This window comes from Streptomyces rimosus subsp. rimosus (genome assembly GCF_000720725.1).
In the GTDB taxonomy this organism is placed as follows: Bacteria; Actinomycetota; Actinomycetes; order Streptomycetales; family Streptomycetaceae; genus Streptomyces; species Streptomyces rimosus_A.
The window spans coordinates 1-56,418 of the sequence record NZ_JOCQ01000005.1; the positions used below are offsets into that span (position 1 = coordinate 1).

Consider the following 56,418-nt stretch of genomic DNA (forward strand, 5'->3'; position numbering starts at 1 on the left):
GGCCCACCCCCACCCCACCTCCACGCCACCCCGTCCCTACGCGTACGCCGACGGCCGCAGCCGTCCCGTCAGCGCGAGGAACGCGACGAACGCGCCGGTGGCTATCCAGCCGGGCCAGCCGGTCATCCCCATGTGCAGCGGGTCCACCGGAGCGTTCGGCGCGGCGAACTCCTTGACCATGCCCACGCTCGCCGTGCTGACGAAGGTGTGGCCGACGACCGCCGGCACCACCGACCCGGACCGCAGACGCAGCCAGGTGAAGACCGGCAGGATGAGGACACAGCTGACGACTATCGCGAACACGGAGACGTACCAGTGGTGGCCGGGGTACTGCCCGCCCATCAGGAGCGTGGGCAGGTGCCACAGCGCGAAGGCGGCGCCGGTGCCCGCGTACGCCCACACCAGGCGCGCGCCCTTGCCGCGCCCGGCGAGACGCGGGAAGAGGTAGCCCTGCCAGCCCAGTTCCTCGCCGAGGAACAGCGGCAGCGACACCAGCATCTTGAGCAGGAGGCCGATCGCCCAGGCGCCGAGCCCGCTCCAGGGGACATGGAACGGGTAGTGCCCCGTGGTGGCGCCGATGACGAGCGCGGCGACGGTCAAGAGGGCGGGGACCACGAGGGCCACCCCGCACGAGCGCGCGACATGGGCCCAGGACCGTGACGGCCGCAGGGCGAGGACGTCCCGTATCCGGCCGGCCGGCTCCACGTACCTGACCACGAGGAGCGCGGCGAGGGCCGGCGCGAACATCGCGGCCGAGACGCAGACCTGCTCCAGCGTTCCCATGCCCGAGCGGGCGCTCTCCCGCTGGAAGCCGGTGGCCAGGAGGGGCGTCATGGCCACCCACATGCCCAGGTAGGCCACGCCGAGGAACACCAGCAGTCCGCGGCGGCGCAGTGACAGGGGCAGCGGCGTCAGGGTTCGCAGGGAATGGGTCATGACTACGACGCTAGAGACCCACGGTGGCCCGGGGAATGCGGTATTCCACCGTTTCGACCTGAAGACTTCTGCACCCCGATTCGGCACTCGACAGCCGTAACCTCCCGGCCGGGCGGCAGGAGGAGGGCCCGCGTGCCGGCGCCCCGCGGCAGCAACAGGGGCCTGCCCGTGGCCGGATGCCACGGGCAGGCCCCTGTCGTCCGCTACTTCGCGAAGCCGTAGTCCAGCAGCTTCTTCGCGTCGGCGGTGCGGTTGGCCACCGAGGTGGAGGCCAGGACCGTACCGATGACCGTCTTGCCGTTCCGGGTGGCGGCGAAGACCAGGCAGTACTTGGCCTCCGGGCCCGAACCGGTCTTGACGCCGATGGTGCCGGTGTAGCTGCCCAGCAGGTTGTTGGTGTTGGTCCACGACATGTAGCGGTAGCCGCCGTTCTTCGTGGTGACCTTCTGCTTGGTCGACTTGGTCCCCACGACGGTGCGGAACGTGGCGTTCTTCAGCGCGTTGGAGGCCAGCGTCGTCAGGTCGCGCGGCGTCGAGTAGTTCGCGCCGTTGCCGATGCCGTCGAACGAGTCGAAGTGCGTGTTCTTCAGGCCGAGGTTCTTGGCCGCGGTGTTCATCTGGCCGATGAACGACTGCACCCGCGCCGCCCGCGTGGACCCGCTGCCGAACTTGTCGGCGAGCGCGTACGCCGCGTCGCAGCCGGACGGGAGCATCAGCCCGTACAGCAGCTGGCGGACGGTGACCTTGTCCCCGACGATCAGACCGGCCGACGAGGCCGTCTTGGAGACGATGTAGTCGCTGTACGCCTTGTCGACCGTGACCTGGGTGTCCAGGTTGAGGTTGCGCTGCGACAGCACCACCTGCGCGGTCATGATCTTGGTCGTGGACCCCATGGAACGACGGGAGTCCGCCGCCTTGGTGAACGCGGCCTTGCCGGTGGCGTTGTTCATCACGAACCCGCCCGCCGCGGCGATTGTGGGCGCCTGGGGCGTCCCGGCCTTCGCCGCGGCCTGCTGGGCGGCCTTGCTCGCCGCGGCTCTCAGCGTGGCGGCCCCGGGGGTCTCGGCCTGTGCCGGAGCGGCGAACGCTCCGGCCAGCAGGACGGCTCCCGCGGCGGTGACGGCCGTCGCGGACAGGCGACGCACGCCCTTAATGCCAGTTTTCAATGCAAAATCTCCAAATATACCTGTAGTGCGCCCACATGAGGAAGTGGCTCGCTCGTGAGACGCGGGAGGCACGCCGAAGGATGCGCGCCGCGCGGGAAATTCTCGCCGGTGGTGCGCTGATGTTCCGCCGGTGAAAGAAGGGGCCCCGCCTCCGGCTTCACCGCTGCGTCCCTGGTCACAGGCTTGGTACGGGCAACATCCGCCGCCTCGCGCGGCCCGTGCGGCTCATCTGCCACTCCCGCCGCATCGCTGATCCGTACGATTTCCGCGGACGGCTGCTCGATTTCTGTTATCCGCCCGGTCGTCGCAGCATCTCCTGAGTGTGGGACGCAACAGGCCCGAGTCGAAAGAGAGTGGACACAGCGTGAGCAGCGAACTCGACCCTGCGGTGATTGCCGCCGCGCAGGCGGGGGACGGGCAGGCCAGGGACCGGCTCGTCACCGAGTCCATGCCCTTGGTGTACAACATCGTGGGGCGCGCGCTGCACGGCCACGCGGACGTGGACGACGTGGCGCAGGAGACGATGCTCCGGGCCCTCGCCAGCCTCGGGGAACTGCGTGATCCGGGCAGTTTCCGGTCCTGGCTGGTCGCCATCACGATGAACCAGATACGCGCGCACTGGCGCCAGGAGCAGGCCGCACCCGTGGACGGCGGCCTGGACGCCGCGTACGACGTCGCCGACCCCCGCGCCGACTTCGTCGGGCTGACCATCGTCCGCCTCGGCCTGTCCGGGCAGCGCCGGGAAGTCGCCGAGGCCACCCGCTGGCTGGACGAGGCCGACCGGGCGCTGCTGTCCCTGTGGTGGCTGGAGGCGGCCGGCGAACTGACCCGCGCCGAGGTCGCCACCGCCATGGAACTGACGCCCCAGCACACCGCCGTACGCGTCCAGCGCATGAAGTCCCAGCTCGAAGCATCCCGCGTGGTGGTGCGCGCACTGTCCGCGAACCCGCGGTGCGTGCTGCTGGAGACGGTCGTCGAGCAGTGGGACGGCGTGCCCTCCGCGCTGTGGCGCAAGCGCATCGCGCGGCACGCGCGCGAGTGCACGGTCTGTTCCGCCCTCTCCTCCGGGCTGGTGCCCGCGGACCGGCTGCTCGTCGGCCTGGCGCTGGTGCCGTTGGCCGCCGCGCTCGCGCCGGACACCCTGGAGTCTCCGGTACTCGCGGGCGCCACCACCCAGCCCGCCATGTCCACGGCGGCAGGCGGCAGTACGGCGACCCCCTCGGCGGGCGGCGCCACCGCGACCGGCGGACGCGCCCAGCTCCGTGACGCGCTGCGCGAGAGCCGCCGCGTCCGCCGCCGGCGCGCCGTCACCGCGGCAGCCGTGGCCGCCGCCGCCCTCGCCACCGTGGGTGGCGCCCTCCCGCTGATCACCTCCGGCCCGGACGAGGACCCCGGCATCTCCCGCGCCGCCACGGAGCCCGAGTCGGCGCCGCTGGCCGCACAGCCGCCGCGCAGCCCCGCCGCGAGCCCGTCGCCCTCCAAGAAGAGCCACAGCCCGACGCCCACCCCGTCCGCTTCGGCCTCCCACTCCAAGGAGCCGCACTCGCCCCGCAAGAAGCGGGAGCCCTCGGAAGCGGCCACCCCGGCCCCGCGCCCGTCCTCCGCCGCGCCCGCCCCGGCCGCCGGTTCCGCGAGCGGCCAGTCGCCGTTCGCGCAACAGGTCACCGCCCTGGTCAATACCGAACGCGCCAAACAGGGCTGCGCGCCCGTACGGGGCAACAGCCAACTCGACACCGCGGCCGGGCGCCATTCGCAGGACATGGACGCGCGCAATTACTTCGACCACACCAACCCGGACGGCAAGGACCCGGGCGACCGGATCAAGGCCGCCGGATACCAGTGGAGTACGTACGGCGAGAACATCGCCCGGGGACAGCGGTCCGCCGCCGAGGTGATGAACAGCTGGATGAACAGCCCCGGCCACCGGGCGAACATCCTCAACTGCGATTTCAAGGAAATCGGCATCGGCACCCACGAGGGTTCCGGTGGGCCGACCTGGACGCAGGTGTTCGGCGCGCGCGGTTGACGGGGGAAGGCCGGCCAATGCGCGGGACCGACCTGTCGCCCCGCGCAACGGCCCGCCGCTCGGGCCTACTTCCGTAACCGTTCTCCGCGGCCGCTGTCTTCCCGCGCACGCTCACACAATTCTCAAGGGGAATTCCTACCGGACAATCCTTCCGGGATTGTCCGGAGCCGAGGCCCGTCCCCGGGCTGAGCAGGCCGGACAAGTGCTGGACAAGTCCTGGACAACAGCCCCCTTCCCGGGCCCGGCCCACCGCCTCAGCATCAGCAGCACGACGGCGACTTCGAGCCAGGCGCGCACGGTGCGGAAAACGCACTCGCGCCGGCCGGAGTCACCGGGCACCCACGGCCGACCGGCGACGACCGGCCGTGGCGGCGCGGCGGCGGGCCATCGGCTTGGGGACGGGCCGCCGGTTTCCGGCCCGCCGCGCCGGACGGTGCCGAAGCGGGGGACCGGACACGACATGGCTGCGCCGTGCCGCGCGATTGCTTTCCTCCGCTGCTCCGTTGTCCGCAGACGCAAGGCGAAACACCGTCCGCCGCCGTCGGCCCTCCCCGAAAAGCTAGCCGGAGGCGGGCCGTGAGCCGTCCGGTATTCCGGAACAAGGGCAGCCGACGGCGAACGCGAGCCTAGGAGGACGCATTGGAACCCGGGCAGTCGCAGGTCGACCCGCACACGGTCGTCGAGGTGGAAATCAGTGCCCTGTCGGTGAGCGATTCGCCGAGAATCGCGGGGGAGAGCGCGGAACACATCGAATTGCTGACCGTGGCCGACGGACCGCTGCCGCCCATCCTCGTCCACCGGGACACGCTGCGGGTCATCGACGGTATGCACCGGCTGCGCGCGGCCCGGCGGCGCGGCCAGGAGACCATCGAGGCGCGGTTCTTCGACGGCGACGACGCGGACGCCTTCGTCCTCGCCGTCGAGTCCAACAGTGCCCACGGTCTGCCACTGACCAAGGCGGACCGCAAGCACGCGGCCGAGCGCATCGTCGCCTCGCACCCCACCTGGTCCAACCGGATGATCGCCGGCATCGTCGGCCTGGCCCCGGCGACGGTGGCCAAGGTCCGCCGGAAGATGCCGGGCGGTGCGACGCCGGAGCGCGGACGCGTCGGCCAGGACGGCCGGTTCCGGCCGCTCGACGGCGCCGAGGGCCGCAAGCTGGCCGGTGACCTCATTGCCGAGAACCCCGACCTCTCGCTCCGTCAGATCGCCCGGGCGACGGGCATCTCCCCGGAAACCGCGCGCGACGTACGCAACCGCATCCGCCGTGGCGAGGAACCCCTGCTGACGGGACGGCGCAGCGGCCCGCGCGGCCAACGCGGCGGACACCGGGGTCCCGGAAGGCCCGCCGGGCGGCGCCGGGGGGCTGCCGGTGCGGTGGCACCCGTACGGCCGCCCGTGGCGGACCGGAGCAGCACCGTGCAGCGACTCAAGGGCGACCCGGCGCTGCGGTACAGCGCCACCGGCCGCACCCTGCTGCGACTGCTCGGCATCCACATGGTCAGCCCGCAGGAGTGGGAGAGGATCACGGCGGACATTCCAGCGGACTGCCGGAGCACCGTCGCCGAGCTGGCCCGCGCCTGCTCGGACAACTGGACCGAACTGGCCCAGCGCGCGGCGGAACGCCAGGCCGGCGAATCCGTGGGGGCCTGATCGCCGCTCGGGCAGGGGAGGCGGCCTGCGGGCCAGGAGGACCGGCCCGCGGCCCCCACCGTGTACGCCGTCCGCCTCCGCCCCGCAGGCCGCCCCTCGCGAACCGGCCCCGCCGTCCCCCGATGCCAGACTGCTCCCGTGAGTGACCACAGCACAGCGGATACGGAACGGGGCGCGGCAGCCGGGCGGGGGCCGGCGCGCCGGGGACGGCCGGCCCGCCTCTCCCGGGACCGGATCATCGAAGCAGCCCTCGGCATCGTCACCAGGGAAGGCAGCGCGGCGCTGACCATGCGCCGGGTCGCCGAGGCGCTGGGCAGTTCCCCGATGAGCATCTACCGGCACGTACGGGACAAGGACGAGCTCCTGGTACTGCTGCTGGACCGCATCGTGACCGACCTGCCCCGGCCCGCCCTGCCCGACGAGCCCCGGGCCCGCCTCCTGGCGCTGCTGACCTGGCAGCGCGACGAGCTGGCGGCCCGGCCCTGGGTCGTGGACGTACTGGGCCGCGGCGACCTGATGACGCCCTCGGTCCTGTGGCTGCTGGAGGAGATCTACGTCGCCTGGCAGGCCTGCGGCCTGTCGCTGGAGGAGGCGGCCACGGCCAACCGGATCGTCTGGAATTTCCTCCTCGGCGACCTCGCCCAGCACGCCGCGCGCCCCGAGGGCCGCTCCCCGTACCAGGTCAGTGTGCCTGCCGGGGCCGACGCCGACCGGTACCCCACGGTGGCCGCGCTGCGCCCGTACTGGCTGTCCCCGGACCGCCGCAACCACCTCGCGGACGATCTCGGCACGCTGGTGGCCGCGCTGACGGCGACGCTGCCGCACCGTTGTGCGGCGCGCCCGGCCGCTGGTGGTTGACCCGTTGCGTACGCGTACACAAAATGGCGGTATGAACGTCATCGAATCGCTCTACCGCCGCTGGCTCTTCGACCTGTGGCACGGCGATTTCGCCGTGGCCGAGGAGATCCTGACCCCCGACTTCGTGGGCCACTGGCCCACCATGGACGTGCACGGGCCGAAGGGGGCGGCCGACCAGATCCGCCGGTCGCACGAGTACTTCACCGACATCCGCAACACCCTCGACGTCGGCCCGGTCATCGGCGACGGCCTGGTGGCCGCGCACTGGACCTTCCACGGTGCGTACCGTGGCGGCATCCCCGGTGCCACCGCCGAACCCGGCACCCGCGTCTCCTTCGCGGGCCAGGACATCTTCCGTGCCGCCGACGGCCGTTTCGTCGAATACTGGGTCGTCTCGGACGGACTCGGCATGATGCAGGCGCTGGGGGCGATCTGACGCAGGCGCATCACTCGGAGGACACCGGGGGGTAACCGTGGCCGGGGACGATCCGCACATCCACGTCAAAGAGAAGGTAGCCCATGGCGATGCCGCCGCCCGCACGATGCTGGCGGCCACGTTCGGTCTGGCCGGCGATCTGCCGAGCCGGGTCACCACCGGATGCGGGCTGCGGGTGGCGTATGTGATGACCTCGCCGCGCCCGGACCGTGTCACGTGCCTCGCCTGCCGTGAGCACGCGCACCGCGAGCACCTGCGCCTCGCGGAGGAGGTCGAGCGCCTGAGCCGGATGCCCGGATCGGTCGTCAGCCCCGCCGAGGGAGAGCTGGCGGCAGACTGGCATCGTGACCTCGCGCGGAGGTTCTCCGACGTGGCGGAATGACCCGTACCGGACGGCGGGCCCAGCGCGCTCCGGGCAGGCCTTCCGAGCCGGATTCCGCCACCTCGTGACCGCCGTATGACGGAGTTTTCCTCGGTATGTGACCGGATAATGACAGGCCCCCGCACGGCTCGTGCACCGTGCTTGTCTCGAAACCATGCACAGCAAGCACATCGCGGACAGTCCGTCCTCCTCGCAGCAGCAGTTCCCCGCCCCCGCCGCTCCCCGGCGCCGCCCCGGTCGGCGCGGGCACCCCGCTCTGGCCGCCGGAGCCCTCCTGGTCGTGGGCGTGTCCCTCGCAGCCCTCACCGGCTGCGGCAACTCGGCGTCCGGCAACGGCGACAACGCCGGCTCCGCCGCCTCCGCCCCGCCCGCGGGAAAGAACGGCGGAAAGCCGCTCTCGAAGCTGCTCTGGATGGGCGACTCGATCGCCGAGGCCGAAGCGCCCGCCCTCGAAGCCGCGGTCAAGGCGGGCGGCGCGGAATTCAAGTCCATTGCCTCGGCGGGCGGCGGTACGGTCGTCAAGGGCGAAGGCCCCACCGCCCAGTTCGCCGACGACACCTACAAGCAACTGGCCAAGGCGGTCGAAACCTTCCACCCGGACGTCATCGCCTACCAGGTCACCACGTACGACTGGGGCACCGCCGCCCAGCAGGCCGGCTCGTACGAGCGCCTCGCCAAGGCCGCGAAGGACGCCGGCGCCGAACTCGTCATCGTCTCCGCACCGCCCTTCAAGATCGACGACTTCTACAAGAGCCACGAGGCCGCCATCAAGTCCGCGCCGAAGGCGGCCCAGGACGCCGCGGCCAAGAACGCGGGCCAGGTCCGCTTCTTCGATGCCGCCGGCCTGTGGGGCACCGACAGCGCCGCGGCCAAGGCCCAGCGCAGCCAGGACGGCATCCACACCTGCCAGCAGGGCGCGGCGGCGTTCGCCAACTGGTTCGGGGGCCAGCTGAGCCGGCACTACTCCTTCACCCCCGCGGCCCCGGAGAAGTGGGCCAAGGGCACCTGGACCGGTTCCAAGGTCTACGGCCAGCTCAAGTGCGGCTGACGCCCGTACGCCGTCGCCCGGGTGCCGCGTCCGTACCCACGGAGGCGCGCCGGAAGCGACGGCGGTGAGCGGGCCACATCGCCCGCCAACGCGTCGAGGGTGCTGCTCCCGCGCCGGAGCAGTGCCCTCGGCCGCCGTCTCCCACTCTCCCCGCTGCCCTGTTGCCCCAAGGACCTGTACATGCCGACGATCACAACCACGGCTACGCCGCCCTCCCACCGCCGCCGCCCGCGCGCGACGGCCCGGCACATCGCACCGCTGGACGGCCTGCGCGGCCTGGCCGTCCTCGGCGTCCTGTTCTTCCACGCCGGACACTTCGGTGGCGGCTTCCTCGGCGTCGACCTGTTCTTCGTGCTGTCCGGCTTCCTGATCACCGGCCTGCTGCTCAAGGAAGCCGCGGACCGCCACGGCAGCATCGACCTCGCCGCCTTCTGGGAACGCCGGGCGCGTCGTCTGCTGCCCGCACTGACGGTGATGATCGCCGGAACGCTGTTCCTCGCAGCGGCCGCGGGGCCGCCGTACCTGCTCGGCTTCGCCCTGGAGGACGGCCCGTGGGCCGCGCTTCAGGCGACGAACTGGCACTTCATCAGCGAGCAGGTCGGTTACTGGAACGACGCCGACACCCGCGTCTTCAGCCACCTGTGGAGCATCGGCGTCGAGTGGCAGTTCTACGTGGTGTGGCCGGTGGTGGTCGCCGTCCTGGCACGGGGGCGGGCCGCACGCCGTCTCGTGCCCGTGATCGCCGCCGTCGGTGCCGCCCTCTCCCTTACGGTCATGATCGCGCTCGCGCATGGTCCGGACACCACGCGCGTGTACGAGGGCACCGACACCCGCGCCTTCTCGCTGCTGCTGGGCGCGCTGATGGCCACCGCCCCGGCTCGCCGCCTGCTGGCCAGGGTGCCCGGTCGTCTGGCCGGCGGCCTCTGCGCCGTCCTGGTGTGCACCCTCGGCGCGTACTGGTTCCTCACCGATGGCCCCGGTTCACCCTTCCTCTTCCAGGGCGGCCTCTTCCTCCACGCCCTGGCCGCCGCCCTCCTCATCGCCCTTCTCGCGCACGCCCCGGCCGGTCCGGTCGGCCGTCTCCTGGGCAGCCGGCCCCTGCGATGGCTGGGCGGCATCTCCTACAGCCTCTATCTCTGGCACTGGCCGGTCTATCTGCTGCTCTCCGAAGAAACCCTGGGATTCGGCGGCTGGGGACGTACGGCGCTCCTGGTCCCCATTTCCCTCGCGGCCGGATTCCTGTCCAAGATCCTGGTGGAGGACCCCATACGTTTCAAGGCCCGCTGGGCTCGGAGCCGTACGGGAACGGTCTGCCTCGCTGCCGTACTGGCAGCCGTGGCCGCTGCCTGCCTCTTCATTCCCGCACCGAACCAGGGCGCGGACTCCGTGGACCTCACCCGGCTCACCGCCGCTTCCGGCGTCGTTCCAGGGGTTTGACGCCCTGCGTACCGATCGGTACTGTCGCATGCGTACCGATCGGTACGCGTGTGTGCGGTGCCGTCTCCGATTCCCGTCACGGCGGCAACGCGGCGACCACTTCGAGGAGTTCTGATGGCGGACGGACCACCGCGGCACTCGCCGGCCGGGCAGCGCGTGTGGGAGACCGCGTGCGATCTCTTCTACCGGGAAGGCATTCGCTCGGCGGGTGTGGCCGAGATCGCGGAGCGATCGGGCGTCGGGAAACCGAGCATCTACCGCAACTTCGAGTCCAAGGACGGCCTCGCGCTGGCCTATGTGAAAGCGAAGGCGGCCCCTCCACGCGTCTGGCTGGAAACCGCGCGCGCCGCCTGCCCGGACGACCCGCTGGGGCAGCTCCGTCACGTCATCGCCGAAATAGCCGAGCAGATCAGCGCGCCCGGATACCGGGGCTGCGCGCTGGTGAACGCGTCCGTCGAGTTCCCCGACCGTGACCATCCGGTGCGTGTGGCCGTCGGCGAGCTCAAGGCCGAATACCTGGAACTGCTGGCCGAGCTGGTCTCCCACCTTTCCGTACGCGACCACCGCACCCTGGCCTACATGCTGCAAATGCTGGTCGAGGGCGCCAGCGTCACCACCCAGATCTACGAGGCGGAGAAATCCGCGACCGCGCTGAAGGAAGCGGCGGACCGCCTCATCGACTCCTGCCTGGAGCGATAGCCCTGCCTATCCTTTCCTGCCCTTTCTCCGTTCTCCGCGAATCGAGACAGCCATGCCTGCCACCACTGCCGCTGACCTCCCCGACTACGCCGAGCAACTGATACGCGGCCGGCGCGCGACCCGTGCGTTCAAGCCGGACCCCGTGCCGGAAGACACCCTCCGGGCCGTCTTCTCCCTGGCCGGCGCGGCTCCCTCCAACTCCAACACCCAGCCCTGGCACGTGGAAGTGGTCAGCGGAGCGGCCAGGGACCGCCTGGGCAAGGACCTGGTCGCCGCGCACGCCGACCAGCGCATGTCGCTGGACTTCCCGTACCGCGACGACCTCTACACCGGTACGTACGCACAGCGGCGCCGAGAGGCGGGAGCCGCAATGTACGGCGCGCTCGGCATCGGCCGTGACGACCACGAGCGGCGCGAGGCATTCAACGCCGAAAGCCTGAACTTCTACGGCGCGCCGCACGTGGCGCTGCTGTTCCTTCCGCCGAACGCGGAAGAACGCATGGCCGCCGACGTCGGTATGTACGGGCAGACGCTCCTGCTGGCCCTGACCGCGTACGGTATCGCCAGTTGCCCCCAAGGGCTCCTGAGCTTCTACGCCGACACCATCCGGGAATCACTCGGCATCGTCGGCGACAGAAAGATACTGTTCGGTGTCTCCTTCGGTTTCACGGACACCACCGCGCCCGTCAACAACATCACCGTCCACCGTGCCGGACTGGCCGAGACGACCCGTTTCCACAGCTAGCCGAGCGTATCCAGCACGTACTTGGCCGCCTCGGCGATGAGCGCCTGATCGTATGCGGCATCCTTGGTTGATTTGCTCGACATGATGGAAATGAGCAGCGGCGACGCGGACTTGGCGGGCCACACGACGGCGATGTCGTTGAGCGTCCCGTAGTCACCGGTGCCGGTCTTGTTGGCAACGGTCCAGCCTCGTGGAACAGCGGCCCGGATGCGCTGGGCGCTGGTGGCGTTGCGTTCCAGGAGGTCGCGGAGGAAGGCGCGCCGGTCGGCCGCCAGGACGTTCCCCAGCACGACCTTCTGGTAATCCGTACCGAACGCCCGGGGAGATGACGTATCGCGCGGATCCCCCGGGGTGGCTTCCGTGATCGCCGGCTCGATCCGGTCCATCCGGGTGACCGTGTCGCCGAGGCCACGGACGAATGCCGTGAGCGCTCCGGGACCTCCGATCTCGCGTAACAATAGATTTCCCGCCGTACCGTCGCTGAAGCGGACGGCCGCGTCACACAACTGGCGAAGCGTCATTCCCGTGGCCACATGTTTTCCCGTGACGGGGGAGTGCTTCATCAAATCGGCTTCGGTGTACGTAACGACCGTGTCCATGTGCGACAACGGACGGCGGTGCAGAACCGCCGCTGCCGCCATTCCCTTGAACGTCGAGCAGAATGCGAACCGTTCGTCCGCCCGGTGGGTGACCGTGGCGCCCGTACCGGTGGCGAGGGCGTACACCCCGAGCCGCGCGCCGTACTTCCGCTCCAGCGCGCTCAAGCGCTGGTGGCGGTCGCTTCCGGGGGAAGCCGAGAGGGGCGTGGGGGAGGGCGAACCGCTGGGCGGTGCGGCTTCGGGTGCCTTCTCCTTCGCACATCCGGCCAACGGCACAAGCGCCGCGGCCATCCCCAGGACTGCGCGGCGAGAAGGGATCGATCGCGATGATGTCATGGCCTCACCTTTCCCTGCCGCGTGCTTATAGGACAAGCGTGCACGGCGCAGGGTGACGACCAGTGGCCGGCCGCTCCCGTAGCGCGTATGGGCAACTCCCGTACGAAGAAAGTCAGTTGCGGCCCGAACCCGGCCCCCGGACAGTGGTCGCATGACCGCGACCGCACCTCGCAACCCGCCGCCCGGCCTGACCGTGCGACCGGCGACGCTCGACGACGCGACGGCGGTGTGCGCGCTGCTCAACGAGATCGACGGATGGGAGATCGGACGTGCCGACACCGACCTGACCGAAGTGCAGGCGGAGCTGAAGCATCCCGAGGCGGACCTGGAGAACGACTCCTGGCTGTTGTTCGACGGGGACCGGCTGATCGCGTACGGCCTGCTCTGGGACGAGTCCGGCGGTGAGCGGATCGACATGGACCACTACACCCTGCCCGGCCGGCTGCCCGGCGCCCTGTACCTGTACGACCTGATGGAGGCGCGGGCCGCGGAACGCGCGGCCGCCAACGGCGCCTCGCGCGCGGTGATACACCTCCACCTCAACACCACCCCGACCATGGACTTGCACGCGCTGCGCGCACGGGGCTGGCGTACGGTGCGTCGCTACCACGTGCTGCACCGCCCCCTGTCCGCCGCCGACCGGCTTCCGGCGCCGCGGCCCGGCGTGACGCTGCGCTCCTGCCGGGCCGAATCCGACCGCCGGCGCGCCCACGCGCTGCTCCAGGCGTCCTTCGCCGACCACTTCGACTTCCAGCCGCGGACGTACGAGCAGTGGCTGGGCGACATCGACGCCGAGCGTGCCGACTGGTCGCTGATATGGATCGCCCACGTACGCGGCCTCGGCGACGCCGCCGCGCTGCGCAGCCACAACGCCCGCGCCTCGATGGCCTGGATCAACTCCCTCGGCGTACTGAGCGAGGCCCGCGGCAACGGCCTCGGCAGCCACCTCCTGCGCCACGCCTTCGGCCACTACGCGGCGCTCGGCCGCCACCGCATCGGCCTCGGCGTCGACACCGACAACAGCAGTGGCGCACTCGCGCTGTACGAGCGGCACGGCATGACCCTCGACTTCGCCGTGGACACCTGGGAGCTGATCAGGGACACCCGCCCGGTGTGAACGACGGCGTGCGGGAGGCCCCGGCGGGAACCATGATCACTCGCACGGCGTCGATGAAGGACATGACAGTGGGCAGGGCAAAAAGGCGGACCACGAGCAGGAACCGGACATGAACGGCGACCGGCGCCAACGGGCAGATCCGGCCGGTGCAAGCCTCGGCTGCCTGCTGGCTCTCCTGGGCGTTTGCGTAGGCTTCGGCGTGTGGCTGCACGGCGCACGCCCCGGACTCGGCGGAGGGTTCGAGGGGGAGCGGGAGTGGAGCCTGCTGTACGTGGAACTGCCGTTGATGGCGCTCGGCGTTCCCGCGCTCACCCTCGCGGCCTGGAGTTCGACCCGCGCCGCCGTACGTGACCGGGGCGGCCGCGGGTTCCGGACCCTGCTGACCCTGGGCGTCGCGGTGGCGGTCCTCGCCGGGCTGGCATGGGCCTGCCTGGCGTGGTGGAGCGCCCGCCGTGCCGGCACCGTGCCGATCTGACCGGACCGCGGCGTCGTCTCAGGGCGTCCCCTTGCCGGCGGAGCCGCCGCCGCGCCGTCTTCTGCGGGATCGTCTCGGTAGCCACGCCACAGGCCGGGGCCGCGCCCGTACGCGGTGTCCGTGCGGGATCGTCGCGTACGGCCGCGGCCCCGGCTCGCGGGCGCCTTCCGTACCGTCCTACTCCGTGACCCGCAGGGCTCCGGAGGGGCACAGCATGCCGGCCTCGCGCACGGCGTCCCGGCTGTCCTCCGCGATTCCGGAGGTCAGGACGGTGACGAGCCCGTCGTCGTCCTGGTCGAAGACGCCGGGCGCGGTCAGGGCGCACATCCCGGCGCCGACGCAGACGTCGCGGTCGGCGGTCACGTGCATGGTCGCTCCCTTCGCCCCGCTCACCAGGTGACGGGGAGTTCGTTGACGCCTTGGATGGTGCTGCCCGGCCGCAGGGTCAACCGCTCGACCGGTGTCGCCAGCCGCAGCGTGGGGATGCGTTCGAACAGCGCGGTCAGGATGATTTCGAGTTCCAGGCGGGCCAGGTTCTGGCCGAGGCACTGGTGGACGCCGTAGCCGAAGGAGAGATGGTGGCGGGCCGAGCGGTGGATGTCGAAGGTGTCCGGGTTCTCGAACACGCCGGCGTCGCGGTTGGCGATGGAATGGACGACGATCACGCCTTCACCGGCCCGGATGACCTGTCCGTCGATCTCGATGTCGGCGGTGGCGAAGCGGGCGCCCGCTATGTCGGCGATGGCGAGGTAGCGCAGCAGTTCCTCGACCGCGCCCGGGATCAGGGACGGGTCGGCGCGCAGGGCGGCGTGCTGCTCGGGGTGTTCGAGCAGGGTGATGACGCTGAGGGAGGTCATGGAGGCGGTGGTCTCATGACCGGCGACGAGCAGCAGCAGCGCGTTCGAGATCAGCTCGTCGCGGTCGATGGCGCCGTCCGCGAGCTGCCGGGTGACCAAGGCGCCGAGGAGACCGGGCCCGGGCTCCGACTCCAGGGTGGTGATCAGCCCGTCCATGTAGCGTTCCAGGTCGTCGCGCGCGCCGGACGCCTCCGCCGCGTCCGTCGACTGCACCAGGCGCCGGCTGGCGTCCTGGAAGAAATCGTGGTCGGCGTAGGGGACGCCGAGCAGTTGGCAGATCACCATGGAGGGCACCGGCAACGCGAACCGGCTGACCAGGTCGGCGGGCGGGCCCGCGGCGAGCATCTCGTCGAGGAAGCCGTGCACGATCCGCTCGATGTCCGGCCGCATGCCCTTGATGCGCTTGACGGTGAACTCGCTGATCGTCATCCGGCGCCGGGGTCCGTGCTCGGGCGGATCCATGCTGATGAAGGCGGGGCGGCGGTCGCGCAGGCCGTCCAGGCGCGGGGAGGTGAGCGGGAAGCCGGGGCGGTTGCGGTTCGAGGACAGGCGCGGGTCGGCGAGCAGCCGGCGGGCGGCCTCGTGCTTGGTGACGACCCAGGCGGTGCGGCCGTCGAAAAGGGTCACGGGGCGCAGCGCGTCCTGGCTGTCGCGTAACCGGGCGTACGTCTCGGGCAGTCCGTACGGGCAGGTACGGTCGCTGGGGAAGGCGGGGGCGTCCTGGGTCGGGAAGGTGGTGGAGGTCTCGGTCATCGGTCCCCTCGAAGTCTCTGACACTCGCTTAAGGAACGGTGAGTTCTCTAACTGAAAGGCTAAGCTGCCCACTTAGAGAACGCAACGTCCTCTCGGCATACTTCAAGGAGTCACGCTGTCACCGCACGCCGACCGGACCGCCCCATCGGCCGCCGACCACCGCAGAGGGCCCCGGCGCCGCGGCGAGGAGCTGGAGAACGCGATCCTGACCGCGGCGCTGGAGGAGCTGACGGAGGTGGGATACGCCGCGCTGACCATGGAACGCGTCGCGGCCCGCGCCCGTACGAGCAAGGCCGCCCTCTACCGCCGCTGGACCGGCCGCGCCGAACTCGTCCTGGACGCCTGCAAGATCCGCGGCTTCTCCGAGCTGGACGTGCCCGACACCGGGACACTGCGCGGCGATGTGATCGCCCTGCTGCGGCAGATGTCGGCGAAGATGGCCACGCCGATCGGCGGCATCCTGCGCGGCCTCCTCGGCGAGATGACCCGCGACCCCGAGTTCGCCCGGCTGATCCGCGAACGGATCCACTCGGTGGGGCCGATGGGCGTCCGGGGCATCCTGCAGCGGGCCGTCGAACGCGGCGAGGTGGAGCCCTGGGTGCTCGGCTCCCGGCGGGCAACCGTCGCGACCGACCTGCTGCGCAACGAGTTCCTGCTGTTCGGCGCACCCGTCGAGGACGAGACCGTCGTCGAGATCGTCGACGACGTGTATCTGCCGCTGGTGCTGGCTCCGGCTCCGGAACCGGTGAGAGGCTCGGCAAAGAGCGCGGGGGAGCCGGTACGGAATCCGGCGGAGCCGGAACGGAGCGCGGGCGGCCCGGGGAACGGCCCGTAGGGCGCAAAGCGGGCCGCGCCCTTGTTCATGCCGTGCTCACGCACCCGACCCCCGCGCGTACACCGCAGTGCACCCAGCCCCGTGATCTTCGCCAACGGCATGGCCACAGCCTCATGCCGCACGCCTCACGGACACGGAGCCGCACATGGACCGCAGATCCCTTCTCGCCGCCGGTGGAGGTGCCGCACTGGCGGTCGCCGCCGGCGCCCCGCAGGCCCACGCCACCGCGCCGGGCACCCTCGGCCGGTGGCCCGGCCACGACACCGTACGGTTCAACGTCATCAGCGACATCCAAGGGGACCTGAGCGACTTCGGCCGGGCCCTGGACGACATGGCGGCCGTCAACCCGCGCAGCGCGGGCCTCGCCGTCGCGGGCGACATCACCCCACGCGGCTACGACGCCGAGTACGCGCAGGTCGGCGCCGAACTGGCGCGCCACACCCATCCGCGCGACGTCGCCTGGGCCATCGGAAACCATGAGTTCTACGTACCGAAGTGGCGCGACCCCGGCACCCTGTCGCAGGGCACCTGGCCCAACGACACCACCGAGGACTCCCTCTTCCGCAGCTTCTACCGCTTCGCCCGGCGCAACACCGTCCACGCGGAGACCTCCTTCGGCGGCATCCCCGTACTGACCCTCGGCACCGAGCGGTACATGCACTACCACGACCCCAAGCTCTGGGACGAGGTCTGGATCAGCGAGGCGCAGTTCGCCTGGCTGGAGAACCGGCTGTGGTACTGGTCGCGCCGCCGCCGGCCGGTCATGGTGATCACCCACCACCCCCTGCCCAACACGGTCTCCGGCACCCGCAACAAGCTCTACGCGAGCGACTACCTCCAGGCCGACCGCCTGCTGGGCCTGCTCGGCCGCCACCCCGACGTGTTCCTCTTCTGCGGCCACACCCACTGGGACCTGGAACTCTCCGACTGGGTGGTGCGCCGCGTCGTCCCCGGAACCGCGAACCTCAGCGGATTCACGGTGGTCAACACCGGTGCGATCCAGACCGGTTACCGGGACGACGGCAAGGGCGGCGAAGTCTCCGTCGGCGGAACCTTCAACCAGGGCCTCCAGGTCGAGGTGGGCCGCGGCGCCGTCGTCATCAAGGCCCGCGACTTCGCCCGCCGCGCCTGGCTGAAGGAGATCACGGTGCCGCTCGCCGCGTCCTGACCACGGCCGACGGACGGCCGGGACACTTCGCGGAACCGGCGCTCCCTCTTCAGGGCAGCTGCGGGTGGGGCGTCTGCGCTCCGTCCCGGTCGTCACACACCAGGAGCAGTACGGCGGCCCGCTCCGTACCCAGCGAGCGGACCTTGTGCGGCACGGTCGCCTTGAAGTACGCGCTGTCGCCCGGTCCGAGCGTGCAGGACCGGGAGGGGAAGAGCAGCTCGGCCCGCCCCTGGTGGACGAAGAGGAACTCCTCGCCCGGGTGGTCCCGGAAGGGCACCGGGCCGGTGTCGTGCGGGGGATACAGCATGAACGGGGTCATCTTCTTGGCGCCGGCCTGGAGCGCGATGCCCGCGTAACGGGACCCGGGCTCGTCCTCGGAGGTGAGCGGCCGCCGGTCCCCGGCCCGGGTGACGGTGACCTCGGTCAGCTCCTCCGTATCGGCGAACAGGTGGTCCAGCGGGACGCCCAGGGCCCTGGCCAGCGAGGCGCTGACGGCGATCGAGGGGATGCTCTGCCCGCGTTCGACCTTGGAGAGATAGCTCTTCGTGACACCGGAGCGCTCGGCCAGCGCCTCCAGGGTCATCAGCCGCTCCTTGCGCAGCTGCCGCACCCGATTGATCACTACCTGCTTCCCCCGATCACTGACCACTGCCCCGTCCGTCGACCGGTTCCCGGTCGCCGGCTGCTCTCCGCCTCACACCCCGGCTCAGGGGGCAACTCCGCGCGCCCTGGCTTGAGGAACACCTTGTGGCATGACACAAGGTGTCCTACGGTGAACCAAGTTTCCTCGCAGTGTTGCACGAGACGGGCAGCACCGGAAGACGAGGCCGCCGGCGGACCGGCGCCTCGGAACGGGAGCAGAAGTGGCGAACACCCTGCACGACCCGAAGAACGTACTCATCGAACGCGCCGAGCGGCAGATGGACGACCATTTCGCCGACTCGGACCTGACCACGCGCCAGAAGCTGGCCCTGACATGCCGCATCGCCTACGACGGCGGGCACGACTCCGGACTCGCCGGACAGATCAGCGCCCGCGGACAGCGGCCGGGCACCTACTACACCCAGCGCCTGGGCCTCGGCTTCGACGAGATCACCGAGGACAACCTCCTGCTGGTGGACGAGGACCTCCAGGTGCTGGAGGGGGAGGGCATGCCCAACCCCGCGAACCGGTTCCACACCTGGATCTACCGCGCGCGTCCGGACGTGCACTGCATCGTCCACACGCACGCCCTGCACACGGCCGCCCTCGCGATGCTCGAAGTGCCCCTCGTGGTCTCCCAGATGGACACCACGCCGCTGTACGACGACTGCGCCTTCCTCAAGGAATGGCCGGGCGTACCGGTGGGCAACGAGGAAGGCGAGATCATCTCCGCGGCCCTCGGCGACAAACGCGCCATCCTCCTGGCCCACCACGGCCAGCTCGTCACCGGCGCGACCGTGGAGGAGGCGTGCAACCTCGCGCTGCTCATCGAGCGCGCCGCCCGCCTCCAGCTGCTCGCCATGTCGGCGGGCACCATCCAGCCCCTGGACCCGGCCCTCGCCCGCGAGGCCCACGACTGGACGTCCACGGACCGGCGCAACCAGGCGAACTTCGCCTACTACGCGCGCAAGGCGCTCCGCAATCACCCCGACTGCATCACAGGCAAGGTGAACCTCTGATGACTACGGCACCAGCACCGTTACGCGGCATCATCTCCTACCCCGTCACCCCCTTCGCCGCGGACACCGGCGACGTCGACCTGGCCGCGCTGCGCCGGCTCGTCGGCGAACTGGCCGACGCCGGAAGCCACGCCATCGCTCCGCTGGGCAGCGCAGGCGAGAGCGCGTACCTCACGGAGAGCGAGTGGGACGCCGTCTGCGAGACCACCCTCCAGACCGTCGCCGGGCGGCTCCCCACCCTGGTCGGCGTCTCGCACTGGAGCACTGCGGAAACGGTACGCCGCGCCCGCGTGGCCGCCCGCCACGGAGCCACCGCGCTCATGGTGCTGCCGCAGACGTACTGGAAACTGACCGAAGCGGAACTCGAACAGCACTTCGCCACGGTCGCGGCGGCGACCGACCTTCCGGTGATGCTCTACAACAACCCGGGCACCAGCGGAGTCGACCTCCGGCCGGACACGGTGGTCGCGCTCGCCCGCAAGATCCCGAACCTCACCATGGTCAAGGAGAGTTCCGGCGACGTCGCCCGCTTCCGCGCCCTCCGCGACCGGTCCGACGGCACGCTGTCGGTCTACAACGGGAACAACCCGGTCGCACTCGAAGCCTTCCGCTCAGGCGCCGTCGGCTGGTGCACCGCGGCGCCCTGCCTCGTTCCCCGGTGGTGCACCGAGCTGTACGCCGCGGCGACGCGCGGGGACGACGCGCGGGCCGACGCGGTCCTGGCGCAACTCCTGCCGCTCCTGAAGTTCATTGTCGGCCACGGGCTGCCCCGGGCCGTCAAGGCGGGCCTGGAGATCCAGGGCCGAGCGGCCGGCCGACCGCGGCCCCCTTTGCTGCCGTTGCCGGACGAGGAGACGCGGCAGCTGCGTGAGCTGCTTGAACGACTCGGTGGTGCGGAGGCCCTGGAGGTGGGCGCGGCGGGGGCGGTATGAGGCACGGGACGGTGCGCATGTGCTGAGGAATGAAGGCGGCCCCGCCCGTCGCCGGTCACCCGACGCCATACCCGTGCACCGTGATCGCCCGTCGTCACCCGCCGGGGGTGACGACGGGCCCGTACGCCCGGGTGCACCCTCGGCGCCGACGCGGGGCAATCCGCACCCGCCTCGGAGACGGAGGGGCCTGTCATGGCCACCACGACCAGCCCGCACCACCGCTCGGCAGGATCCATGGCCGCCGCCGGCGGTCTGACGATCTTCGCCGCCGTGATGCTGTTCATCTCCGGTGTGCTCGACCTCTTCCGGGGCATCATGGGCGTCGCCCAGAACGAGGTCTTCCTCAGCACCCCCAACTACGTGTTCAAATTCGACCTGACCAGCTGGGGATGGATCCATCTGGCCTTCGGGGCCGTCGCCGTCGTCGTGAGCCTCGGCCTGTTCACGGCGGCCACCTGGGCCCGGGTCGTCGCGATCGGCATCGCGGCGCTGCTGATCATCATCAACTTCCTGACCATTCCCTACTACCCGGTCTGGTCGATCACCCTGATCGCGCTCTACGGCTTCACCATCTGGGCCCTGTGCGTGGTCCGCCGGGACACGATCAACGAGTAGCCGCGAGGCCCCTCGCCCGACCGGCGTCAGCCCGCGGGCCTGGACCACACCGAGACATGCCGGCCGCTCTCGCCGGTGAACGGCGCGCGTGACCAGTCCTCCCACCGGTCCCGCAGCCGCAGCCCGGCGAGCTGGGCCATCAGGTCCAGCTCGGCCGGCCACACGTACCGGAACGGAACCGACCGGTACTCGGCGCGCCCGTCGACGATCGTCACGTAATGCGAGCTCATCGCCTGCGTGGCGACGTCGTACGTGTCGAACGCCCACTGCGTCGGGCCGATACGGAACGGCACCGCGGTCTGACCGGGTGGCAGCCGGCGCAGATCCGGTACGCCCACTTCGACGACGAAGCTTCCGCCGGGCCGCAGATGGGCGGCGGCATTGCGGAAGCAGGCCACCTGGGCGTCCTGGGTCGTCAGATTGTTGATCGTGTTGAAGACGAGGTAGGCGGCCGTGAACGTGCCGTCCACCCGCGCTGTCGCGAAGTCGCCGATCGTGACCCCGATACCGTCCCCGCCCGGCTTGGCGCGCAGCCGCGCCACCATGGCCCGGGACAGCTCGATACCGTGCACCGGCACCCCGCGGTCGGCCAGCGGCAGCGCGATCCGCCCGGTGCCGATGCCGAACTCCAGGGCCGGGCCGTCACCGGCCAGCTCGGCCAGCAGGTCGACCGCCGGGTCCACCGCTTCCGGGCGGAACATGTCCGCCTCCGACTCGTCGTAGGCGGCAGCGATGCTTTCTCCGAAGTATCCGTCGTCATCGAGCATTCCAGGACCGTACTGGCACAGGAGCGGTCAACGCGCGTTATTTTTCACCGCTGTTGTACGGGTTGGACGCCGATGCGGGGGCGTGGCGCCTTTCTGCTGTCGTCCCGGGCCCGGCGAACTCACCCGGCCTCTGACCGCCGGGCGCCCGCGCTCGGCTCCGCTCCACCCGGAGGCACTGGTTCTGCCTCACCTGGCCCGGGTGAAGAGCCGCCGTGCAGGGCGAGCGTGACCGCGGTCTCGTACGCAGCCAGGACGACCGCGATGACGAGCAGGCTCGTCCACGACGAGAACAGCAACGCGATCAGGGCCGCGACGATCACGCCGCCGACCCGGAGCACGTCGGCGTGCTCGCGTACCCACGGGCGCAGTGTGGCACCGGGCTTGCCCAGCCGGCGTCCGGCGCGCGCGGCGAGGCGGCCGGTGGCCCGGGCGCCGCGGGACGTGTGGTGGCGCAGGCCGACGGGCAGCCGACCAGGACCCACCAGGTACGCCAGAACGGCCAGCACGATGCCCAGCCACAGCAGTTGCTCGCCGCGTTCACGCAGCGTGGTGAAGATCGTCCAGAGCGCGTCGCGGGTCCCCTCGCGGTAGACGCCGGACGGCACGTGGGCGAGGAGTTGGTCCCGTACCGCACGCAGTACGCCGGACAGCGCGGCGACACCGATCACGAGCCACAGGCCCAACTGGAGCAGCGTACGCCGGCGGTTCGGCGAGACCCACAGGGCGAGGCCGAGCAGCAGCGGCACGGAGATCAGCAGCCCCACCAGTGCGCGCTTGAACAGCAGTACGGCCTGTTGCAACTGCCCGAGCGTATGCCGGTCGTGGAGCGTGATCTGCGCGAAGTCGGCGGGCAGCGACACGCCGAGTGCCTTCTCGATCCGGTCGTGCAGGCCGGGCGGGATCTCGCCCGACGACACGGTGGGCAGGTCCAGCCGTTTGCCGAACAGGGTGGGCAGCCGGTCCTCCAGGGCGTTGAGCAGGTTGTTGACCAGCGGAAGCAGGTTGAGGGTGACCGTGTCGCCCTGTACGCGCACGCCTTCGCTGCGCTGCTCCAGCACCGCCGTGATCCGCGCGTGCGCGAAGCGGTTGGCGGAGCGCCACAGGTCCTGGAACTGCTCCGTCCTGAGCAGCTTGGCGATCGAGTCGCGGACGTAGTCGTGAACGGCGTCCGTGACCGGCGGCGCGATGAACGACGCGCGCGGCGGCAGCGCGCCGGACAGCCGCCGCTCGACGTCCAGCTGGTCGAAGATCTCGTCCGCGAGGTAGGCGGAGACGGCCGCGTCCACCGTCGGGTCCTCGGGAAGGGCGCCCACCGTGGCAACCCAGCGGTCCGTGTTGAGCGCGGTCCGCGCTCCCCAGACGCCGACGACCGAGGTGACGGTGAGGACGGCCACCAGGGCGATCACCACGGCGGCGACGATGCGCCGCACGGCCAGCAGCCGGAGCCGGCGCCGCTTCGTCGTACTGACACGGGCCCGTAATTCCTGTACCTCGGCGCGCAGCCGCTCAAGTTCGCTCCCGTTGCCGTGCTGACGCCCGCCCTCGGCTGTGCGCCCGCCCCCCGTCGTGGGGGCGTCGTCGGCCGCGCCTTCGCCGGCCGTACCACCGTGCGCCGTACCGGGGTCCGCTGTACCGCCGTGCGCCGTCTCCTCATGGGCCATGGCCTCGCACCTCCGCCGCCACCGTCGCGAAATCCGCGCCGTCCGGCCCTCACCTGCGGCGGGTGACGCGGCAGTCGGCGCGTACCGGCTGCATGGAGAGCAGGCGCCTGCACGACGGGTGCCTGTGCCAGGATCGTCTCTCGAAGGCGGCCACCGACCACCGGGGCCGACCCACGAGAGGACATCCTCATGACACTGACGACGAGCAAGCCCACGGTGGCCATCCTGGGCCCGGGCGGCGTCGGCGGCCTGCTGGCCGCCCTCCTGTCCCGCTCCGGCCACCGCGTCATCTGCCTCGCTCGCCGAGCCACGGCAGACACCTTGCGGAACAGCGGGATCGAGGTCCACAGCCGCCGTTTCGGCGACTTCACGGCAGTGGTGGAAGCGGACACCGAACTACGTGAGCCGGTCGATGTATGCCTGATCACCGTCAAGCAGACCGCGCTCGACACCGCACTCACCCGCGTCCCGCCGGCAGCCCTCGGCGACGCCCTCGTCGTACCGCTGCTGAACGGCGTCGAACACCCCGCGGCCCTCCGCGCCCGCTACCGGCCCGACCGGGTGGCCCCCGGAGTGATCCGTGTGGAATCCACCCGCCTCGCCCCCGACGGCACCGGGCCCCACGTCATCGAGCACGGCAGCCCGTTCGCCGAGATCGACCTTGCGGCCGGGACAGCACTCCGCTCCCGCGTCGAAACCCTCGCGGACGCCCTGTCCGCCGCCGGGGTGACGGCCGGCGTGACCGAGGACGAGACCACCGCTCTGTGGGCGAAAATGGCCTTCCTCGCCCCCTTCGCCCTCCTCACCACCCGGCACGGCGCGCCCCTCGGAGAAGTCCGCACCCGCCACCACCAGGACCTGGAGAAGCTGGTCACCGAAACCGCCGAGGTCAGCCGCGCCTGCGGCGCGCCGGTGGACCCGGCTCAGGCCCTCGCGCGCTACGACGCTTTTCCGGCCGACGCCAAATCGTCCATGCAACGTGACGCGGAAGCGGGCCGCCCACTGGAACTCGACGCCATCGGCGGAGCGCTGCTGCGCGCGGCCGACCGGCACGGTGTGTCCGTGCCGGTGACGACCCGCCTGGTACGGGAGCTGCGGGCCGCAGGCCACTGAGGGAAGCAGCGAGCTGTGATCGTCCTGCCGTCACCCCTCCCGTACACAGACAGCGGCACGGTGATGCCGAGGCGTTTCCGCCTCGTCGAGCAGGGCGATGGCGAAATCCGCGTACGAGATCCGGTCGGCCGGGTCGCCGTGTCCGGTGATGCGGTAACGGCCGGTTCGCGCGCCGTCGTGGTCGAAGTCGCCTGCCGGGGCCACGTACGCCCAGTTCAGGCCGGACGTCCGCAGCTCCTCAAGGCCCGCCGCGTGGCCGAGGTAGAACGAGCGGTACTCGTTCGGGTAGCCGGGCTCGTCCATCAGGAGGGTCCCGGACGGGCCCGGCATGACCGAGGCGAGTCCGACCGCCACCAGGCGGCCCACGCCCGCCTGCGCCAAGCCGGTGATCAAGGCACGGGACGACGCCGTGAAGAACTCGGCCGGCGCGGCGGAAAGGTCCACGGCGGCATTGATGGCGGCATCGTGTCCGGCTGCCGTACGCGCGACGCTCAGCGGGTCGGTGACATCACCGGCCACGGTCCGCACACCGGCCGGGCCGCCGCCGTGGGCCGCGGGGTCGCGTACCACGGCGGTGACCCGGTGGCCGCGTCGCTGCGCCTCGGCGACGGCCTGCCGCCCGGCCCGGCCGCCCGCCCCGAAAACCACGATGTTCATGAGGAACCGCCTCTCACCAGGGCCGGAGCCCGTGTGCCCGGCCGGTGACCGGACGCTATCGAGGGGGGTGGTTTCCCCCGGGATACCACCCAAAGTCCCGGGGGAGACCGGCTAGGGTGACGGCATGAGGGAGCCCCTGCCCGCCGACATGTTCGACGAACTGTGCCCTTCGTCGCTCAATCCGATCAGGTTCGGCGACAAGTGGGCAGCGCTCGTCATCCGCTGTCTGGAGCAGGGGCCGCGTCGGTTCTCCGAACTACGGGTGCCGCTGAGCCGCGTAACCCCCAAGGTCCTCACCCGGTCGCTGCGGTCCCTCGAACGCGACGGGCTGGTCAGACGCACCGTCCACGTCGGGGCCGCCCCGCACGTCGAGTACGAGCTGACGCCGCTGGGCCGCAGCATGCTCCAGCCCCTGGCGGCAGCATGTGCCTGGACGGCGGAGCACTGGGACGAACTGCTCGACGCCCGCGAGGCGTACGACAACGCTGCCGGATAGCGGCGCGAGGTGACGCCTCGTCAGTCGATGAGACTGTCGACGGCCGGAACGACGAGACCGAACAGGTCCGTGACGGTGGTCAGGGCGGCGGCCTGGAGGGACGCCGCGGACAGGACCGTTCCGTCGGGAGCGGTGAGGGCGCGGGTGGCGGTGGCTTCGGCTACGACGGTGGGCCGGTAGCCGAGGTTGAAGGCGCCCTGCGCGGTGAAGGCCACGCACATGTGTGTCATGAAACCGGCCAGCACGAGATCCCGGCCGCCACCCGGCGCGGCGCCGAGGTCGCTCAGGGTCTTCTCCAACTCCGTGGCGTGGAAGGCGTCGGGGAACTGCTTGACCACGACCGGTTCTCCGTCGACCGGGGCGACCGCGTCGCTGATGGCACCGATGTGGGCACGGATGTCGTACGGCGTGTTCTCGCCGCCGTCGTTGACGACGTGCACCACCGGGATCCCCGCGGCGCGGGCCCGTCGCAGCAGGTGGGCCGCGGCCGCGAGGGCCGGTCCGGCGCCGTCCAGGGACATGACGCCGGTGCGGTAGGTGTTCTGGAAGTCGATCATGAGCAGGGTGGACCCGCTCAGCCGAGGCGGCTGGTTGTCGAGCCCGATCACGTCGCGCAGGGAAGTGGAAGGTGACGGGGTGAAACCGGTCATCGGAGAACCTTTCGCAGGGGAGGGGACAGGGGGTACGGGCGTACGGGCATGGCGGAGCCGCGTAAGCCTTCCTGTCCGCGGGTTGAGGGGCTAGTAGGTAGTAGGTAGTAGGGAGGAACCGGGTACAGGTACGACGGTTCAGGCGGACCGGGCCCGGAAGCGGCGGCGGTATGCACCCGGGGTGGTGGCGAGCTGCCGCCTGAAGGCCCGGTGCAAGGTCTCCGCCGAGCCGAGTCCGGCCGCGGCCGCGACCTGGTCGAGCGGGCAGTCGGTGGTCTCCAGCAGGCGCCGCGCCAGCTCGACGCGGGCCGCCTCGACGTAGGCGCCGGGACTGCTGCCGGTCTCCTGTTTGAAGACGCGGGCGAAGTGCCGTTCGCTCAGGCACATACGGGCAGCCAGCGCCGGCGCCGACAAGTCCTCTTCGAGATGGTCGGCGATCCACAGACGCAGCTCGTCGATGTCCCGGCGCTCGGCGGCCGGGCGGCTGAGCGGTACGGAGAACTGGCTCTGGCCGCCCTGCCGCTTGAGGTACATCACCAACTGCCGGGCCACCGCCAGGGCCGTCCGCTCGCCCAGGTCCTCGGCCACCAGGGCCAGCGCGAGGTCCAGACAGGCACTGATACCGGCCCCGGTCCACAGCCGTCCGCAGCCGGAGCGGACGAAGATCGGGTCCGCGTCGACCGTGACGTCCGGATGGTCGGCGGCGAGCTGCTCGGCGGTCGACCAGTGGGTGGTCGCCGTCCTCCCGTCCAGCAGCCCGGCCGCGGCCAGCACATGCGCGCCGACACACACCGAGGCGACCCGCCGCGCGTGCGGAGCCGTCTCCTTCACCCACGCCACGACATCGGCATCGGTACGGGCGACGGGTCCGTCCTCGGTCATGTCGACCGCGCCCGGCACCACCAGGGTGTCCACCTGCCCGCGTACGTCCTCGAAGCCCACGTCGGCGAACAGCCGCACCCCCGCCGACGTACGCACCGCGCCGGCGACCGGCCCGGCGAGGCGCACCTGATAGCCGGCCCGGCCTCCGGTCTCCCGGTTGGCCAGCGCGAAGACCTCGGCCGGGCCGGTGACATCGAGGAGGTCGACATCGGGGAAGACGGCGATGACGACACGGTGTGAAGCGGGCATGCACTGATCCTCACCGCTGCCCAGGGGCGGCCGCAATGACGATCGACTGTCACATTCGGACACGCCGCTCGGCTTGTACGCGCCGCGCGCCCGGTGCCGCGTAAAGCCGTTGGCCGCCGACTGGGGAACCGGCATAATGCGCAGGTCAGCAGCAGAGAGGATGTATGGCGATATTCGAGTGCGCCGGATGCGGTGCCGCGCTCAGTGCTCCCCTTTCACAGGCCGCGCTTCCCGCCCATGCCCATCAGCACTGGGGGAATGGAGAACTGCTCCCGGTTCTCATGGAATCAGGGACCTACGCCGTGGACCCGGAGCCATCCGGACCGCCCTGGCGGCGGTGGGAAGAAGTCGGGGACGAGGCGGCGGCAGTTCGCGGCGTGTTCGCACCGGTTTACACGCTCTCCTTCGGCTCCCCGGGAGCGATCGCCATCGCGCCGGGTGATGTGCGCGGCACCGTTCTCATCCCGGAAAGGTGCGCCGGCTACTGCTGTGGGCTGGACGGGAGCGACGGCCCGAATCTGGCCTGTGTCCAGTGCGGTCTGGCAGTGGCGACCCGTATCGACGATTGCTCGCTGTGGCAGGTGGTGTGGTTCGACCCGGGCGCCGTGAACGGCCTGCCTGCCGACGCGCCCATCGGAGCGACGGCCGACTGGAATACCCAGGGGCGTCCGGCAACGCCGCCGATCGATCCCTCGGGAGGCTGGAGCGTCCAGTGGGCCGCGGCGGCCGGAGCCGCCCTGGCCCACCTGCTGGCGGTTTCGGACGGTCGGCCCGTGGCTCTGCCCGACGGCCTCATGGCGGACCTGTTCGGCCGCCCGCTGGACGCATTGCTGCCGTCGGGCGCACCGGCGAGAACAGTGGTCCCGGCCGGCCCGGGCCTCCCCGTCCGAAACCCCGGTCACCGCATCTTCCTGGTGCCGCGAAACCCACGGACGGGCGAACCGTGGCAAGCCCCGGGAATTCAGCGGACCGTCCCCCTGCCCTTCGATATGTGGCGCTATCTGATTGCCCCTGACGAACGGCTGCTGCTCCCTGTGACAGGAGGTCTGCCCGAGAGTGTCATGAGGGACGATCCCCTGCCGATGCGGCCATGGAGACTGTTCCGGCCCGACAGGCGGTTGTTCCTCTCCACGCTGGCACGCATACCGGCGGTCCGGCAGCCGTGGCTGCGGGAGATCTACGACCGGGTGAATGACCGTCCGTTCGCTGACTACTTCTGACCAACCCGGCCACGAACTCCCTCCCTCACCCCACGCTGATCTGAAATGTGGACGTCACGTTACGGATGTTCTCCGCGTTGTCCCGCAGGGTCAGCCTGTGGAAGGTCGCCTTGCCCGCGGCCGGTCCCTGGCCCGGTACGGGCATCTCGTTGGCCCAGATGCCGAAGCCGGATGTACTGGTGTACTCGTCGCCGCTCTTCTTCGCACCGGTGACGGTCACGTCCGTGAGTTCCGTGTCCTCGATCCGGTTCTGGGGCTGCTGGCCGACGTAGTTGGTCTGGAACATGATGCCGTGGTACGTCGGGTCGGTGATCTGTGCGCCGTTGACCCGGATGGCCCGGAAGGGCTTGGACGCGGAGAAGAGCCACATTCCCGGGAAGGTCTGGCCGTTCCAGAAATGGCCGCCCGCCCGCTCGATGCGGAGGTTCTCGAATGTCGTCCGACCGGGGCCGAAGCCGTTCATGGGGAAGCCGAAGTCCAGGGAGGAGACGGTGACTCCGGAATAGGCCAAGGTGTCCGCGATGTGGATGTTCCGGAAGGTGTTCAGCTGGCCGCCGTAGACGGCCAGGCCCGCGGCCCGCCAGGTGAGTTTGGCGGTGAGGTTTTCGTAGACGTTGTTCCGCTGGTCGCCGCCGCCCGCGTCGAGCGCGGAGAACAGGGCGAACGAGTCGTCGCCGGTGGACCGGGCCTCGTTGTCGGTCACCAGGTTGTCGGTCGAGCCGTTGGTCATGTTCAGACCGTCGGCGAAGGTGTCGCGGATACGGTTGTTCCTGAGCGTCATCCGGTCGGTGTTGGCGCCCCAGTAGAGGCAGACCATGTGCTCGGTCCAGATGTTGTCGATGGTGATGCCGGAGACGTTCTGGAAGTCGAAGACCTTTCCGGGGCCGTCGATGCGCGAGGTGTAGTTGCCGAAATAGGCGAAGCCGGAGAACGTCGAGCCGTTGGCGCCGTTGTCCGCGCGGAATCCCACATCGGTGTTCTGCTGGCCGGCGGGGGCGTGGAAGCGGGTGAACCACGGTCCGGCGCCGATCACCTTCACCGGCTTGAGATAGACCTGGAATTTGCCGGAGGTCTCGTAGTCGCCCGGGGGAAGATAGACGCCCCGGATCTTCCCTGTGGTGTCCATGCGGGCTCTGTCCAGGGCGTTCTGCACGTCCTGGTGACCGAACCCGGCCGGCTGCACGAACGCCTGCGGGTCCGGGTTGGGCGCCGCGGAGACTTTCTCGAAGTCGACGAAGTCGACGGCGTAGGAGGAGGTGTTGTCGGCGTCCTTCTGGAGCCGGACTCTGCTGCCCGCCGGTACGGTGCGGCCGAGGTCGAGGTGCGCCTCGTCGTAGATGTGCCGGGCCGGCCCCGCGCCCGGATCGTTCACCGGGGACGCCTCGGGGCCGTACAGCCAGGCGTACTTGGACGTCAGGCCGAGCGGCTTGGCCTTCACGCCGTCCACGTAGACGCCCAGGGTCGCGTTCGTTCCGCCGCCGCCCGGGGCGTCCGGAATGGAGAAGCGGGTGACCAGGGTGTTGGTCGCCACCGGAGCGGTGAATTCCACGTACTGGCCGGTCTGCTTCAGCGTCACGGCCTTGCGGCCCGATGCCTCGCCTGCAAGATCACCGACCTTGCGATTGGGCCCGACCACCTGGGCGCCCCCGCCGACGGTGCCGGCCTCCGCCTCGATGGTGGTGTACGGCATGGTGGCGCCGGCGGCGGGCCTGGCGCGCCGGGGCGTGGGCCGGGGCTTGCCTGCCGGTGGAGTGAACGCGGCGCGCGAGGAGCCTTTGCCCGCGGGGACGGTCCGGGTGACCGTACGGCTGTCCGGGGACTGGTTGCCCGCCGCGTCCCGGGCCCGCACGGTGTAGACGGTCTTCCGCGCGGTGCCGCCGGGGGCTGTGGTGTCCTGCCAGCGCGTCGCCGTCGCGGGCAGCCCGGCGCGCAGCCGGCCGTCGGCGTAGATGTCGTACCCGGAGGCCCCGGTAGTGCGCTCCCAGCTCAACGTCGTGCCGGTCAGGCGAATGCCGAGTGGTGCTGACGGCGGTGTGATGTCGCCCGATGCCGCGCCGTACAGCGTGAGTTCGCCTACCCGGTGTGCGCCGACGATCCGGACGTAACGTACGGCGGCGCCGCCCAGGCGCAGTGTGACCTCACCCCTGCGGGCCTGTGCGTCGGACAGGTCCACGAAGTCGCGGCCGTTGACGGAACCCTGGAGTTGGACCCGCTGGGCCTCGCCGGGCAGTGCGAGCTCGACCCGGTCCAGACGGCGGGTCGCGCCGAGATCGGCCCGTATCCAGCGGGAAGCACTGCCCTTCGCGTACGAGCTCGGGTCCCCGTCGTGCGCGCGGGCGGCCCCGTCGCCGCTGAAGGTGGCCGGGAGAGGGGCAGCCCTTCCACTGTCCGTCGGTGTTCCGGCGGAGGCCGTCTGCCAGCTGCCCAGCATCAGCCCGGTGCCGAGCACGGCAGCCAGTACGGATCGCCTGCGTCGTCCGGTGCGTGTAGTAGTGCCCATGACATTCCCTTCCGTGGGGTGGGCGGCGGTCGTGCCGGGTCAGGCCCGAAGCCAGACCGCCGCGTCCTGTGGCAGCGCGCCTCCTGGCGCCAGGGGGCCGCTTGCGAGGAGGAGTTCACGGTGCTCGGGCAGTTCCATGTCGCGTGAGCCGAAGTTGACCACGCACAGCGCGCGGCTGCCGTCGCGACCGGGCAGGGCAAGGGTGAGCAGCGCGGCGGCGCGCGCCCGGCGAGTGCCCAGGGCGAGGTCGGTGGGCACGCCGAAACGTTTGCGTGTGAAGGCGAATCCGGTGTTTTCGGCCCGCCCGTAGCGGGTGACCGTACGGGGCACGTCATGGTTGGCCAGAACCCGGGTGGCGGGAGCGCCGACAGGGGCGTGCGCGGCCAGCGTCAGGTCGATGGCCGCGGGCAGCTCGGCCGCGTCCCAGGGGCGGGCCGGGAAGTCGAAGTCGAAGGCGGTGTGCAGCTCGTCGGGGCGCAGGTAGCGGGCGAAGCGCTCGGCGTCCGGCAGCCAGAGTGGTTCGGCACGATGTCCACGATGGTACGCAACCCCAGCTCGCGCGCCTCGGCGAGCAGCGCCTCGGCCTCGGCCAGGGTGCGGAAGGCCGGATCCACCGTGCGGTAGTCGGCGACGTCGTAACCGCCGTCGGCGAGCGGCGAGAGGTGCCAGAGGGTGAACCGCAGGGCGCCCACGCCGAGCTGCGCCAGGTACGGCAGCCGGGCGCGGGCCGCGGCCAGGTCCCCGGTTCCGTCGCCGTTCGCGTCGGCGAATGAGCGGACGTACATCCGTTTGCGTAACGTGCGTGCCTGCGTGGGTGCCCACCGGATCGGGCCGGGGGCGCACTCGACCGGACGCCTGGGCAGCCGTCACGTCACCGACGGCTGCCCCGAGCGGTTCGCTCAACAAAACCAGCGGACCGGAAGCCGGCTCAGCGGACGAACTTCCAGGTCACCCGCTCGACCATGTCGGTGCCCGCCGGCACCAGCTTGCGGAAGGCCGCCTGGCTGAGGTCTATGTGGGTCGAGGCACAGGAGGGACACTTGTCCCTGACCGGCACGGTGATGGTCCTGCCGTTGTACGAGACCTGTACCTTGACGCCCGCGCACAGCGGGTCGTTGTTCGGGTTGGGCGAGGTCCACCAGGCGGCGGAGACGGCGACCAGGTCCTGCGAGGTGGCGTCGATCGGCGTGCCGCAGGCGCCGTAACCCCGGTCGTTGTAGTAGGTCATCTTGCCGTTCATGGTCTGGCCGATGGGTACGGCCTGAGCCGTACCCGTACCGAGGGTGATGCCGGTGGCGGCGATCACGCCGCAGACCAGCGTTCTCCAGCGTCGGGAAGTGCGCATGGTGTCTCCTCGTCCGAGTGCGTCCGGGGGTGCCGGGGTCGGCGCGCGCCCGGCACACCGGGCGCGGACTTGAGGTAAGGCCAATCTGAGAGCGCTCTCAGAAACATGAGTGCCACGGACCGCGTTCGCCTCACAACCCCCTTTGGGGGCAACTGTCCTGAAATCGCGGGCATATTCGGCCAGTCTGGCCCGGAATCGCGGACCGGATGGCCGAATTCCGTGGGAGCGGCGCGACGGCGCGGCACGCTGCCTTGACTGCCGCTCAGGCGGGCCGCGGTTCCGGTTCGCACACGGCCTGCAACGCCGTACGCGCCTGGGCGCGCAGCCGGATGTGGGTGAGGCCGCCGCCGTAGCTGCCGGTCATGGGCGGCCGTCTCGTGTGAGATGTCCGTGGCGCGGTTTCCGCAGGCGCGATGACGCTACGCCTTCGCCACCGAACCCCGCAGGAACTCGATTGCCTGGTCCAGGGCAGCCTCCAAGTGCTCCAGGCTGCCCGTCGTGATGTGGATCAGCACTCCTCCCTGAATGCCGGCCAACAGGGCCTGAGCGCTGCGTTCGGCGTCCAGGCCCGTAGCGATCTCGCCCTGGCTCTGCATGCTGCGGATGCCCGCGGCCAATTCCCCCTGCCATTGGGCGAGGAGTTCCGCCGCCACGGCCCGGGCGCCTTCCGTGGTCGGTTTGAGTTGCCCCATAACCGCGTTGAGCGGGCAGTTGGGCCCCTGTTTCCGATAGCGGTCGACCACTTTGTCACGCCAGCTCTGCCAGGCGGGCCAGGAATTCAGCGCTCCCAGTTCCGGCTGCTGGTCACTGATCACCCCGGCGGCCTCGTGCCGCGCCACGGCGAGCAGCAGCTCGTCCTTTCCGTCGGGGAAGTAGTGGAACAGCTGGCTCTTGCTCGTCGCGGTACGTTGCATGACGGCGTCGAGCGTGACGGAGAAGATCCCCTGCCGGCGGATCTCGGCTGCCGCACCCTCGACGATGCGTTGCCTGGTGGCATTTCCCTTGCGTGTCAACGGCATCCGGTGCTCACTCACCTCTCTCGGATCGGTGACCTGATCAGGGCACGAGCAGGAGTTTGCCGGTGGTCCTGCGGGATTCGAGATCGGTGTGGGCCTGTGCGGCGTCCGACAGGGCGTAGCGCCCACCGATGTGCGGGGTCACCTGCCCCTTGCGGATCATGTCGAAGACCTCACCGCTGCGTTCGACCAGGGCTTCGCGTGTGGGCACGTGGTGGTGGACCACGGGATACGTCAGAAGGATGCTGTTGGGCAGGTCGGTCGGGGTGAGGGACGGGACACCCATGAACGGGCCGTAGTAGGCGTGCACGCCGTGCGGGCGCAGCGCCAGTTGCGAGGAACGGAAGGTCGCGGCGCCGCCCCCGTCGTACACCACATGGGCACCCTCGCCGCCGGTCAGTTCCCTGACCTTCTCCTCGAATCCGCCTCCGCTGGAAACGAGAACGTGATCCGCTCCGGCCTCCCGGGCCGACGCGGCCTTCTCCTCCCGGGACACGAGTCCGATCACACGGCCGCCACGGGCTTTGATCATCTGCGTCAGCAGCAGGCCGACACCGCCGGCGGCGGCATGCACGACAGCGGTGGCGCCCGGCCTGACGGCATACGTCTCGGTGGTGAAGTGATTGGCCGTCAGGCCCTGCATCAGCACCGCGGCCGCGGTCTCGTCGGACACCTCGTCCGGAACCTTGACCAGCGACGACGCGGGAATGGCGAGCAATTCGGCGTAACTGCCGATGTGGTAGAACCAGGCCACGCGATCGCCCACGGCGAAGTCCTGGACGTCATCACCGAGGGCGGTCACATATCCCATTCCCTCGACCCCGAGAATCGTGGGAGCGGTCCAGCCGGGGCCGCCGACCGTCCGGGCTCCCACGTCCATGAAGTTCACGCCCGCGACGGCGAGTCGTACCAGTACTTCGCCCTTTCCGGGTGTCGGGTCGGGTAATTCGGTCCACCGCATGACCTCGGGTCCGCCGTGCCGGCCGATGAATATTGCGCGCATGAAGCGTTCCTTTCCGAAGGGTTGGCCGGGCGCTGCGAGCCTCGGCTGCAAGCAGCGTATGGAGGCAAAAATGGACCCGCAAGTCCAGTTTTGTCGATGCGCACTCGACGTGCATTCGACGTGCATTCGATGTGCGTTCGACGTGGGTCCGGGGCGTGGGTCCGGGGCGTGGGCCCGGCCTGATCCGATCTCCCCAGGCGCCTGTCGCGGCGGGAACGAGCCGCCCCGATGCCCGTCCCCGCGCCCGTTCCCCATGTCTGTCCCCGTCACGGCCGGAACGCCCCGTACGCAGACCGGATGCCACGGACGACCCCCGCCATGGTGTTACCCTGGCGAACGAACATGATCTCGGATCGAGGAGACACAGCCGTGGTGGGTGACGACGACATCTCCGGGTGATACCCGGACCTGATGGCCGCCGGCCGGTGCGCAGGAGCACCGCCGTGGTGGCCGCCTCGTCGTGCCCTCAACCCGTTCCCGGGCACCGGTGTCCGCCGGGCCGCCCGCTGTGCTTTCCCGAGGTCTTCTCATGTCCGACGCTTCCGTCGTCTGCTCGAACCTGTCCTTTTCCTGGCCCGACGACACCCCCGTCTTCCAGGACCTCTCCTTCACCGTGGGCACCGGCCGCACGGGCCTGGTGGCGCCCAACGGATCCGGCAAGAGCACCCTGCTCAAGCTGATCGCCGGTGAACTGCGCCCCACCGCCGGGTCCGTGTCCGTCTGCGGCGTCCTCGGCTACCTCCCGCAGAGCCTCCCGCTCGCCGCCGGCCTCACCGTGGCCGAGGTACTGGGCGTCGCCGAGGTGATCCGAGCCCTGGACGCCGTGGAGTCCGGCGATGTGAGCGAGGAGCACTTCGCGACCATCGGCGACGACTGGGACATCGAGGAGCGGACCCGCGCCCAGCTCGACCGGCTCGGCCTGACGGGGCTGGCCCTCGACCGCGGCCTGAGCACGCTCAGCGGCGGTCAGATCGTCTCGCTCGGCCTGGCGGCGCAGCTCCTCAAGCGCCCCGACGTCCTGCTGCTCGACGAGCCGACCAACAACCTCGACCTCGACGCGCGGCACAAGCTCTACGACGTGCTCGGGGACTGGAACGGCTGCCTGCTCCTGGTCAGCCACGACCGCGCGCTGCTGGACCGCATGGACCGTATCGCCGAACTCGACCGCGGCGCGCTGCGCGTGTACGGCGGCAACTTCACCGCGTACGAGGAAGCCGTACAGGCCGAGCAGGAGGTGGCCGAGAAGAACGTCCGCAACGCCGAGCAGGAACTCAAGCGCGAGAAGCGGGAGTTGCAGCAGGCCCGCGAGCGTGCTGAACGCCGCGCGAGCAACGCCTCCCGCAACCTCAAGAACGCGGGCCTGCCCCGCATCTTCGCCGGGAACATGAAGCGCGGCGCCCAGGAGTCGGCCGGCCGGGCCGGCCAGATGCACGCCTCGCGGGTCAGCGAGGCCAAGGCCCGCCTGGACGAGGCGGGGCGCGCCGTACGCGACGAGCAGCGCATCACGCTGGACCTGCCCGCAACCCAAGTGCCCGCGGGACGCAACCTGTTCCTGGGTGAGGGCCTGCTCGTCAGTCACGGTGAGCGGCCCCTGTTCGCGGGCGACGGCGTCGACCTGACGGTCCGGGGCCCCGAACGTATCGCGCTGACCGGCCCCAACGGCGCAGGCAAGACCACGCTGCTGCGCCTGCTCAACGGCGACCTGGAACCCGACGCGGGGCAGGTCAAGCGGGCCGACAGCCGGATCGCCTACCTCTCGCAGCGCCTCGACCTGCTCGACCTGTCCCGGACCGTGGCCGAAAACTTCACCGCGTTCGCCCCGCACCGCACGGAGGCGGAGCGGATGAACCTGCTCGCCCGCTTCCTCTTCCGGGGGCCCCGGGCCCACCTGCCGGTGCACGTGCTGTCCGGCGGCGAGCGGCTGCGCGCCACCCTGGCGTGTGTGCTGTGCGCCGAACCGGCCCCGCAACTGCTGCTGCTGGACGAGCCGACGAACAATCTCGACCTGGTCAGCGCCGGGCAGCTGGAGAGCGCGCTCGCCTCCTACCAGGGGGCGTTCGTCGTGGTCAGTCACGACGAACGGTTCCTCGGCCGGATCGGGATCGACCGCTGGCTGCGGCTGGCCGACGGCGAGCTGCGGGAGACGGCGGCCCCCGAGGTGTGAGGCGCCGGTCACGGCCTGGCCCGCGTCCGAGGTGTCCCACCCGGCGGGCCGCGTACCTCCCTCACACCAGGTGGACCACCATGCCCCGACCAGCTCTGCTCGCCCACGACCTCGTCCGCACGCTGGGGACCCGACGGGTCCTGGACGGCGTCTCCCTCACCGCCGCACCCGGCCACCGCGTGGGGCTGATCGGCGAGAACGGTGTCGGCAAATCGACACTGCTGCGCCTGCTCGCGGGCGTCGACGAACCCGACGCCGGCCATGTCACCCGCCCGTACGACCTGGGCTTCCTGCACCAGGAGATGCCGTTCGCCGGTGACGTGACGATCGCGCGGGTCCTGGACGACGCCCTCCGGGAAGCCCGTGCCGACCTGGCCGAACTCGACCGGCTCACCCGGCTGCTCGCCGACACCCCCGAGGACCGCCCCGCCCACGCCGAGCTGCTGGAGACGTACGGGCAGCGGCTCGAACAGGCCCAGGAACGCGAGGTCTGGGACGCCGACCGCCGGGCCGGAATCGTCCTCGACGGGCTCGGCCTCGGTGGTGTCGCACATGACCGGCCGCTCGGCTCGCTGTCCGGCGGGCAGCGCGGCCGCCTCGCCCTGGCCGCGCTCCTCGTACGCCGCCCCGCGGCCCTCCTCCTGGACGAGCCGACCAACCACCTCGACGACGAAGCGGCCGCCTTCGTGGAGGGCCGGCTCCGCGAGCTGCCCGGCGTCGTCGTGGTGGCGAGCCACGACCGGGCGTTCCTCGACGCCGTCTGTACGGAACTGATCGATCTCGACCCGGCCGTGGACGGTCCCGTGCGCTTCGGCGGCAACTACAGCGCCTACCAGGCCCACAAGCATGCCGAACGCGAACGCTGGGAGCACAGGTACGCCGAGGAACAGGAGGAGTTGGAGGAACTGCGCCGCTCGGCCGGGGTGACCGCGCACCGCGTCGCCCCGGACCGCGGGCGGCGGGACAACGAGAAGATGGGTTACGGCCACCGGGCGGGCCGGGTGCAGCAGCAGATCTCCCGGCGGGTACGCAACGCCACCCGCCGGCTGGAAGAACTGGAGCGCACACAGGTGGGGGAGCCGCCGCAGCCGTTGCGGCTGCATGTCGCGGCGGTCGCGGCGGTCGCCGTCGAACCGGTGGAGACGGGGGAGGCGGAGGGGCCGGGGATAGCGGGTTCGGATCAAGCGCCGAATTCCGAGCCGGTGGACGCGCTTCTCGTAGCGCTGCGGGACGTACGCGTGCCAAGCCGGCTGCATCTCGCGCATCTGGACATCCGGTCTGGAGACCGGCTCCTGGTGACGGGCGACAACGGCGCCGGAAAATCGACACTGCTGTCGCTGCTGGCCGGGCGGCTCCGCGCCGAGGGCGAAGTACGCAGGTGGCCGGGCCTGTCCGTAGGACTGCTCGCGCAGGACACCTCGTTCGAACGCCCGGACCGTACGGTGCGTGACACCTACACGTACGCATTGGGCGCCGAGCGGGCGGAAGCGGTGCCGCTGGGCTCACTGGGGCTGCTGCACGCCGCGGACCTCGACAAACAGGTGGGCCGGCTATCGGTCGGCCAGCGCCGCAGGCTCGCACTGGCCCTCCTGATGGCGCACCCGCCGCACCTCCTGCTGCTCGACGAGCCGACGAACCACCTGTCCCCGCGCCTGTGTGACGAGCTGGAGGACGCCCTCGGCGCCGGACCGGGCACGATCGTCGTGGCCAGCCATGACAGGTGGCTGCGCGGGCGCTGGAACGGGCGGCGGCTGCACCTGCGCTCCGGCCGGGCGCATGCGGACGAGATCGGCGAAGCGTCACCCAGGGGGCGCCCGCTGCGTTGCTGACGGGCTTTGCCGCGCCCGCAGTCACCCGTCAGAATGGTGACCGTGAATCTCGATCACGTCTTCGTATGCGGACATCCGGCGCTCGACTTCGCCGCGACGCTCCGGGCCCGGCGCACCCTGCGCTTCGAGATGTTCGCGGCGCCGGACCGGCTGGACGCGTGGTACGTGGAGTCCGGAATCGTGGACTCCGTGGCGCCCAGCCGGCCGTCCGACGTCGAGCGCGCGAGGGCCGTACGGGAAGCGGTCTACGAGCTGATCACCGCGCGTCGCCTGGGCGAGGCCTTCGGCGACCGGGCCCTGGAGGCGCTCAACGGGGCCGCCCGCAAACCCGCCGCGGCCCCGCAGCTCACCAGGGCCGGGCGCCGGACCGACGCCACCTCGCAGGAAGCGCTGTCCGCCGTGGCCCGGCAGGCGGTGGAGCTGCTGAGCGGCCCGGACGTGCCGCTGCTCAAGGAGTGCGGCAACCCCGAGTGCACCCGCGTCTACATCGACCGCTCACGGGGCATGCGGCGGCACTGGTGCGGAATGGAGTCGTGCGGCAACAAGATCAAGGCCGCTGCGTACCGGGCGCGGAAGAAGAGCGCGCTCGCCACGATCGACGGCTGACGGCTGACGGCTGACGGCTGACGGCTGTCGGTTGTCGGCGTCGGTTCGGGTCTCGGTGCCGCTGTCGGCTAGTTCGCGCGTACGCGGTAGCTCACGCCGGGGTAGGGGAGGTCGCCGAAGTTCAGCGAGCCCACCACGGTGAACACGTCGCCGTTCGTGCCGGGGGCACCCGGACGGCAGCCGGCGTTGAAGTAGACCTCCACACTCCGGTCGGCGATCGCCCGGAAGGACCGGACGGGAGCGGTGAATTCCTGACACACGCCGACCTTGCCGAGATCGGCCTTGATGGCGCTGCCGGTGGCGTTGGCACCGGTGTAGAAGGTGACTCCGGGAAGCTCGGCCGCGCCGGCGGGCGAGCCAGCGGCGCCGACCATCAGCAGGCCGCTCGCGAGGACTCCGCCGGCAACAGCCGCATATTTGGTGAACTTTGTGGTCATGTCTCCGCCTTTGGATCGTGGTGTTGGGTTGGGGTGGTTGGGAGGAGCGGTTCGGGGCGTGGACGAGGTGGCTCCGCCGGGCCGGGCCGGAGCGGGGTTCGGGGCCCGCCGTGCCGGGGCTCGGATCCAGGTCCTGGTCAGGTGTCCAGAATGCTTTCGGCCGCCTCGCGCAGTGTGCGGGCGACGTCGTGCGGATCGTCGAGGTATCCGGCCGCCATCGCTCCGTCGCGCAGCACCATGAGCGCCCGTGCCGCCCGGTCGGGGTCGGGGTGCCCGGCGTCCTGCGCGACATCGCGCAGGACGCCGCGGAACCAGTCGCGGTGCTCGGCCACGCAGAGGCGTACGTGATGCCGCGGATCGGGATACTCGGCGGCGGCGTTGAGGAATCCGCAGCCGCGGAACTCCGGCCGCAGAAGGCTGTCGGCGATCATGGCGACGATCTCCAGCAGGGCGTCGCGCCCCCGGTGGGCGCGGAGAATGGCCTCCACCGTCCGCTTCACCCGGGCGTCCCGCTCCTGCAGATAGGCGATCACCAGGCCCTCCTTGCCGCCGAAATGGCGGTAGAAGGTGGCCCGGGTGACACCCGCTTCCCGTACGAGTTGCTCGACGCCCACGGTGTGGATTCCGTTCGCATAGAACAGTTTTCCCGCGATGTTCAGCAGCCGCTCACGCGGATGGATCGTCCCACTGGCGCTCGAAGTCATGACCACCAGCGTACGGACGGCCCATCGACGCCGGTCGGCCCGTCACCTCTGGGGGAGGCCGGTACGGCGCTGCCGTCTCGTCGATACGCCGCCAATACTCGGCCAATACGTCGCCAATACGGCGTCAGTAGTCGGTCAGTACTTCGTCACCAGCGGCTTGGTCTCGTCGATGACGTAGGTGGAGAGCATCATCGTCGTCACGGTGCCGACGTTGCGGGCGTTGTGGATCACGCCCGACGGGATAAAGAACGGGTCGCCCGTGCGCAGCCGTTGGGCGGGGCCGTCGTCGAACTCCATCAGCACGTCGCCGCGCACGATGTACCCGACTTCGACTCCCGGGTGGCTGTGGCGGCCGGACTCCTTGTGCCGGGGGATCTCCACGACGGTCTGCACGGTCAGCCAGCCCTTGGCCGGCGACGGGTGCCGCTGGAGTTCGGACCGGGTGACGCCGCTTGTCGGGTCGTCGGGAGGTGTGGGGTTGGCCGGTGGGGGTTCGGGGGTGGTCGCTGTGCCGCTGCTGGGGTGCAGCGGGGGGTGGCGGTCGAGCATGAGGTGCCTTTCCGTTTCCAGCAGAAAGAACGTTCGTTCTGCCTGATCGATACGGTACGCAGCTCATCGCCGTCCCGTACAGGTGGAACTTCGGTCAGGTGGGGTGGCGTCGCGACCTGGTGTTTGTGGCCTGGTGGGTTGATGTGTGGCCGGCTTGTGCTGCGGTGCGCAGGCCCGGGGTCGGGGGAGTGGTGGGGGCATGAGTGCACGTCAGGTGCGGTGTGGGCCGTCGGTTTGTGGGGGAGGCGCAGGCGTTGTTCCTGGCGTGCGGGCCGGGGGCGTGTGAGTGGCTGGAACCGATCATCAGCGGCGAATCCGCGCGTGCGGGAGCGAAGTTGGCGGACCCCGCACGCGCCTGCCGGTGGCAGGACCTGAACCCGAGCACGCCGCGCGTAACCGGACCGTCTCCTCATCCGTCACCACCTTGACCGGTGACGCAATGCCTGCAAGAGTCATGGCGCACCCGGCACGCGGTGACATGGGCGAGCCCGTCATCCGTAACCCCGCCACCACTCCACTTCGGCCCGTCTGCGACTCACGCGACGCAGACGGAACAGCACACGGAGGCCTCGATGTTCAACAGGCGCACCTTCGGCAAGGCCATGGCGCTGGGCGCCGGCGCGGCCGCCGTCACGCTGGGCGGCCCGCAGGTCTCCCCGGTTGCCGCCGCCCCTCGCCCGGGCCCGAAGGCTTCCGGCCCGAAGGCTTCCGGCTCGGGGGCTTCCGGTCCGAGTGCTTCCGGCCGTACGGGTGCGTCCGCCCTCCCCGAAGTCGCCCCCGGTACGCACACGGCCTTCGACCGGATGCGGCACGTCACCGCGGGACTGCTCGACGTCGGTTACGCGGAGGCGGGCCCCGCGCACGGGCCGGTGGTCATCTGCCTGCACGGCTGGCCGTACGACATCCACAGCTTCGTGGACGTCGCCCCCTTGCTGGCGTCGCGGGGCTACCGCGTGATCGTCCCGTACCTGCGCGGTCACGGCTCGACCCGCTTCCGCTCCGCCGCCACGTTCCGCAACGCCCAGCAGTCCGCGGTCGCCCTGGATGTCATCGCCCTGATGGACGCCCTCGGCATCCACCGGGCCGTACTGGCCGGCTTCGACTGGGGCACCCGGACGGCCGACATCGTCGCGGCCCTGTGGCCCGAACGCGTCAAGGCGCTGGTGTCGGTGAGCGGATACCTGATCACCAACGTCGAGGCGCAGCAGGAGCCGCTGTCCGCGCAGGCCGAGCACACCTGGTGGTACCAGTACTACTTCGCCACCGAGCGCGGCCGGCGCGCCATGGAGAACGCGGACAAGCGCCGCGACCTGTGCCGCCTGGTCTGGGAAACCGTGTCACCGACGTGGGACTTCGACGACGCCACGTTCGCGCGTACCGCCAGAGCCTTCGAGAATCCCGACTACGCCGACATCGTGATCCACAACTATCGCTGGCGCCTTGGCCTGGCCGAGGGCGAACGCCGTTACGACCGCTACGAGAAGCGGCTCGCCGACCGGCCGGTCATCACCGTGCCGACCATCACCCTGGACCCCGAACGCGACCCGTTCACCGCGCCCGGCAACGGCTCCTCGTACCGCGACCGCTTCACCGGCGCGTACGAACACCGCACCCTGACCGGCATCGGCCACAACCTGCCGCAGGAAGCTCCCACCGCTTTTGCCCAGGCAGTCGTGGACGTGGATCACTTCTGACCGCCCGCGACTGTTTCTGTTTCTGAACACCCTGACCGAAAGACCGGAGGTCGACATGCAGTACACCAACAACACGCCGGACGGCACGGCAGCGGCCCGGCACGCGAAGTTCGGCAAGCTGCCCGAGCGCATTCCGTACGAGGACATGGTCACGGAGAAGGCCGTATCGGAGGACCGCGCGCAGAACACGTACAACCCCGAAGGGTCGTGGAACCACTTCTCCTGCTTGGCGCTGGACCTCGGCCTGTAGGGGGCCTGGGGGCCTGTAAGGAGTCTGTACCTGTAAGGAGTCTCCAGGTGGCCTGTAGGGGCACCGGGGCACCTGAATAACCAGTATCTCCGGTGCTGTCCACCCCGCTAGCGTCTCCGCCATGACTCCAGCGGATCTCGCCGCCGGCATCTCCGACGGCATACGCATGGCCATCCGGTCCGGACGCATCTCCGCAGAGGTGCCCGTGCCCGCGCCCGAGGAGATCCGCGTGGAGCGCCCCCGCCACCGTGGCCACGGCGACTACTCGACCAATGTCGCCATGCGGCTCGCTCCCGCCGCGGGCCTGCCCGCCCGTGCCGTGGCCGAGATGCTGGCCCCGCTGGTGAGCGCGGCCGACGGCATCGCGAAGGCCGAGGCCGCGGGCCCCGGGTTCCTGAACATCACGCTGGAGAGGTCGGCGCTCGGTGCCGTGGCGCGCGACATCGTCCTGGCCGGTGACGCTTACGGCCGTACCGACCGGCTCGGTGGTGTACGGCTCAATCTGGAGTTCGTCTCGGCGAACCCCACGGGGCCGGTGCACATCGGCGGGGCACGGTGGGCGGTCGTGGGCGACGTGCTCGCCCGGCTGCTGGAGGCCGCGGGCGCGGACGTGGCACGGGAGTATTACTTCAACGACGCGGGCGTGCAGATCGACCGGTTCGCGCGCTCGCTGCTCGCCGCGGCGCAGGGCTCGCCGGTGCCGGAGGACGGCTACGGCGGCGCATACATCGAGGAGATCGCCGCCGCGGTGGTGCGGCGGCGGCCCGGTGCGTCGGACCTGCCGGATCCCGCGGCGGCCCTCGCCGTCTTCAGGGCGGAGGGCACGGCGCTGATGTTCGATGAGATCAAGTCGTCGCTCGCCGCGTTCGGTACCCGTTTCGACGTGTTCTTCAACGAGAAAGCCCTGCACGACCGGGGCGACCTGGACGCCGCTGTCGCGCGGCTGTGGGAGGGCGGCCACGTCTTCGAGGAGGCGGGCGCGCTCTGGCTGCGCACCACGGATTTCGGTGACGACAAGGACCGGGTGCTGGTGAAGAGCGACGGTTCCCGGACGTACTTCACCGCGGACTGTGCGTACTACCTCGACAAGCGCTCCCGGGGCTTCGAGCGGGTGGTCGTCATGCTCGGCGCCGACCACGCGGGCTATGTGGGCCGGATGCGTGCCATGGCGGCCTGCTTCGGTGACGACCCGGACACGCACCTGGAAATCCTCATCGGGCAGCTGGTCAACCTCGTCAGGGACGGGGAGCCGGTCCGGATGAGCAAGCGCGCGGGTACGGTCGTCACCCTGGACGACCTGGTCGAAGCGGTCGGTGTGGACGCCGCGCGGTACGCGCTCGCGCGGGCCAGTGTGGACGCGGTGATCGACCTCGACATCAACCTGCTCACCCGGCAGTCGAACGACAACCCCGTCCACTACGTCCAGTACGCGCACACCCGGCTGTGCGCCGTACAGCGCAGGGCCCTGGAGGCCGGGATCGACAAGGGCACCCCGGGGAACTTCGATCCTTCCCTGCTCACTCACGAGCGGGAGGCGGTTCTGCTCGGCATGCTGGCCGATTTCCCGCAGGTGGTGGCGGCTGCCGGGACGCTACGCGAGCCGCACCGGGTGGCGCACTACCTGGAGGCGCTGGCCGGCACGTACCACCGCTTCTACGACACCTGCCGAGTCCTGCCGCGGACCGGCGAGGCCCCGGACGGCCGCACCCGGGCCCGGCTGTGGCTGACGGAGGCCAGCAGGGTGGTGCTGCACAACGGCCTGCAGTTGCTCGGGGTTTCGGCGCCGGAACGGATGTGAGGGCGGGGGCAGGGGGTGGCGGGCTCGGTCGTCGTCCGGGTCACCATCCGAAGCCTGTTGATCGAGCGTTTCCGAGAGTGCGCGGCCCGGGAGCCGGCGGAGGAGAGCGATCCCGTAGGGCATGGGCGTAGCGCACCGGCAGATTGGCGCGAGCAAAGCCTCTCAGCCGGCCCGGCCCAAGGTCACGGTGCGGGAGCCGGGTGCGAAGTCGCCGAAGGACTGCTGCCAGGATTCACCGGGCCAGTAGTACGTCACACGGCCCTCGACGGGCCGGTAGCGGGCTGTGTAGAGCGTTCCCCACCCCTGCTCGTCGACGGACCGATACAGCGGTGGCTTCAGCATCGCCGCCACGTCCGCACCCGCGGCGCGAATGGCGCGCAGCCGCTCCTGCGTCCGCAAGGTCCGCTCCTGCTTGTCGGTCACCGGCAGGTGCTGGTGATTGGCGGCGCAGGCATCCGGCGCCACCATCGGCGACATGTCCGGCCCCACGAACACCGTCACCGCCTTCGCGGGATCGACAAGGGTGAGGTTCTGCGGGACGGCGACCGGCAGGGACCGCAGCCTGTCGACCGCCTCATCGACGGTGTCGCACGTCTCCAGCAGGTAGCGCACCACGATGAGAATGGCGAAGCCACGTCCGTGGACGCAACGTCCGCCGTAGGTGAGCGAGACCGCGAGACCGGCGTCGTTCATCCCGTCCAGCAAGCCCCACAGCAGGTCCTGCATTCCGATCACGGGGCGCAGGAAGCAGGAGGAGACGATGGTGCCCTCGCACTGATCGGGCGGGAAGTCGTAGTTGCGCAGCAGGGTGCCGTTCCGGCCGATCTGGGTGCAGGCCGGGGAGAACGGCCGCAGTGCCGCGTGGGTGAGGAAGACTTCCGCCTCGGGCCGGTCGAGTTGGCCGGCCAGGCGGTCCAGAACCGGGTCCAGTTCCGGCATGTGCGCACGGAACAGCGCCCGAACACGGTCCGCGCCCGCCGGAGTCCGGCCCTCCGTGGTCAGCAGGCCCTCCATGTCCTGCCACAGGGCGCGGGCGTGGGCGGCCCACCGCCCGTCGCTGCCGTCGCCGACGTCGATCGCCTGGAAGGTCTTGTGCTGTTGCCGCATGGCTGCCACTGCCCCTGTGGGAATCGGACGAGGCGAGGGCAACCTAGTTAATTGTGCGGGGGATTCACCAGGTGGCCGCCATAGGCGACGGCCAGGTGACGGAATTGATGAAGCCGCTGAACGCGAGCGTGGTCACGGGTGGCCTCGAACGCACACGTGAGGGCTGGGAGCTGCAATTCGCGAGGAACCATCTTGGTCACTTCGCCCTCGCCGCTGGCCTTTATGACGGCTTGGTTCTGAAAGCGGCCGACCGCGACGGAGCACGGATCGTCTCGGTCGGTTCGACGATGCACATGCGTGCTGAACCCCGGCGGTGTCACGACGGAGCTGCAGCGGAACTTCACAACGCAACAGAAGGAGTCGCTCAACGCTGCCGAAGCCGCCGGAGTGTTCACGTACAAAACCGTCGAGCAGGGGGCTGCCACCAGCATCGTTGCGGCCGTTGCCCCGGGATTCGCGCACTCCGGAGGCCACTACCTCGATGATGCGCAAGAGGCCTACACCGTGCTGGACGACGCCGACCTCGCGCAGCACTCGCACGGGGCCTGCGAGTTCACTTATCGGCCCTTCGTGACCCGTTCCGCGCGGGCGGCTCACCGGGCGTAAGCGCGGCCCCCACTGGTGTACTGCGTACGGTTTGCTCAAGTCGGCCGCTGATATGGCGAATCAGGTATTCCAGATCTGCGCAGTACACCGAGGGGTGGTCGAAACCCGACCCGTGCACATAGCGGTCGGTGTACCTGCCGCCGCCACAGACGCCGACGACGGGACAGTGCCGACAGCTTTCGCACAGTGTGGGCAGTCCTCGCATCTGCGCGGCCACGGTATGCGGGTGGTGCAGGGCGTCTTCGAAGTCGTGCCGGAAAACGTCCATTCCCAGGTCGGGTGCGCCCGCGTACGCGGTCTTGAGGGAATCGAGGCGCTGAAGGGAACCGTCCGTGTCGATCACCACCACGGCCAGCGGGGACAGGCCCACCGTCTCGCTCCTGCTCGCCGCGCCGAGCAGCAGCGCCACGATCTCACCGAACAGCCGCACCTGTACGGGTGGGCGGCTCGGCGGCGCATCCCACCACAGGTCGAAGACGTGGGCCAGCCACCGACCGTAGGGGGCGGGGCGCGCAGCCCGGCATGCGGGCTCGGCGAACGGGCCGATTCCGGGTGGTGGCTCGCTCCAGTTCCCGTACGGCAGCAGGAAGTCCAGGCTGGGCGGGCCGAGTGCGACCAAGGACCGGTAGATCTCTCCGGGATCGGTGTCCACGTCGATGGTGCACAGGATGCCCCCGTACGAGGCCGGAGCATCGGCCAGCAGAGCGGCCGCCCGCCGTACCGAGGGCCACGAGGACCGTCCGGCGTGGTCGACGCGCCGGCGGTTGAGCCGGGCGCTGCCGCCGTCGAGGCTCAGGCCGATGACGATGCCGGCCGCGCTGAGCTGCTTCAGGATGTCCGCGGTGAGCAGCGTGCCGTTGGTCTGCACCGAAATGGCCACGGAGGAGTGGGGAGGCAGGGCGTCGCGGACGGTTTGCGTGTAGGCGATCAGCGGGGCGGGTCCGGCGAGCAGGGGCTCCCCGCCGTGCAGGTCGACTCGTATCGAACGCAGCCCGTGGGTGGCGACGTGCGCGGCGATCCGCTCCGCGGTGCGGCGCATGGTGGCCCCGGCCACCCGGACGGGGCGCTCGCGCCAGCTCTGGTCGGGGCCCTCGTAGACGTAGCAGTAGGTACAAGCGAGGTTGCACCTGCTGTGCACCTTGAGCACGAACTGCTGGAAGGGTACGGGCCGGGCGGCCTCACTCACGCAACAGGAGGCGCGTCATCGTAGAACGCGACAGCGCCGTCGGGATTCTCCAGGCGCTCGCACACGCCGGGGAGCAGCGTGCTCAGCACCGGGTGGTCCGTACGGGACGTCAGCTCGCCGAGCGGCAGAGCAGTGAGATCGGGAAGCCGCTCCTCGCTGGGCTGCACGGGCAGGTACGTGTGGGACATGGCGGCACCTTCTTCCCTCGGTCCTCGCTCGTCGCTCGTCGGGTCTTGTCAGGTTGGCATGCTTCCATGGGGGAGGCAGCGTGCAGTTCGGGCCAATGCGGGGGGGGGCTGTCGCCCCGGCGAGGCACCTCGGTGCGGAGGGCTTGATCGGTGACGGAGTCGCGGTGCCGGAAGCCGGATTTCGAAGCGGTTCCGTGGCGTTTCGATATCATGTGCCGGGGCCGTCACTTCACATCTTCTCGGCCCCTGTAAGGAGCGACACTTGACCCCGCATTCCCTCGCGTTCTACATGGACGTGGTCGCCTCAGGGACGGTGCTCGGTGCCAAGCCGACGGACAGCCCTGACCGAGTTACCGAGATTCTGGGTTCCGACTTCGCCGAGAACTCCTTCGATGACCACAGCATGTCTCGTGACTACGGAATGGTCGAGTTCTTCTGGCTACGGGAATCGCCGGACCATCCTTGGGAGGGGCACCACTTCACGCTTCAGGTGCGCCAGCTGGCGCATCACGGCGGCAGCGTCGTCAACGAGGCCATCCGCGACCGGTACGGCCGCTTCGACCGCCATCTGCGGTTCGACAAGCTGGAGCGGTTGCTGGGAAAGCGCGGCGTGTTCCTGGAAGACGTTCCGGACGTCAATGCTCCAGCTGTGACACAACACTGGCAGCCTGCTTCCCAGGTGTCCGTCCTGGTGTTCCGGGCCCGCGAGGAATGGCAGACATGCCGGCGCAGCGCCGACCGGGTCGGAGACGTGCATGCGATCTGTTCATCGGTGAGCGCGGAGAGTGTGGCCGGGAACAGGAAGCGCTATGGCTCGGACAGTGCTCGGTCTTGACGGAGTGGTGCCCGGGCTTCCATCGATGTGGCCCGCGCCGGGTCGGCCGGGGAGCGGATTCGTCTTTCTTGTACGGCGTCCGGAAGCCGACTAAGGGCAGGGCCCGGCGGCAATCAGTCGGATTTCCTCGGCTATCAGACCCGGATCGGTGAGCGGTACGTAATGCCCGGACCGGGGAGCGATGACGTGTTTGCCCTGTGCTGCCTTCGCCGCGCAGCGGGCGTGGGAGTTGTTTGCCGCGCGGCGGATGGCCTTGTTCATGCCGTTGCCGGTGAGTGCGCCGGAGATGAGGGTGACGGGCAGGTCGCCCAATTCGGGCGGGGCGCTGCGGAATGCGGAGAGTTCGTCGAGGAAAGTGCGGGCCTGGGCGCGCTGGGTTCTGATCAGGCCGACGGTGAATCCGTCGCGTTTCATGTCGCGGCGCGCGTCCTCGGGCAGCGGTGCGGCCGTCCACCGGTAGACGAGGCCGAGCAGCCGCAGGCGGGCCAGCAGGAGGCTGATCGCGATGGACGTGCGCTCGGCCCGCCGGAACATCGGGCTGAACAGCACGTCCGCGCCCTCGTCGGTCGGGTCGACCAGGACCAGGCCGCGGATCCGGTCCAGGCGCCCGGTCGCGGCGAGGCGTACCAGCGGGCCGCCCGCGCTGTGCCCGACGAGTACGTACGGGCCGGGGCCGAAGTGGTCGAGCAGGTCCTCCAGGTCGTCCGCCATGCGGCGCATCGTGCGGGAGGCGGGGTCGGCGGGGCTGCGGCCGAGTCCGGCGCGGTCGTAGACGATGGCGCGTGTCCAGGTGCCCACCGTGGGCTGCACCAGGGCCCAGGACGAACGGGTGGCGGCGGCGCCCGCCTCGAAGACGACGGTCGGGGTGCCGGGGTCAGGATCGGCATCGGCTCCGCCGTGCGGGCCCGGCAGCACCATGGCGTGCAGCTTGCGTCCGTCGCGTGTGGGCACCCATTCCGTACGTCCCTGAACGTGCGTCACTGCGTGGGTGATTGAGGGCATGCGCTGTCCGTCTCCCCGTCGTGTGGCCAGCTTGCCGACCGGCGACTCCTGGAGTGGTTAGGTTAGCCTAAGTTGACGCAAGCGGGGTTCGCTTCTCGTGGGCAAGGGGCAAGGGGCAAGGGGCAAGGGGCAAGGCGCGCGGAGCGAGATGGCCGATCGCCGCGAGTCCCCCTCCGCCTCACGCCACCTCGATCCCCACCAAACACGTGTCGTCATCCGTATCCGACTTGCTGTGCGTCAGCAACTGGTCGAGCCGGTGCTCCAGCGTCGGCGCGGGAGACTGCGCGGTGGCGAGCAGCTGGGCCAGGGAGTCGTGGATGGCGGTGTCGCGGCGTTCGACCAGGCCGTCCGTGTACATCAGGAGGGTGTCGTCCGCCTCCAGTTGCAGCTCGGCCTCCTCGTAGGTCGCTTGCGCGACGGCTCCCAGGAGCATGCCGCCGACCAGGGGGAGCCTGGTCGCCTCCCGGCCGCGGACCAGGACCGGTGGCAGATGGCCGGCTCTGGCCCAGCGCAGGATGCGGGTCCCGGGGTCGTACAGGCCGCAGACGGCCGTGGCAGTGACCTGGTCGGTCAGGTGGTGCGCCACGATGTTCAGCCAGGACAGCAGCTGGGCCGGGCCCGCTCCGGTGATGGCGAGGCCGCGCAGCGCGTTGCGCAGGACCACCATGCCGGTGGCCGCCTCGATGCCGTGGCCCGCGATGTCGCCGACGCAGAGCAGGACGCGCCGGGACGGCAGGACGACCGCGTCGTACCAGTCGCCGCCCACCAGGGACTCGGTCTCCGCGGGCCGGTAGCGTACGGCGATCTGCAGGCCGGGCGCGGCGACCGGGCCCCGGGTGGGCGGCATGATGGCCTGCTGGAGCTGCAGCGCGAGACGGTTGCGCTCGGCCGATTCCTGCTCGGTGTGGGCGAGCTGGTCGCGGGTGGCGGCGAGCGCCACCTCGGTCCAGTGCTGGGCGGAGATGTCCTGGTAGGCGCCCCGTACGGTCAGGAGGCGGCCGTCCGCGTCGTGTACGGGCTCCGCGATCACCCGGATGTGCCGGGTGACGCCGTCGGGGCGCCGGAGGCGGAAGGCGGCCGAGGCGGAGCGCTGGTGGTGCAGCACGGCGCGCAGGAAGCGGCCGATGGCGATGCCGTCGTCCGGGTGGGCGTGGGCGGCCAGGTCGCGCAGCGATACGGGGGTGTCGGTGGGCGGCCGTCCGTACAGGGCGAAGAGCTGCCCGTTCCAGGTGATCTCGTCCGTCAGCAGGTTCTCCTCGAAGCCGCCGATACGGCCGAGGCGCTGGGCGTGCTGCAGCAGACTGGCGAGCCGTGCGGTCTCGTCCTCGATGCGCCAGATGAGCAGCACGCTGTCCCCGTGGCGGCTGACGCTGATGTCGGCGACGGCGGCGAGCGGGACCTGGTCCACCAGGGCGGTCAGGGTCATCCGCTGGGCGCGGAAGGGCTCTCCGGTGGCGTAGACGCGCTGGACCTTGTCGAACAGCTCGCTCTCGTCGGCGGCCATCGGGTACGCCTCCAGGAGGAGGGCGCCGTTGACGGAGCTGCGGGGGCGGCCCGCCGGGTCCATGAAGCGGCCGTTGACGTGGTGGATGCGGAAGTCGGTCAGCTCGCCGTCGGGCCCGAGATGGGGCGTGAGGACGAGGGCGGGATCGTAGAGGCCGTCCGCCAGGTCCACCAGTTCGGCCACGGCGGGCACGCGGTGGGCGGGGGTGGGGTTGTGCCCGTACGAGGTGGGAGTGGTTTCGAGGGTGTGGGCGCACAGTTCCGCCAGAGCCTCGATCTGGCGCATGATCACGGGCGGTTGCGGAGGTAGCGGCTGATTCCAGCAGATCTCCAGGACGCCGTGGATACGGCCGCCGGTGCCGGCGGGCAGGGCCACGCGGCCGCCGTGCGGGTGGTGCGTACGGCCGATCGTGGGGATGCCCGTCTCGGACAGGGAGGCGAAGCGTACGGTGTCACGTTCGGCCAGTGCCTGGCGGGCGACGGTGACCACGCCGGGGGGTATGTACCGCCAGCGCACCGCCTCGTCGGCGGGGAACCCCGCGTGACCGGCCAGGGTGAGCGAGGTGTCCGAGCCCGCGGTCCACACGGCGACGGCCGTGGCTCCCAGCGGCGTCAGCGCGTGTTGCAGGAGTGAATCGGCGACGGCTTGTGCGTCACCGGCGGCCAGGGCAGCGCTCTCGGCCGTACGCAGGCGCACTCCGACGGTGGTGTCCGCCTCGGCGTCCGGGCCCGCCCCGGCGCGCTCGGTACGGGTGCGCCGCAGGAAGTCACCGGCGATCTCCGCCACCCGGTCGCGGGCCGCCTGATTGATGATGTCCACGGCCAGCTCAAGCTGGGACACCGCGGCCTTCTCCGCGAGTTCGGCCAGCTGCCGCGTCGCCTGGGCCGGTCCGCACCGCAGGCGCTCGACCATGATGCCCTTGGCGAGTTCGATCAGGGCACGCCCGTCGGCCGCCGCGTGCGCCGCCTGCACCTCGCTGCGCAGCCGCTCGACCGTGGCGGCCAGCCGGCCGACGGTGGACGTCCGGTCCGGCCGGGCGCCCGTGGGGGCGGGGCGCCGCGCCGGCGCAGGCAGGCCGCCGCCCGGTACGGACGGGCCCCGGCCCGGCCCGTCCTCGGACGTCGGCGACCCGTCGTCCCCGGACGGGGTTCCGACGTGCTCGAAAGGGCTCATGATCGTGTCGATTCCTCAATGCGGTGGGTACGGCTCGTGAGCGGGGCCCGGACGTGCCCGGCCGGCCGGGCACGTCCCCTCACGAGGGCAGCCACCGGCGGACGCAGGCGATCAGGTCGTCGGTGTCCACCGGCTTGGTGACGTAGTCGCTGGCACCGGAGGCGAGGCTCTTCTCCCGGTCCCCGGGCATGGCCTTGGCCGTGACGGCGATGATGGGCAGCCCGGCGTGTTCCGGCATCCGCCGGATCTCCGCGGTCGCGGCGTAGCCGTCCATCTCGGGCATCATCACGTCCATCAGGATCAGGTCGATGTCCGGGTGTTCGATGAGCGCCTGGATCCCCTCCCGGCCGTTCTCCGCGTGCCGTACGTGGATGCCGTGCAGCTCCAGGATGCCGCTGAGCGCGTACAGATTGCGGGCGTCGTCGTCCACGACCAGAACGGTGCGGCCGCTGAAACCGTCGTCGACGGGCTGCGGAGCTTCGGGCTCCTCCGGACGTACCAGCGGCAGCACGTCACCGGGCTGCTCGGCGGACAGGTGCAGGGCGATGCGCTCGCGCAGTTCGTCCAGGCTGGAAAGGATCTCCAGCGGCTGGGTGCGGGCACGCGTCTGCAGGGTGCGTTCCTGCTCCGCCTCCAGGCGCCTGCTGTTGTGGGCGAGGACCGCGACGGTGCGTACGGCGGCGTCGCCGTCCATCGCCTCCAGGAACCGCAGGGCCTCACCGCCCGCCATGTCCAGGTCCAGCACCACGCAGTGGAAAGGCTCCGCGGCCAGCGCGCCGGCGGCCTCCTGGGCGCCGACCGCGGAGATGACCTCGATGGCTTCCGGGCGGTCGCCCAGGTCCTGGCCGCCGCCGGCCAGCTCGGCGACCGCGCTCTCGGCCACATGGGAGAGCAGCCCGCGGGGACGCTCTTCGATCACCAGCAGCCGGCGCGGCGGCGCGGGCGCGGCGACGGCGGGGTGCGGCCGGTTGCCGGGCCCCACGCCCCGCTCGCCCGCCGGTGCCTCGACGGCCGCCGGGCCACCGGCCTGCTCCTGGAAGTCGGCGCGGGCCACGGGCAGGTACAGGGTGAAGGCGCTGCCCTGCCCCGGCGTGCTCTCGGCCGTCACCGCGCCGCCCAGGAGGTGGGCGATCTCGCGGCTGATGGACAGGCCGAGGCCGGTCCCCCCGTACTTGCGGCTGGTGGTGCCGTCCGCCTGCTGGAACGCCCCGAAGATCACCGCGAGCTGCTGTTCGGCGATGCCGATACCGGTGTCCTTGACGCGGAAGGCGACCACGGGGCCGCCGCGGCGGACCGTATCGGGCAGTTCGCTGTCGGCGGCGGGCTCGATCCGCAGCTCGACGCTGCCCGCCTCGGTGAATTTGACCGCGTTGGACAGGAGGTTGCGCAGAATCTGACGCAGCCGCGCGTCGTCGGTCAGCAGATCGACCGGGACGCCGGGCGCCGCGTCGATCCTGAAGTCGAGGCTCTTCTGGGTGGTCATCGGCCGGAACGTCGCCTCGACGTAGTCCAGGAGCTGGCGCAGCGCCACCCGTTCCGGGTTGATGTCCATCTTGCCCGCCTCGACCTTCGACAGGTCCAGGATGTCGTTGATGAGCTGGAGGAGGTCCGAGCCGGCGGAGTGGATGATGCCCGCGTACTCAACCTGCTTGGGGGTCAGGTTGCGCGTCGGGTTCTGCGCGAGCAGCTGCGCCAGGATGAGCAGGCTGTTGAGCGGGGTGCGCAGTTCGTGGCTCATGTTGGCCAGGAACTCCGACTTGTACTTCGACGCCAGCGCCAGCTGCTGCGCCCGGTCCTCCAGCTCCTGCCGGGCCTGCTCGATCTCCAGGTTCTTGGTCTCGATGTCGCGGTTCTGGGAGGCGAGCAGTTCGGCCTTCTCCTCCAGCTCCTCGTTGGAGCGCTGGAGTTCCTCCTGCTGCCGCGTCAGCTCCCCGGAACGGGCCTGCAGCTCCCCGGCCAGGCGCTGCGACTCCTCCAGCAGTTCGTCGGTACGCGCGTTGGCGACGATGGTGTTGACGTTGACGCCCACCATCTCCATGAGCTGTTCGAGGAAGTCCCGGTGCACGGGGGTGAAGGAGGTGAAGGACGCCAGCTCGATGATGCCGAGGACCTGGTCCTCCACGATGATCGGCAGCACGATCAGGCTGCCCGGCGCCGTCCGGCCCAGGCCGCTGGAGATGCTGATGTAGTCGCCCGGCACACCGTCGGCGACGATCGTACGGCGGCTGCGCGCGGCCTGGCCGACCAGCGACTCGCCCAGCGCGAACCGGTCCGGCGCGGTGCTGCCGGGGGGACGGCCGTACGCGCCGACGAGCCGCAGCACGGTGCCGCGCTCGGCCTCCTCGGCCAGGTAGAAGGCGCCGTACTGGGCCGAGACGAGCGGCGTCAGCTCGTCCATGACCAGCTCGGCGACGACCGAGAGGTCCCGGTGCCCCTGCATAAGCCCGGAGATGCGGGCCAGGTTGCTCTTGAGCCAGTCCTGCTCCTGGTTGGCCCGGGTGGTCTCACGCAGGGACCGCACCATGGAGTTGATGTTGTCCTTGAGTTCCGCGACCTCGCCGGAGGCGTCCACCGTGATGGACCGGGTCAGGTCGCCCTCGGCGACCGCGCTGGTCACCCCGGCGATGGCCCGTACCTGCCGGGTGAGGTTGCCGGCCAGCTCGTTGACGTTCTCGGTCAGCCGCTTCCAGGTGCCGGAGACGCCCTCGACCTCGGCCTGCCCGCCGAGCCGCCCCTCGCTGCCGACCTCGCGGGCCACCCGGGTGACCTCGGAGGCGAACGAGGAGAGCTGGTCGACCATGGTGTTGATGGTGGTCTTGAGCTCCAGGATCTCGCCCCGGGCATCGACGTCGATCTTCTTCGACAGGTCACCGTTGGCGACGGCGGTGGTGACCTGGGCGATGTTGCGCACCTGACCGGTCAGGTTGTTGGCCATCGAGTTGACGTTGTCGGTCAGGTCCTTCCACGTACCGGCCACATTCGGTACGCGGGCCTGGCCGCCGAGCATGCCCTCGGTGCCGACCTCGCGCGCCACGCGCGTGACCTCGTCGGCGAAGGCGGAGAGCGTGTCGACCATCGTGTTGATCACCCCGGCGAGCGCGGCCACCTCGCCCTTCGCCTCGACCGTGATCTTCTGCGAGAGGTCGCCCCTGGCGACCGCGGCGGCCACCTGGGCGATGGAACGCACCTGGCCGGTCAGGTTGGAGGCCATCACGTTGACGTTGTCGGTGAGGTCCTTCCAGGTGCCCGACACGCCCCGTACGGTGGCCTGCTCGCCGAGGTTGCCTTCGGTGCCGACTTCGCGGGCGACGCGTGTGACCTCGTCGGCGAAGGCCGAGAGCTGGTCCACCATCGTGTTGATGGTGTTCTTCAGTTCCAGGATCTCCCCGCGGGCATCGACCGTGATCTTCTGCGACAGATCACCCTGTGCCACCGAGGTGGCGACCGCCGCGATGGAGCGCACCTGCGAAGTCAGGTTCCCCGCCATGAAGTTGACGGAGTCGGTCAGGTCGCGCCAGGTTCCGCCCACTCCGGGCACCTGCGCCTGACCGCCGAGCCGCCCCTCGGTGCCGACCTCCCGGGCGACGCGCGTGACTTCGTCGGCGAACGCGGAGAGCTGGTCCACCATCGTGTTCACCGTGGTCTTCAGCTCCAGGATCTCGCCCCGGGCATCCACGGTGATCTTCTGCGACAGGTCGCCCTTGGCGACCGCGGTGGTGACCTGCGCGATATTGCGTACCTGCGAGGTGAGGTTCCCCGCCATGAAGTTGACGGAGTCGGTCAGGTCGCGCCAGGTTCCGCCCACTCCGGGCACCTGCGCCTGACCGCCCAGCCGCCCCTCACTGCCGACCTCCCGGGCGACGCGCGTGACCTCGTCGGCGAACGCGGAGAGCTGATCGACCATCGTGTTGACGGTGTTCTTCAGCTCCAGGATCTCGCCCTGGGCATCGACATCGATCTTCTGCGAGAGATCGCCCTTCGCGACGGCGGTGGCCACCTGGGCGATGTCGCGTACCTGGGAGGTGAGGTTGCCGGCCATGGCGTTCACCGAATCGGTCAGATCCGCCCAGGTGCCGGAGACGCCCGGCACCTGGGCCTGGCCGCCGAGGCGGCCCTCACTGCCGACCTCGCGCGCCACCCGGGTCACCTCCGAGGTGAACAGGGACAACTGATCGACCATGCCGTTGAAGACGGTCGCGATCTCCCCGAGCAGCCCGTCCGCGTCGCCCGGCAGACGCGTTCCGAAATTCCCGTCCCGTACGGCCGTGAGCCCCGCGAGCAGTTGCCGCAGCTCCGGCTCACCGACCTTCACCTCGGTGCGCGGTGCCCTCGCCCGCGACACCGGACGCGCCTTCTCGCCCGCCGTTCCAGCAGCCATGACCAAACCTCGTTCCCCTGCCCAGACTGCCAGCGGGGGGCTCGGCGGCGCTACGGTTCCCGCCGCCGGAGGCGCGCACACCCGTGCCCCGCGCCGACACCTCATGACCTTGCCG

49 protein-coding genes and 4 pseudogenes are annotated in these 56,418 nt (G+C 70.6%); 27 read left to right on the forward strand and 26 right to left on the reverse strand.

Going from position 1 to position 56,418, the window contains the following annotated elements; all coding sequences use genetic code 11:
- Positions 1–36 precede the first annotated feature (36 nt).
- Positions 37–936: a CPBP family intramembrane glutamic endopeptidase gene (locus IH45_RS0103785; protein ID WP_234440414.1), complete on the reverse strand. Its 900-nt coding sequence runs from the start codon at positions 934–936 to the stop codon at positions 37–39.
- A gap of 203 nt (positions 937–1,139) precedes the next feature.
- A complete protein-coding gene (locus IH45_RS0103790; protein ID WP_030661252.1) occupies positions 1,140–2,102 on the reverse strand; it encodes a D-alanyl-D-alanine carboxypeptidase family protein in 963 nt (320 codons plus the stop codon).
- Positions 2,103–2,466: 364 nt separating this feature from the next.
- Here IH45_RS0103790 and IH45_RS0103795 point away from each other — a divergent pair, with 364 nt between their 5' ends.
- From IH45_RS0103795 to IH45_RS0103835, 9 genes are all read left to right on the forward strand, one after another.
- Positions 2,467–4,128 (forward strand): sigma-70 family RNA polymerase sigma factor, encoded by a 1,662-nt coding sequence (locus IH45_RS0103795; protein WP_030661253.1) that lies wholly within the window; start codon positions 2,467–2,469, stop codon positions 4,126–4,128.
- 639 nt (positions 4,129–4,767) lie between these two features.
- A complete protein-coding gene (locus IH45_RS0103800) occupies positions 4,768–5,781 on the forward strand; it encodes a ParB and winged helix-turn-helix domain-containing protein (protein ID WP_030661255.1) in 1,014 nt (337 codons plus the stop codon).
- Positions 5,782–5,919: 138 nt separating this feature from the next.
- Complete coding sequence (locus IH45_RS0103805; protein ID WP_030661257.1) at positions 5,920–6,639, forward strand: TetR/AcrR family transcriptional regulator; 720 nt, start codon at positions 5,920–5,922, stop codon at positions 6,637–6,639.
- Positions 6,640–6,670: 31 nt separating this feature from the next.
- Positions 6,671–7,075, forward strand: coding sequence for an ester cyclase (locus tag IH45_RS0103810; protein ID WP_030661259.1), 405 nt, complete (start codon positions 6,671–6,673; stop codon positions 7,073–7,075).
- A gap of 37 nt (positions 7,076–7,112) precedes the next feature.
- On the forward strand, positions 7,113–7,457 hold the full coding sequence (locus IH45_RS0103815) for a hypothetical protein (RefSeq protein WP_030661261.1): 345 nt from the start codon (positions 7,113–7,115) through the stop codon (positions 7,455–7,457).
- A 154-nt stretch (positions 7,458–7,611) separates the two neighbouring features.
- A complete protein-coding gene (locus IH45_RS0103820; protein ID WP_050514505.1) occupies positions 7,612–8,505 on the forward strand; it encodes an SGNH hydrolase domain-containing protein in 894 nt (297 codons plus the stop codon).
- A gap of 180 nt (positions 8,506–8,685) precedes the next feature.
- Positions 8,686–9,942, forward strand: a complete 1,257-nt coding sequence (locus tag IH45_RS0103825) for an acyltransferase family protein (RefSeq protein ID WP_030661265.1) — start codon at positions 8,686–8,688, stop codon at positions 9,940–9,942.
- A gap of 114 nt (positions 9,943–10,056) precedes the next feature.
- A complete protein-coding gene (locus IH45_RS0103830; protein ID WP_030661267.1) occupies positions 10,057–10,641 on the forward strand; it encodes a TetR/AcrR family transcriptional regulator in 585 nt (194 codons plus the stop codon).
- Positions 10,642–10,693: 52 nt separating this feature from the next.
- Positions 10,694–11,386, forward strand: a complete 693-nt coding sequence (locus IH45_RS0103835; protein ID WP_030661269.1) for a nitroreductase — start codon at positions 10,694–10,696, stop codon at positions 11,384–11,386.
- Here IH45_RS0103835 and bla read toward each other — a convergent pair.
- Positions 11,383–12,321 carry a class A beta-lactamase gene (bla, locus tag IH45_RS0103840; protein WP_030661271.1) on the reverse strand — a complete coding sequence of 313 codons (939 nt, stop codon included), beginning with the start codon at positions 12,319–12,321 and terminating at the stop codon, positions 11,383–11,385. The two genes, IH45_RS0103835 and bla, sit on opposite strands and share 4 nt — an antisense overlap.
- Positions 12,322–12,472: 151 nt before the next feature.
- Between bla and IH45_RS0103845 the strand changes: the two genes are divergently transcribed.
- Together IH45_RS0103845 and IH45_RS1000000145000 are read left to right on the forward strand one after the other, a co-directional pair.
- On the forward strand, positions 12,473–13,438 hold the full coding sequence (locus tag IH45_RS0103845) for a GNAT family N-acetyltransferase (RefSeq protein WP_030661273.1): 966 nt from the start codon (positions 12,473–12,475) through the stop codon (positions 13,436–13,438).
- 109 nt (positions 13,439–13,547) lie between these two features.
- A complete protein-coding gene (locus IH45_RS1000000145000; protein ID WP_050514506.1) occupies positions 13,548–13,913 on the forward strand; it encodes a hypothetical protein in 366 nt (121 codons plus the stop codon).
- 177 nt (positions 13,914–14,090) lie between these two features.
- On the opposite strand, the gene IH45_RS0103855 is transcribed toward IH45_RS1000000145000, so the two are convergent.
- The gene (locus tag IH45_RS0103855; protein WP_030661283.1) at positions 14,091–14,282 is read right to left on the reverse strand and encodes a ferredoxin; all 192 of its coding nucleotides are present in this window, start codon (positions 14,280–14,282) and stop codon (positions 14,091–14,093) included.
- A 20-nt stretch (positions 14,283–14,302) separates the two neighbouring features.
- Positions 14,303–15,523: a cytochrome P450 gene (locus tag IH45_RS0103860; RefSeq protein WP_030661284.1), complete on the reverse strand. Its 1,221-nt coding sequence runs from the start codon at positions 15,521–15,523 to the stop codon at positions 14,303–14,305.
- 190 nt (positions 15,524–15,713) lie between these two features.
- Here IH45_RS0103860 and IH45_RS01000000143115 point away from each other — a divergent pair, with 190 nt between their 5' ends.
- Both IH45_RS01000000143115 and IH45_RS0103870 read left to right on the forward strand, forming a co-directional pair.
- Positions 15,714–16,358, forward strand: a complete 645-nt coding sequence (locus IH45_RS01000000143115; protein WP_267885124.1) for a TetR/AcrR family transcriptional regulator — start codon at positions 15,714–15,716, stop codon at positions 16,356–16,358.
- 145 nt (positions 16,359–16,503) lie between these two features.
- Positions 16,504–17,526: a DUF4073 domain-containing protein gene (locus IH45_RS0103870; RefSeq protein ID WP_030661288.1), complete on the forward strand. Its 1,023-nt coding sequence runs from the start codon at positions 16,504–16,506 to the stop codon at positions 17,524–17,526.
- Between the two features lie 49 nt (positions 17,527–17,575).
- Here the strand turns inward: IH45_RS0103870 and IH45_RS0103875 are convergent, their stop codons facing one another.
- Positions 17,576–18,148 (reverse strand): helix-turn-helix domain-containing protein, encoded by a 573-nt coding sequence (locus IH45_RS0103875; RefSeq protein WP_032916750.1) that lies wholly within the window; start codon positions 18,146–18,148, stop codon positions 17,576–17,578.
- A 241-nt stretch (positions 18,149–18,389) separates the two neighbouring features.
- On the opposite strand from IH45_RS0103875, the gene IH45_RS0103880 reads away from it, so the two are divergent.
- The 3 genes from IH45_RS0103880 (at position 18,390) to IH45_RS0103890 (ending at position 20,734) form a co-directional block, all read left to right on the forward strand.
- A complete protein-coding gene (locus tag IH45_RS0103880; RefSeq protein WP_030661292.1) occupies positions 18,390–19,187 on the forward strand; it encodes an aldolase in 798 nt (265 codons plus the stop codon).
- Entirely contained in the window at positions 19,187–20,119 is a 933-nt protein-coding gene (locus tag IH45_RS0103885; protein ID WP_030661294.1) for a dihydrodipicolinate synthase family protein, read from the forward strand. The genes IH45_RS0103880 and IH45_RS0103885 overlap by 1 nt, the downstream gene beginning before the upstream one ends.
- Before the next feature lie 192 nt (positions 20,120–20,311).
- The gene (locus tag IH45_RS0103890; protein ID WP_030661296.1) at positions 20,312–20,734 is read left to right on the forward strand and encodes a DUF7144 family membrane protein; all 423 of its coding nucleotides are present in this window, start codon (positions 20,312–20,314) and stop codon (positions 20,732–20,734) included.
- A 26-nt stretch (positions 20,735–20,760) separates the two neighbouring features.
- On the opposite strand, the gene IH45_RS0103895 is transcribed toward IH45_RS0103890, so the two are convergent.
- Both IH45_RS0103895 and IH45_RS0103900 read right to left on the reverse strand, forming a co-directional pair.
- Positions 20,761–21,501, reverse strand: coding sequence for a class I SAM-dependent DNA methyltransferase (locus IH45_RS0103895; RefSeq protein ID WP_030661297.1), 741 nt, complete (start codon positions 21,499–21,501; stop codon positions 20,761–20,763).
- A 119-nt stretch (positions 21,502–21,620) separates the two neighbouring features.
- Complete coding sequence (locus IH45_RS0103900) at positions 21,621–23,162, reverse strand: hypothetical protein (RefSeq protein WP_030661299.1); 1,542 nt, start codon at positions 23,160–23,162, stop codon at positions 21,621–21,623.
- A gap of 189 nt (positions 23,163–23,351) precedes the next feature.
- On the opposite strand from IH45_RS0103900, the gene IH45_RS0103905 reads away from it, so the two are divergent.
- Positions 23,352–24,275: a ketopantoate reductase family protein gene (locus tag IH45_RS0103905; RefSeq protein ID WP_030661301.1), complete on the forward strand. Its 924-nt coding sequence runs from the start codon at positions 23,352–23,354 to the stop codon at positions 24,273–24,275.
- Positions 24,276–24,305: 30 nt separating this feature from the next.
- Here IH45_RS0103905 and IH45_RS0103910 read toward each other — a convergent pair whose 3' ends face one another.
- Entirely contained in the window at positions 24,306–24,932 is a 627-nt protein-coding gene (locus tag IH45_RS0103910) for an NAD(P)-dependent oxidoreductase (RefSeq protein WP_030661318.1), read from the reverse strand.
- 124 nt (positions 24,933–25,056) lie between these two features.
- Here IH45_RS0103910 and IH45_RS0103915 point away from each other — a divergent pair, with 124 nt between their 5' ends.
- Positions 25,057–25,428, forward strand: a complete 372-nt coding sequence (locus IH45_RS0103915) for a winged helix-turn-helix transcriptional regulator (RefSeq protein ID WP_030661321.1) — start codon at positions 25,057–25,059, stop codon at positions 25,426–25,428.
- Between the two features lie 20 nt (positions 25,429–25,448).
- Here IH45_RS0103915 and IH45_RS0103920 read toward each other — a convergent pair whose 3' ends face one another.
- Positions 25,449–26,078: an isochorismatase family protein gene (locus IH45_RS0103920; protein WP_030661323.1), complete on the reverse strand. Its 630-nt coding sequence runs from the start codon at positions 26,076–26,078 to the stop codon at positions 25,449–25,451.
- A gap of 138 nt (positions 26,079–26,216) precedes the next feature.
- Positions 26,217–27,209, reverse strand: coding sequence for a GlxA family transcriptional regulator (locus IH45_RS0103925; protein ID WP_030661324.1), 993 nt, complete (start codon positions 27,207–27,209; stop codon positions 26,217–26,219).
- A gap of 302 nt (positions 27,210–27,511) precedes the next feature.
- On the opposite strand from IH45_RS0103925, the gene IH45_RS0103930 reads away from it, so the two are divergent.
- Positions 27,512–28,429 carry a hypothetical protein gene (locus IH45_RS0103930; protein WP_324607917.1) on the forward strand — a complete coding sequence of 306 codons (918 nt, stop codon included), beginning with the start codon at positions 27,512–27,514 and terminating at the stop codon, positions 28,427–28,429.
- A gap of 25 nt (positions 28,430–28,454) precedes the next feature.
- Here IH45_RS0103930 and IH45_RS0103935 read toward each other — a convergent pair.
- The 6 genes and pseudogenes from IH45_RS0103935 to IH45_RS0103965 all read right to left on the reverse strand — a co-directional run.
- Positions 28,455–30,128 (reverse strand): annotated as a pseudogene (locus IH45_RS0103935) (glycosyl hydrolase); the annotation flags it as partial.
- Between the two features lie 393 nt (positions 30,129–30,521).
- A pseudogene (locus IH45_RS1000000150940) lies at positions 30,522–30,929 on the reverse strand (discoidin domain-containing protein); the annotation flags it as partial.
- A 186-nt stretch (positions 30,930–31,115) separates the two neighbouring features.
- Positions 31,116–31,714 (reverse strand): annotated as a pseudogene (locus IH45_RS1000000146190) (alpha-amylase family glycosyl hydrolase); the annotation flags it as partial.
- A gap of 143 nt (positions 31,715–31,857) precedes the next feature.
- Positions 31,858–32,274, reverse strand: coding sequence for a cysteine/serine endopeptidase inhibitor (locus tag IH45_RS0103950; RefSeq protein ID WP_030661333.1), 417 nt, complete (start codon positions 32,272–32,274; stop codon positions 31,858–31,860).
- 419 nt (positions 32,275–32,693) lie between these two features.
- On the reverse strand, positions 32,694–33,293 hold the full coding sequence (locus tag IH45_RS0103960) for a TetR/AcrR family transcriptional regulator (RefSeq protein ID WP_030661336.1): 600 nt from the start codon (positions 33,291–33,293) through the stop codon (positions 32,694–32,696).
- Positions 33,294–33,330: 37 nt separating this feature from the next.
- On the reverse strand, positions 33,331–34,293 hold the full coding sequence (locus IH45_RS0103965; protein WP_030661339.1) for a quinone oxidoreductase family protein: 963 nt from the start codon (positions 34,291–34,293) through the stop codon (positions 33,331–33,333).
- Between the two features lie 529 nt (positions 34,294–34,822).
- Between IH45_RS0103965 and abc-f the strand changes: the two genes are divergently transcribed.
- The 3 genes from abc-f (at position 34,823) to IH45_RS0103980 (ending at position 38,892) form a co-directional block, all read left to right on the forward strand.
- A complete protein-coding gene (abc-f, locus tag IH45_RS0103970; RefSeq protein ID WP_030661342.1) occupies positions 34,823–36,457 on the forward strand; it encodes a ribosomal protection-like ABC-F family protein in 1,635 nt (544 codons plus the stop codon).
- Between the two features lie 80 nt (positions 36,458–36,537).
- On the forward strand, positions 36,538–38,286 hold the full coding sequence (locus tag IH45_RS0103975) for an ABC-F family ATP-binding cassette domain-containing protein (RefSeq protein ID WP_032916753.1): 1,749 nt from the start codon (positions 36,538–36,540) through the stop codon (positions 38,284–38,286).
- Between the two features lie 42 nt (positions 38,287–38,328).
- Positions 38,329–38,892, forward strand: coding sequence for a CGNR zinc finger domain-containing protein (locus IH45_RS0103980; RefSeq protein WP_030661348.1), 564 nt, complete (start codon positions 38,329–38,331; stop codon positions 38,890–38,892).
- Between the two features lie 68 nt (positions 38,893–38,960).
- On the opposite strand, the gene IH45_RS0103985 is transcribed toward IH45_RS0103980, so the two are convergent.
- From IH45_RS0103985 to IH45_RS0103995, 3 genes are all read right to left on the reverse strand, one after another.
- Positions 38,961–39,329: a hypothetical protein gene (locus tag IH45_RS0103985; protein WP_050514508.1), complete on the reverse strand. Its 369-nt coding sequence runs from the start codon at positions 39,327–39,329 to the stop codon at positions 38,961–38,963.
- A 137-nt stretch (positions 39,330–39,466) separates the two neighbouring features.
- On the reverse strand, positions 39,467–40,033 hold the full coding sequence (locus IH45_RS0103990; RefSeq protein ID WP_030661354.1) for a TetR/AcrR family transcriptional regulator: 567 nt from the start codon (positions 40,031–40,033) through the stop codon (positions 39,467–39,469).
- Between the two features lie 135 nt (positions 40,034–40,168).
- Complete coding sequence (locus IH45_RS0103995) at positions 40,169–40,582, reverse strand: cupin domain-containing protein (protein ID WP_030661369.1); 414 nt, start codon at positions 40,580–40,582, stop codon at positions 40,169–40,171.
- A 572-nt stretch (positions 40,583–41,154) separates the two neighbouring features.
- On the opposite strand from IH45_RS0103995, the gene IH45_RS0104000 reads away from it, so the two are divergent.
- The 3 genes from IH45_RS0104000 (at position 41,155) to argS (ending at position 44,324) form a co-directional block, all read left to right on the forward strand.
- Positions 41,155–42,276, forward strand: a complete 1,122-nt coding sequence (locus IH45_RS0104000; protein ID WP_030661372.1) for an alpha/beta fold hydrolase — start codon at positions 41,155–41,157, stop codon at positions 42,274–42,276.
- Between the two features lie 55 nt (positions 42,277–42,331).
- Positions 42,332–42,526, forward strand: a complete 195-nt coding sequence (locus IH45_RS0104005) for a hypothetical protein (RefSeq protein WP_030661375.1) — start codon at positions 42,332–42,334, stop codon at positions 42,524–42,526.
- Positions 42,527–42,647: 121 nt separating this feature from the next.
- Entirely contained in the window at positions 42,648–44,324 is a 1,677-nt protein-coding gene (gene argS, locus IH45_RS0104010) for an arginine--tRNA ligase (RefSeq protein WP_030661378.1), read from the forward strand.
- A 162-nt stretch (positions 44,325–44,486) separates the two neighbouring features.
- On the opposite strand, the gene IH45_RS0104015 is transcribed toward argS, so the two are convergent.
- Positions 44,487–45,431 carry a C45 family autoproteolytic acyltransferase/hydolase gene (locus tag IH45_RS0104015; RefSeq protein WP_030661380.1) on the reverse strand — a complete coding sequence of 315 codons (945 nt, stop codon included), beginning with the start codon at positions 45,429–45,431 and terminating at the stop codon, positions 44,487–44,489.
- 119 nt (positions 45,432–45,550) lie between these two features.
- Between IH45_RS0104015 and IH45_RS1000000146195 the strand changes: the two are divergent.
- Positions 45,551–46,037: pseudogene (locus tag IH45_RS1000000146195) on the forward strand (SDR family NAD(P)-dependent oxidoreductase); the annotation flags it as partial.
- On the opposite strand, the gene IH45_RS0104025 reads toward IH45_RS1000000146195, so the two are convergent.
- Both IH45_RS0104025 and IH45_RS0104030 read right to left on the reverse strand, forming a co-directional pair.
- Positions 45,985–47,223: an FxsB family cyclophane-forming radical SAM/SPASM peptide maturase gene (locus tag IH45_RS0104025; RefSeq protein WP_078897202.1), complete on the reverse strand. Its 1,239-nt coding sequence runs from the start codon at positions 47,221–47,223 to the stop codon at positions 45,985–45,987. The pseudogene IH45_RS1000000146195 and the gene IH45_RS0104025 sit on opposite strands and share 53 nt — an antisense overlap.
- Positions 47,220–47,411 carry a YxD-tail cyclophane-containing RiPP peptide gene (locus IH45_RS0104030; RefSeq protein WP_030661386.1) on the reverse strand — a complete coding sequence of 64 codons (192 nt, stop codon included), beginning with the start codon at positions 47,409–47,411 and terminating at the stop codon, positions 47,220–47,222. Before IH45_RS0104030 ends, IH45_RS0104025 begins: the two co-directional genes overlap by 4 nt.
- Positions 47,412–47,673: 262 nt before the next feature.
- On the opposite strand from IH45_RS0104030, the gene IH45_RS0104035 reads away from it, so the two are divergent.
- A complete protein-coding gene (locus IH45_RS0104035) occupies positions 47,674–48,246 on the forward strand; it encodes a hypothetical protein (RefSeq protein ID WP_030661389.1) in 573 nt (190 codons plus the stop codon).
- A gap of 90 nt (positions 48,247–48,336) precedes the next feature.
- Here the strand turns inward: IH45_RS0104035 and IH45_RS0104040 are convergent, their stop codons facing one another.
- The 3 genes from IH45_RS0104040 to IH45_RS0104050 form a co-directional block, all read right to left on the reverse strand.
- Positions 48,337–49,197 carry an alpha/beta fold hydrolase gene (locus IH45_RS0104040; RefSeq protein ID WP_030661392.1) on the reverse strand — a complete coding sequence of 287 codons (861 nt, stop codon included), beginning with the start codon at positions 49,195–49,197 and terminating at the stop codon, positions 48,337–48,339.
- Between the two features lie 229 nt (positions 49,198–49,426).
- Entirely contained in the window at positions 49,427–51,925 is a 2,499-nt protein-coding gene (locus tag IH45_RS0104045; RefSeq protein ID WP_050514511.1) for a SpoIIE family protein phosphatase, read from the reverse strand.
- A gap of 79 nt (positions 51,926–52,004) precedes the next feature.
- Entirely contained in the window at positions 52,005–56,303 is a 4,299-nt protein-coding gene (locus IH45_RS0104050) for a HAMP domain-containing protein (protein WP_078897204.1), read from the reverse strand.
- Positions 56,304–56,418 lie beyond the last annotated feature (115 nt).

Excerpts from the sequence above, each read along its gene's own strand:
- IH45_RS0103785 (WP_234440414.1), bottom strand. The coding sequence starts at position 936 with ATGACCCATTCCCTGCGAACCCTGACGCCGCTGCCCCTGTCACTGCGC.
- IH45_RS0103810 (WP_030661259.1), top strand. The coding sequence starts at position 6,671 with ATGAACGTCATCGAATCGCTCTACCGCCGCTGGCTCTTCGACCTGTGG.
- IH45_RS0103820 (WP_050514505.1), top strand. The coding sequence starts at position 7,612 with ATGCACAGCAAGCACATCGCGGACAGTCCGTCCTCCTCGCAGCAGCAG.
- IH45_RS0103825 (WP_030661265.1), top strand. The coding sequence starts at position 8,686 with ATGCCGACGATCACAACCACGGCTACGCCGCCCTCCCACCGCCGCCGC.
- IH45_RS0103830 (WP_030661267.1), top strand. The coding sequence starts at position 10,057 with ATGGCGGACGGACCACCGCGGCACTCGCCGGCCGGGCAGCGCGTGTGG.
- IH45_RS0103835 (WP_030661269.1), top strand. The coding sequence starts at position 10,694 with ATGCCTGCCACCACTGCCGCTGACCTCCCCGACTACGCCGAGCAACTG.
- bla (WP_030661271.1), bottom strand. The coding sequence starts at position 12,321 with ATGACATCATCGCGATCGATCCCTTCTCGCCGCGCAGTCCTGGGGATG.
- IH45_RS0103845 (WP_030661273.1), top strand. The coding sequence starts at position 12,473 with ATGACCGCGACCGCACCTCGCAACCCGCCGCCCGGCCTGACCGTGCGA.
- IH45_RS1000000145000 (WP_050514506.1), top strand. The coding sequence starts at position 13,548 with ATGAACGGCGACCGGCGCCAACGGGCAGATCCGGCCGGTGCAAGCCTC.
- IH45_RS0103855 (WP_030661283.1), bottom strand. The coding sequence starts at position 14,282 with ATGCACGTGACCGCCGACCGCGACGTCTGCGTCGGCGCCGGGATGTGC.
- IH45_RS0103860 (WP_030661284.1), bottom strand. The coding sequence starts at position 15,523 with ATGACCGAGACCTCCACCACCTTCCCGACCCAGGACGCCCCCGCCTTC.
- IH45_RS0103870 (WP_030661288.1), top strand. The coding sequence starts at position 16,504 with ATGGACCGCAGATCCCTTCTCGCCGCCGGTGGAGGTGCCGCACTGGCG.
- IH45_RS0103885 (WP_030661294.1), top strand. The coding sequence starts at position 19,187 with ATGACTACGGCACCAGCACCGTTACGCGGCATCATCTCCTACCCCGTC.
- IH45_RS0103890 (WP_030661296.1), top strand. The coding sequence starts at position 20,312 with ATGGCCACCACGACCAGCCCGCACCACCGCTCGGCAGGATCCATGGCC.
- IH45_RS0103895 (WP_030661297.1), bottom strand. The coding sequence starts at position 21,501 with ATGCTCGATGACGACGGATACTTCGGAGAAAGCATCGCTGCCGCCTAC.
- IH45_RS0103900 (WP_030661299.1), bottom strand. The coding sequence starts at position 23,162 with ATGGCCCATGAGGAGACGGCGCACGGCGGTACAGCGGACCCCGGTACG.
- IH45_RS0103905 (WP_030661301.1), top strand. The coding sequence starts at position 23,352 with ATGACACTGACGACGAGCAAGCCCACGGTGGCCATCCTGGGCCCGGGC.
- IH45_RS0103910 (WP_030661318.1), bottom strand. The coding sequence starts at position 24,932 with ATGAACATCGTGGTTTTCGGGGCGGGCGGCCGGGCCGGGCGGCAGGCC.
- IH45_RS0103915 (WP_030661321.1), top strand. The coding sequence starts at position 25,057 with ATGAGGGAGCCCCTGCCCGCCGACATGTTCGACGAACTGTGCCCTTCG.
- IH45_RS0103920 (WP_030661323.1), bottom strand. The coding sequence starts at position 26,078 with ATGACCGGTTTCACCCCGTCACCTTCCACTTCCCTGCGCGACGTGATC.
- IH45_RS0103925 (WP_030661324.1), bottom strand. The coding sequence starts at position 27,209 with ATGCCCGCTTCACACCGTGTCGTCATCGCCGTCTTCCCCGATGTCGAC.
- IH45_RS0103950 (WP_030661333.1), bottom strand. The coding sequence starts at position 32,274 with ATGCGCACTTCCCGACGCTGGAGAACGCTGGTCTGCGGCGTGATCGCC.
- IH45_RS0103960 (WP_030661336.1), bottom strand. The coding sequence starts at position 33,293 with ATGCCGTTGACACGCAAGGGAAATGCCACCAGGCAACGCATCGTCGAG.
- IH45_RS0103965 (WP_030661339.1), bottom strand. The coding sequence starts at position 34,293 with ATGCGCGCAATATTCATCGGCCGGCACGGCGGACCCGAGGTCATGCGG.
- abc-f (WP_030661342.1), top strand. The coding sequence starts at position 34,823 with ATGTCCGACGCTTCCGTCGTCTGCTCGAACCTGTCCTTTTCCTGGCCC.
- IH45_RS0103975 (WP_032916753.1), top strand. The coding sequence starts at position 36,538 with ATGCCCCGACCAGCTCTGCTCGCCCACGACCTCGTCCGCACGCTGGGG.
- IH45_RS0103985 (WP_050514508.1), bottom strand. The coding sequence starts at position 39,329 with ATGACCACAAAGTTCACCAAATATGCGGCTGTTGCCGGCGGAGTCCTC.
- IH45_RS0103990 (WP_030661354.1), bottom strand. The coding sequence starts at position 40,033 with ATGACTTCGAGCGCCAGTGGGACGATCCATCCGCGTGAGCGGCTGCTG.
- IH45_RS0103995 (WP_030661369.1), bottom strand. The coding sequence starts at position 40,582 with ATGCTCGACCGCCACCCCCCGCTGCACCCCAGCAGCGGCACAGCGACC.
- IH45_RS0104000 (WP_030661372.1), top strand. The coding sequence starts at position 41,155 with ATGTTCAACAGGCGCACCTTCGGCAAGGCCATGGCGCTGGGCGCCGGC.
- IH45_RS0104005 (WP_030661375.1), top strand. The coding sequence starts at position 42,332 with ATGCAGTACACCAACAACACGCCGGACGGCACGGCAGCGGCCCGGCAC.
- argS (WP_030661378.1), top strand. The coding sequence starts at position 42,648 with ATGACTCCAGCGGATCTCGCCGCCGGCATCTCCGACGGCATACGCATG.
- IH45_RS0104015 (WP_030661380.1), bottom strand. The coding sequence starts at position 45,431 with ATGCGGCAACAGCACAAGACCTTCCAGGCGATCGACGTCGGCGACGGC.
- IH45_RS0104030 (WP_030661386.1), bottom strand. The coding sequence starts at position 47,411 with ATGTCCCACACGTACCTGCCCGTGCAGCCCAGCGAGGAGCGGCTTCCC.
- IH45_RS0104045 (WP_050514511.1), bottom strand. The coding sequence starts at position 51,925 with ATGAGCCCTTTCGAGCACGTCGGAACCCCGTCCGGGGACGACGGGTCG.
- IH45_RS0104050 (WP_078897204.1), bottom strand. The coding sequence starts at position 56,303 with ATGGCTGCTGGAACGGCGGGCGAGAAGGCGCGTCCGGTGTCGCGGGCG.